The sequence below is a fragment of the Roseovarius sp. BRH_c41 genome, assembly GCF_000961715.1.
Lineage (GTDB): Bacteria > Pseudomonadota > Alphaproteobacteria > Rhodobacterales > Rhodobacteraceae > Roseovarius.
The window spans coordinates 1-51,120 of the sequence record NZ_LADY01000058.1; the positions used below are offsets into that span (position 1 = coordinate 1).

A 51,120-nucleotide genomic window follows, 5' to 3' on the forward strand; every position below is an offset into this window, starting at 1 on the left:
GATCACGGTGCGGGCAGCGCCACAGGGGGCGGCATCGCGGCCCGAGGCCGGGCAGCGGCTGCGCGATGGGGCGCGGATTTTCGCGATCCTGTCGGTGACGGAAGCCGATGGCGCGGGCCGATACCTGAGCCTCTGGGCGCAAGAGGAGGTGGTGCCATGAGTTATGCGTTGGCGGCGGGATTGCAGGCGGCGGTGTATCAGCGGCTGGTGCAGGATGCGGCGCTGAGCGCGTTGGTGGGCGGTGCGATCCATGACGCGGTGCCGCCCGGACGGGTGCCGCCGCTCTATGTCACGCTCGGCCCCGAGGAGGTGCGTGCGCGTGGCGATGGCTCTGCGGGCGGGGCTTGGCATCGGTTCACCGTCACGGTGGTGAGCGAAAGCGCCGGATTTCAACAGGCCAAGGCGGTGGCGGGTGCGGTCAGTGATGCGCTGGTGAATGCTGAATTGTCGCTGACACGCGGTCGTGTGACCAGTCTCAATTTCCTGCGTGCGCGCGCCCGGCGCGAAACGGGCGGTCAGGCGCGGCGGATCGACCTGACCTTTCAGGCGCGCGTCGATGAGGACGCGTAACCTTTAATCTCTGGAGTGACGACAATGGCGGTACAGAACGGCAAGGACCTGCTGGTCAAGATTGACCTCAATGGCAGCGGCAATTTTCAGACGGTTGCGGGGCTGCGGGCCACGCGGGTCAGTTTCAACGCCGAGAGCGTGGACGTGACCAGCCTCGAGTCCGCCGGGGGCTGGCGCGAGTTGCTGGCTGGGGCGGGTGTCAAATCCGCCAGTATCAGCGGTTCGGGCATTTTTCGCGATGCGACAAGCGATGCGCGGGCGCGGCAGATCTTCTTTGACGGGGAAATGCCGGATTTTCAGGTGGTGATCCCGGATTTTGGCACCATCGAGGGGCCGTTCCAAGTGACGGCGATCGAATATGGCGGCACCCATGATGGCGAGGCGACCTATGATCTGGCACTCGCCTCGGCGGGGCAGTTGACCTTTTCGGTGCTGTGATCGTGATGGCCAACCCCTGGGCAGGCGAGGTCGCGCTGGTGATCGGTGGTGAGCGGCAGGTGATGCGGCTGACGCTGGGGGCTTTGGCCGAGTTGGAGGCGGGGTTGAAGAGCGGCTCGCTGGTTGATCTGGTGATGCGGTTCGAGGGCGGCGCGTTTTCCACCCGCGATGTGCTGGCGTTGATCGTGGCGGGGCTGCGCGGCGGGGGCTGGCGCGGAACGGCGGCGGATTTGCTGAGCGCCGAGATCGAGGGCGGGCCGCTGGCAGCGGCGCGCGCCGCGGCGGCGCTCTTGGCGCGGGCCTTTGCCTTGCCTGAGGTGGGCGGGTGAGCGAGCGGTTTGATTGGCCCGCGTTGATGCGCGCGGGGATGCAGGGACTTGGACTCAAACCGGCGGAGTTTTGGGCGCTGACCCCGATGGAATTGCGCCTGATGCTGGGTGAGCGGCAGGGCGTTCAGCCGTTGGCGCGCGACGGGCTTGAGGCGCTGTTGCGCGCCTTTCCCGACACAGAAGGAGAGATGAGAGATGGATGAGCTGGAGCGGGTGGATGAGCTTGAGGCGCAGATTGAAGCGCTGGATGACGCGATGGGGCAGGCGACGGGGATGGCGGCGGCCTTTGGCGCGGAACTGGCGCGGGTAAAGGGCGGCTTTGCCAGCGCGGGACAGGATGTGCAATCGCTGGAGCGGGGGCTGAGCCGGGGATTGCGCGGGGCCATACGCGGCGCGGTGGTTGATGGCGATAGCCTGTCCGACAGTTTGCGGCGGTTGGCCTTGAGCATGGTCAATACCGCCTTCAACGATGCGACACGTCCGGTGACAGATCAACTGGGTGGGCTGATTTCGCAGGGCATCGGCAGCCTGGTGGGCGGGCTTTTCCCCTTTGCCAAAGGCGCGTCGTTTTCGCAGGGCCGGGTGCAGCCCTTTGCCAGTGGTGGCGTCGTGACTGGTCCGGTCACGTTTCCGATGCGGGGCGGCACCGGGTTGATGGGCGAGGCGGGGCCGGAGGCGATCATGCCGCTGAGCCGTGGTCCCGATGGGCGTTTGGGCGTGCGCGCACAGGGCGGTGGGGGCGTCAGCGTGGTGATGAATATCCAGACGCCCGATGCCGAGGGGTTCCGCCGCTCTCAGGGGCAGATCGCGGCGCAGCTGGGTCGCGTGATCGGGCGCGGCGGGCGCAATCGTTGATAAGGAGCGGGACATGGGATTTCACGAGGTCAGATTTCCGGCGAGCCTGAGTTTCGGCTCGCTTGGCGGGCCGGAGCGGTTGACGGATATCGTCACGCTCGCCAATGGGTTTGAAGAGCGCAACACGCCTTGGGCGCAGGCGCGCAGGCGGTATGACGCGGGCGTGGCGCTTCGGTCGCTCGACGATATCGAGGCGCTGATCGCGTTTTTCGAGGCGCGGCGTGGGCAACTATTCGGGTTTCGCTGGAAGGACTGGACCGATTTCAAATCGGGCCGGGCCAAGGCCGCGCCAGATTACCGGGATCAGGAGATCGGGGTGGGGGATGACGCGACGGTCGCCTTTCAACTGCTGAAAACCTATCGGTCTGGCGATGAGGTTGCGCTGCGGCCCATCGTGAAGCCGGTCAAGGGCACGGTGCGCATGGGCCTTGATAATGTCGAGATGCAAGAGGGCGTACATTACGAGGTCGATAGTTTCACTGGCATCGTCACGTTTTCTGAGCCGCCCAATCGCGGCGTGCCGGTCACGGCGGGCTATGAATTTGACGTGCCGGTGCGGTTTGATACGGATCGCATTCAAACCAGCCTTGCCAGTTTTCAAGCAGGCGAGGTGCCGAATGTGCCAGTCGTGGAGATCCGGGTATGAGCGGGCTTTTGGAGCATCTCAAAACCGGTGTCACCACGACCTGCCGGTGTTGGGCGCTGACGCGGCGCGACGGGGTGGTGATGGGGTTTACCGATCACGACCGGCTGTTGACCTTTGAGGGCGTGGCGTTTCGCCCGGATACCGGGCTGAGTGCGCTGGCGGTGCAGCAGACAACGGGGCTGTCGGTGGACAATACCGAAGCCTTGGGTGCGCTGAACGATGCGGCCATTCGCGAGGCGGATATCGAGGCCGGGCGCTATGATGGGGCGGAGTTGCGGGCTTGGCTGGTGAATTGGCAGGACGTGGCAGCGCGCCGCCTGATCTTTCGCGGCACGATGGGCGAGTTGCGTCGCGCCGGCGGGGCGTTTGAGGCCGAGTTGCGCGGGCTGACCGATGCGCTCAACGTACCGTTGGGGCGGGTCTATCAAAAGGCGTGCAGCGCCATTCTGGGGGATCGCGATTGCAGCTTTGATCTGGATACGCCGGGGTATGTTGCGGAGCCTCCCGCCGAGAAGGTGGAGGAAAACCGCGTGTTTCGCTTTGCCGAGATGGGCGGGTTTGCCGAGGACTGGTTTCGGCATGGGGTGATCCGGGTTTTGAGCGGAGCGGCGGCGGGACTGATCGGATTGATCAAGCGCGACCGCAGTGAGGGCGCGGGGCGGGTGATCGAGCTGTGGCATCCCTTGGGGGCTGCGGTCACGCCGGGCGATGCGCTGCGGATCGAGGCAGGGTGCGACAAGCGCATGACGACCTGTCAGTTCAAGTTTGACAACCTGCTGAATTATCAGGGGTTTCCGGATATTCCCGGCGATGACTGGACGATCACGGATCCCACCAAGTCCCCGCGTCTGGATGGCGGGAGCCGCAGATGAGCGAGCAGGGGGCGCGGATTGTTGCGGCCGCGCGCGGCTGGATCGGCACGCCGTATCGGCATCAGGCGGCCTGTCGTGGAGCGGGCTGCGATTGTCTGGGTTTGGTGCGGGGGCTGTGGCGCGAGATCAAGGGTGCTGAGCCGGAACGCCCGCCCGCCTATTCGATGGATTGGTCTGAACCGGCGCGGCAAGAGGCGCTGTGGCAGGCCGCGGCGCGGCACTTTCTGGCTAAGGATTTGGCCCAAGAGGCGGTCGGCGATGTGATCCTCTTTCGCATGCGCGAAGGGTCGGTTGCCAAGCATCTGGGCGTGGTCGCGGAACTGGGCGCGCACGCAAGTTTCATTCACGCCTATTCGGGGCATGGCGTGGTCGAAACCGCGCTCAGCGCGCCCTGGCGGCGGCGCATCGTGGCGCGATTTGCATTTCCCGAGGAGGGCTGAGCCATGGCAACCATTCTGTTATCCGCCGCAGGGGCCGCGATTGGCGGGGCGGTGGGGGGCACAGCGCTTGGCCTCTCGTCGGTGGCGATCGGGCGCTTTGCCGGGGCGGTCATTGGCCGCTCGATTGATCAGCGGTTGCTGGGACAGGGATCGGAGGTGGTCGAGACGGGGCGCGTGAACCGTCTGCGCCTGACGGGCGCGGGCGAGGGCGATGCAATTCCGCAGGTTTACGGGCGTATGCGCGTGGGCGGGCAGGTGATCTGGGCCACCGAGTTTCGCGAGACTGTGACCGTGACGCAGGGTAACGGAGGCGGTAAGGGCACGCCGCGCGCCGCCACGCCTGACACGCGGGCGATCAGCTATTCGGTGAGCCTTGCGCTGGCGCTCTGCGAGGGCGAGATCACCCGCGTGGCGCGCGTCTGGGCGGACGGGACTGAGGTCGCCCCCGCAAGCCTCAACATGCAGGTCTACAAGGGCACGCGCGGTCAATTGCCCGATCCCCGGATCGAGGCGGTGGAGGGGGCAGGCACCGTGCCTGCCTATCGCGGCACCGCCTATGTGGTGATCGAGGATCTGGACATAAGCCAATTCGGCAATCGCGTGCCGCAGTTCAGTTTCGAGGTGTGTCGTCCGTCGCAGGTGGGCAGCCCGGGCGCTGATCTTGATCCGGTGCGGGCGGTGCGGGGTGTGGCGATGCTGCCCGGCACGGGCGAATATGCGCTGGCCACGACGCCGGTCACGATGAATTTTGGCCTGGGCGCAAACGGGATTGCCAATATCAACAGCCCCTCCGGGCGCGCCGATATGACCACGTCCTTGGAGGCGTTGGTTGAGGAACTGCCGGGCTGTCGGGCCACCTCGTTGATCGTGAGCTGGTTCGGGGACGATCTGCGCTGTGGGGTTTGCCAGATCAGGCCACGGGTGGAGCAAAAGCAATTCGAGGCGTCGAACATGCCGTGGCAGGTCGCGAGCCTGAGCCGTGCGCAGGCGGGCGAGGTGCCAAAGGATGCGCAGGGCCGCGAGGTCTATGGTGGCACGCCGACCGATCAGGCGGTGATCGAGGCCATTTTGGCGCTGCAACAAGCGGGGCAAGAGGTGCTCTATTACCCCTTCATCCTGATGGAGCAGATGCCGGGCAACGGCCTGCCCGATCCATGGAGCGAGGCCGAGGATCAGGCGGTTTTGCCGTGGCGTGGGCGTATCACGACCTCCAAGGCGCCGGGGCAGGCAGGCAGCCCCGATGGCATGCCAGAGGCCGAAGCGGAGGTGGTGGCATTTTTCGGCACGGCGCGGGCGGCGGATTTCACCGTGACACCGATTGCGGCGCAGGTGGAGGAAGACCCCGGCACTGGTGCGGTGGATATCCTGAGCTTTGGTGGCGCGGTGAAGCGCAGCCCGGTGACCTATCACGGGCCGGATGAGTGGTCCTATCGCCGCTTTATCCTGCATCAAGCGGCGCTCTGTGCCGCTGTGGGCGGGGTCGAAAGCTTTTGCATCGGGTCGGAAATGCGCAGCCTCACGCAGATCCGGGGGGCGGATCACAGCTTTCCGGCGGTGGCGCAGTTGATTGCCTTGGCGGCGGAGGTGCGGGCCTTGCTGGGGCCGGAGGTCAAGATCAGCTATGCTGCGGATTGGTCGGAATATTTTGGCTATCAGCCGGGCGACGGCGACCGGTTCTTTCACCTCGATCCTCTGTGGGCGGATGCCAATATCGACTTTGTCGGTATCGACAACTACATGCCGCTCAGCGATTGGCGCGAGGGGGATGAGCACCTTGACGCGCGCGACTGGCCGTCGATCTATGGTCTGGACTATCTGCAGGCCAACATCGAGGGGGGTGAGGGCTATGACTGGTTTTACCCCACGTCAGAGGCGCGCGCGGCGCAACGCCGGGTGCCGATCACCGATGACGCGTTCGGTGAGCCGTGGATCTGGCGGTTCAAGGATCTGCGGGGCTGGTGGGAAAACCGGCATTTCGAGCGGGTGGGAGGCCTGCGCGCGCCGGAGCCAACCGCATGGGTGCCGCAATCGAAGCCGATCCGGTTTACCGAATATGGCTGTGCGGCGGTGGACAAGGGCACCAATCAGCCCAACAAGTTCCTTGATCCTAAATCATCGGAGTCAAGCCTGCCGCGCCAGTCCACGGGGCAGCGCGATGAGCTGATCCAGTTGCAATATCTGCGGGCCATGGCGGGCTATTGGAGCGATCCTGTCCACAATCCTCTCTCGGAGGAGTTCGACGGACGGATGCTTGATATGGATCACGCCTATGTCTGGGCTTGGGATGCGCGGCCTTATCCCTATTTTCCCGGCAATCTCGACCTCTGGTCGGATGGTGCGAATTATGCGCGGGGGCATTGGATCAATGGCCGTGTGAGCGGGTGGCGGCTGGCGGATGTGATTGGCGAAGTGGCGGCGCGCGCCGGTGTGCGTGACCTTGAGACAAGCCGCGCCGAGGGGTTCTTGCGGGGCTATCTTGTGGATCAGGTCAGCGAGGCGCGCGCCACGTTGCAGCCTTTGATGCTGGCCTATGGTCTCGATGCGATCGAGCGGGATGGAGTGCTGCAATTTCGGGCTCGTAACGGACGGGTGGACCATAGGATTGATCTTGATCTGGTGGTGCGTGATCCGGAATTGGGCGGCATCATAGAGGAATTGCGTGGCAATGATCTGGAACTGGCGGGCCGGGTGCGGCTGCGGTTTCTGGAGGCGGATGCCGATTATGAGGCAATTTCCGAAGAGGCAATCTTGCCTGATGAGGCCACACATGCGGTGGCGGCCTCGGAGATGCCGCTGGCATTGACGCGGGCCGAGGGACGGCAGGTGGTGGAGCGGTGGCTCTCAGAGGCGCTGGTGTCGATTGATACGCTGCGCCTGACCCTGCCGCCTTCGCAATTGGCCGCCGGGGTGGGCGATGTGATTATGCTGCCCAAGGGCGCGGGCGGTGCGCGGTTTCGCATCGACCGGGTAGAGCAGATGGGCAATGCGCAGCGCGTCGATGCGGTGCGGATCGACCCCGAGAGCTATCGGCCCATTCTGATCGAGGACAATCCGGCGCGGCTGCGCCCGTTTGTGGCACCGGGGCCGGTGACGCCGCTTTTCCTCGATCTGCCGCTCTTGACCGGCGAGGAGGTGCCGCATGCGCCGCATATCGCAATGCTGGGCAATCCATGGCCCGGAACGGCGGCGGTCTATTCCTCCGCTGAGGATGCCAATTACCGGCTCAACGCATTGATTGCCGCGCGCAGCACGGTGGGGGTGACGCAAATACCGCTCTTGCCCGCGCCCATGGGGCGGATCGACCGGGGCGATGGGCTATTCGTGCGGATGCGGTTTGGGACGCTGGAGAGCGTGGGCGATGCGGCGCTGCTGAATGGCGGCAATCTCTGCGCCATTGGCGATGGCACGCCGGGGGGATGGGAAGTTTTGCAGTTCCGCGATGCCGAATTGGTGGCGCCCGAGACCTATATTCTGCGCCACCGGCTGCGGGGGCAGTTGGGCACGGAAAGGGCGGGCGATGGCGTCTGGCCTGCGGGGTCTTTTTTTGTTCGGCTCAACGGTGTGCCGCAGCAGATCGAGTTGACCGAGTCGCAGCGCGGACAGGCGCTGCATTACCGGATCGGGCCGGGCGGACGGCCGGTGGATGATCCGAGTTTTGCACATGCTGTGATTGCCTTTGACGGGGTGGGTCTGCGCCCCTATGCGCCGGTGCATCTGCGGGTTGTCGAGGCGGGGGGGGATTTGGCCGTGACCTGGATCAGGCGGACGCGGATCGGCGGAGATCGTTGGGATACGCCTGATGTGCCGCTTGGCGAGGAGAGCGAGCGCTATCTCTTGCGGGTGACGCGGGGGGCGCAGGTCTTGCGCGAGGTCATTCTTGATCGTCCCGACTGGATCTATCCGGCAGCGGCGCGCGAGGCCGACGGGCCGGACGCGGGCAAGCAGATCGACGTGGCGCAGATGTCGGCAAGTTTCGGGATTGGCACATTCGCAACCCGCGATCTCTGAGGCGCGCGCGGCCCAGTTGAGTATTTAGAGCACGGTGAAGCAGGGGCGGGCAGTGATCCCGCCCCGTTACCATCAGCTAGAAGTTTGCGGCACGCAGCTATTGGTCGCCGCGTCCCATGCGGTGCCTGCAACGCAGGAAATCGCCTGTTTCTGTTTGTCGTAGTCACAGCCCCCGGTGGCCAAGGCGAGGCTGGGTGTGACGACAAGCGCAAGGGCGGCCAATCCGAATTTCAACTTCATCATATGTCTCCCTGTTGGACAGGCGATAAGGCTATCATGATTCCCCGAAAACCCGGGCAAAAATCGTATTCACATGCTTGGTGTGATAGCCCAAGTCGAATTTTTCATCAATTTCCGCCGGGCTGAGGGCGGCTGTGACCTCTGCATCATTCAGCAACTCGGTTTTGAAATCGCAGCCGGTTTCCCAGACCTTGAGCGCGTTGCGTTGCACGAGGCGATAGGCATCCTCGCGGCTCACGCCGGCTTGGGTCAGGGCGAGGAGGACGCGCTGCGACATCACGAGGCCGGGAAACTTGTTCATATTGGCCATCATGTTCTCAGGGTAGACCAAGAGTTTGTCGATCACATTGGTCAGCCGCGCGAGGGCGAAATCAAGGGTGATGGTGGCATCCGGACCGATCATGCGCTCGACAGAGCTGTGCGAGATGTCGCGCTCGTGCCAGAGGGCCACGTTTTCCATGGCGGGCACAACCGTCATGCGCACAAGACGGGCAAGGCCGGTGAGGTTCTCGGTCAGCACCGGGTTTTTCTTGTGCGGCATGGCGGACGAGCCTTTTTGCCCCATCGAGAAAAACTCGGCGGCTTCCAGCACTTCGGTGCGTTGCATGTGGCGGATTTCGATGGCGACATTTTCGATGCTGCTGGCGACGACGCCAAGTGCTGCAAAGAACGCCGCGTGGCGGTCGCGCGGGATCACTTGGGTGCTGATCGGCTCGGGTGTCAGGCCAAGCTGGGCGCAGACATGCTCCTCGACGCGTGGATCGACATTGGCAAATGTGCCGACGGCACCGGAAATCGCACCTGTCGCGATCTCTTCTCGGGCGGTGTGCAGGCGGCGCAGGTTGCGCTGCATCTCGGCATAGAAGCGGGCAAAGGTCAGGCCCATGGTGGTGGGCTCTGCGTGGATGCCATGGCTGCGCCCGATGCGCAGCGTGTCCTTATGCTCATAGGCGCGGCGCTTGAGCGCGGTCAACAGCCCCTCCATATCCGCGATCAGGAGATCGGCAGCGCGGGTGAGTTGGACATTGAAACAGGTGTCGAGCACATCCGAAGATGTCATGCCCTGATGCACGAAGCGGGCCTCGTCAGAGCCTACATGCTCGGCCAAATGGGTGAGAAAGGCGATGACGTCATGCTTGGTCTCGGCCTCGATCTCGTCGATGCGGGCGACGTTGAACTCCACCTCCCTGGCTTTCCAGACCGCCTGCGCATTCGCGCGCGGGATCACACCCAGATCGGCCATGGCGTCGCAGGCATGCGCCTCAATTTCGAACCAGATGCGGAATTTGGTGGCGGGTTCCCAGATGGCGACCATGTCGGGGCGGGAATAGCGGGGAATCATGCGGCGATCCTTGATCTGTCGGAAATGAGGGTTCGTCGCGCTTGTAATGCGTGCAGAGGAGGGCGGCAACCCGCGCCGCTCTGTCGTGACTGGATCAGGCCGCGAGCAACAGGATAGGCAAAAAGGCAAGCGCCAATGCGCCAAAGCCGAAGTCACCGCCGCCGCCGCTGTCATCGTCGGAAATGGCTGCTTGTTCTGGTCCTTCGCTCTGGTCTTCGGTTGCGGGCAAAGTGGGGATCAAGCTGTCATCGGCATCCGGCGACGTGCCATTGGCCTGCACGACATCCGAGGGGTTGAGGGTATTTTCAGGCGTCTCCGCGTCCATGAAATCGGGGATTTCTGTGGCGTCTTGGGTCAGGTTGGCGAATTCTGCCGTAAAGGTCGGATTGTGCATCTCGATCATCAGAATTTCATAGGGCGCGAGATCGGCGATGAGGATACCATCCTCGATCAAGTCGTTCGGGTTCTCTTCGGTCACGACCGGCTCTGCGGTTGACAGGCTGGGGTTCTCGCCGTCGGCCACGCCCAGGCGCGTGATGGAAACATCTCCCAGATCCCGGAGGATATTCATGAAATCCACAACTTCCTGGCTCGATTCATCGCTGGTGGAGGCAATGAAGGTCACCATCCGGTCCGGCGAAAAGAAAACGTGCACATCAGCGGTTTCGCCGGAGACCTCTGTCTCGCGGCCCACGCTCTCGGCCAGCGCAAGCGGGCGGGTGCCGGGCAGTGTCTCTTGCATCATGCGGAACATTTCGCCGGGAACGCGGATATCGCCTTCGCCCTCACCATCGGCCAAGCCGGTGCGACTGTTCATCTGCAGTGGCCAGACATGGGCGGCGTCCACGCCCCCCCAAGAGAACGCTTCGAGGACGTTCAGCATCTCATGCGCTTGTTTCAGCCCGAAATCCGACTCTTCATCCTCGGAGACACTTCGTTTCAGGTTCCATTCCGTCGCGTAGATATCAAGGTCCGGCATTTCTTCGAGCCAAGTGTCCTGAATTTGCGAAAGTTCGAAATAGCGGCTGCCCGGCGTGTCGATCCCTTTGGAGTAAATATGCCCGACCACACCGTCGATTGCCTCGTGCTCGGTGGTCGTGTCGAATTCGCTCATGATGATCGCATTGGCAACTTTGGTCCAAGCGACGTTGCCGGACGAATAGATATACTCTTCGGCGGAAAGGTTCAGGCCGTGGATTTCGTTCAGCGACGCCAATTGCTCTTCGGGTGTGCCAGAAAAAGTCCGTGAGAGACTGTCAGCTCCGTAGTTCATGCCCATCTGAATGAGAACGTCGGTTTCGGAGAATCGTTCCGCTTCGGGATGGCTGGTCATCTCGTCCTTGACGATGACGGCCATATCGGCGGCAAGACGCCCGTACTCAAAGGTATTCATGCCGCCGCTGCCCCAGTATTCGTTGCCGAGCTCGATGGCTTGAATGTCAGGCGAGCCATAACGTCCGTCGAATACGTCCCGCAGAAACCCGCGCAATGCCTGCTCGTCGATTTCGGGCAGGCGATTGCCTTGGGCATCCACCTCGTCGCTCAACAAGCTACGGGTTGGCAGAACGATGGTCACCGAAATCCCTTCATCCTCGGCAAAGCCAAGGGCATCGCTTATCGCCAGAAATGGTTTCTCTTCGCCGGTCAGGTTGTCGATGGCAAAGTCTCTGTCGGGATTGTTGATGTCGAAGTAATATTCCGTGAGGCTGCCACCCGGATAACGCAGATGTTCGACGCCAAGCGTGCGGACCACATCGTCAAATGTGCCCTCTGAGCCGACCCGGTCCTTGATGCCCAGAATGTTCGCACCGAAATGCGCCTGCGAAAAGGCCGTGTCGGATAAGGACCCTGCTGAAAGTGTAAATGGCATCGCAACCCCGGCATCCTAAAGACCGCAATAGGGGGGCGCCGTTCACCTTTGACGGGTGGTTCGAACCTTGGTGGCGTAGACCCCTACTTGCCAAGGAATTTCTAAGGAAAACAGAGATTTATGATACTATTCAGCCGGATAGCCCATGCTTCCGTATAGGGTGTTAACCATGTCTCAAATCTTGGTCTGGAAGTTGCAGTTTCTGACCCGGTTTCATCCTTGGACTGTGAGGCAGTAAGACTCGATCCTGGCAAATATGGATGAAAAACAATGGGCTATTTGAGATGATGCAAATTGGATAATGGTAAATTCGGCAAAGGTTTTCGCAGAGGTCTCAACGCGGCAAAGTAGCACGGGGCTCGATCAGAGGTCGGGCCCATGTTGACGCATCCGGTTTGAGGGCGGTCAGTCTGGGCGACTCGGGTGCAGGACCACTCTGCGGGCGGAGAGTCGAGCAATGGTTTGACGCACATCCCCTAGGCGGGCGCAACGCCGCTGGCGTTTGCATGCGACCATGACTTGTCCCGTGCGTTAAGCGTTAAGCGACAAGAAGCAAAAGCGGAAGCAAGGCCAAAGCGATTGCGCCGAACCCAAACTCAAGACCGCCTCCGTGTTCCTCGGGAGCGGGCTCTGGGTCCGCGTCCAGCGGCTCGTCCTCGGGGGGGGCCGGCAGGGTCGGGGGCAGTTCGGGATCTTCATCCGTTTCAGCGGGAGGGGGCGCGGTGTCCCCCAAAGGTTCATCCGGGTCCGGATCAGCCCCTTGCGTGATCTCTGGAATGACGGGCAGGGTTGCGGCCAGCGCCTCCACAGGGGACGAATAGGTCGGATTGGACATTTCGATCATCAGTATCTCGTGGGGTGCGAGATCGGCGATGAGAATTCCGTCCTCGATCAGGTCTGCCGGGTTTTCTTGGGTCACCGAGGGAGCGGCCGCCGAGTGTGTGGGAGACTCGCCCTCGGCCACCCCGAGGCGGGTTATCGTAACTTCACCCATAGTCGTGACCAGATCTGAAAAATCCACGGTCTCTTGGCTTGCTGTGTCGCTTGTGGAGGCCAGAAATGTCACCAGCCGATCCGGGGCATAGAATACATGGGCATCGGCGGTTTCGTCCTCTATCTCGGTCTCGCGCCCTTGGCTGTCGGTAAGCGTCAAGGGGCGCATGCCGGGCAATGTCTGTTCCATCAGGCGGAACATTTCGCCGGGCACGCGGATATCGCCATCGGTATTTGCGAGGCCGGTGCGGCTGTCCATCTGGAGGGGCCAGACATCGGCGGCGTCAACACTGCCCCAGGCAAATGCCTCCATCAGATTGAGCATTTCATGCGCCTGCCTGAGGCCAAATTCGATCTCGTTCTCTTCGGACACGCTGCGCTTCAGGTTCCATTCGGAAATATAGATGTCGAGTTCCGGGAATTCTTCGCCCCAGGTGTCGGATATCTGCGACAGTTCGAAATAGCGACTGTTTGGGGCGTCGGCCCCTTTGGAATAAATATGTCCTACGACGGCGTCGATGGCGTCTTGCTCTGCGGCTGTGTCGAATTCGTTGACGATAATGGCGTTGGCCACCTTGGCCCAAGCGACATTGCCAGAGGAATAGAGATAGACATCTGGCGCAAGGGTCAGCCCGTAGGTCTCGTTCAAGGCAGCCAGTTGCTCTTGGCCCGAGCCATCAAAGCTGTCGGAGAGGCTGGCGGAGCCATAGTTCAAACCCATCTGGACGAGCACATCTGTTTCGGTGAACAGCTCTGCATTCGGGTGGGCTGTCATCTCTTCGTTGACGATGACGGCCATGTCTGCGGCCAGACGTCCGTATTCGAACGAGTTCATCTCACCGCTGCCCCAGTATTCGCTCCCGAGCTCAATGGCCTGCAAATCCGGCGAACCGAATTTTCCGTCGAACAGATCGCGCAGAAATCCGCGGAGCGTTTCCTCGTCAATGTCCGGCAGACGGTTGCCGTGAGCGTCGACCTCTTCGCCGATAAATATACGCGTGGGAAGAACCAGTGTCATTCCAAGCCCCTGAGTCTCGGCAAAGCCAAAGATCTCGCTGATGGGCATGATCTCGACCTTTTCGCCGGTCGTGTGGCTGGTCGCGATCGCGCTGTCGGGGTTGGTGAGGCTAAAGTGATCTTCGGTCAGACTGCCGCCGGGATAGCGGAGGTGATCCACCGAGAGGTGGTCGACGACATCATCAAAGGTGCCGTCCTCGCCAATGCGATCCCGAAGACCCAGAACATTCGCGCCAAAATGCGCCTCAGAATAGGTCTCGTCGGATAATGATTTCGCCTTGAGCTGAAAACTCATGGTGACTTCCTCCAACTGTCAGATGTCAGCGGACGTGAGGCAAATTCCCGGTTGCCTCGCACAATCTGCGCGGGACACGCGTCAGCCTTTTGACCCGTCAGATTTAGTCAAAACGTGGAAAATGGACTATTATCCGGGGGGATAGCCTATTCAGAGGAATAGGTCGGCCCGGCGCGAACAGACTTTTGTTCCGGTTTGGGTTGTGGATTGACATGGGCCTAAGGGTATTGGAAGCGTTCACGTCAGAAATCCGCACGTGTGGCCCTCAGCCACAGATGTCTTGTCCTGTGGGTGGTTGGGTGAGTTTGCGCCTGGGGCCAGACTTGTCCCCGTCAATGCGGCCTTTACGGTCTGGCTTGCGAATCGTGCTGCGCTGTCGCAGGGGTGACATATGAGAAAATCTGTCATCCTGAACGATTTTGAAGGTGTCTGGCTGATCGAGCGGGATATCCGGCATGCGGATGGCACGACAGCGCAGTTCACGGGGCGCGCGGTCTGGCGGCCTGATGCAGCAGGGGCTCTGGCCTATCACGAGTCCGGGCAGATGCTGCTTGCCAGTGGTCTGCGTTTCGAAGGCGAGCGCCGCTATGTCTGGACCCACGACCTCTCGGTTTGGTTCGCGGATGGCCGGTTTTTTCATAGCGTGCCCGCATCGGGGGGAGACACCCGGCATTGGTGCGACCCGGATCAGTATGAGGGACATTATGATTTTACCGAATGGCCCGCGTTCAGGGTCACGTGGCACGTGCGTGGGCCGCGCAAGGATTACCGGATGGTGACGCGCTATCGCCGGTCGGATGATTTAGCGGATGCAGCCCATGGGGTGCTTGGCTAAAGTCCTGCCATGACAGAGATTCTCCAGACCCGACTGCCCTATGATCCGGAAGGGCCACATGCCTTGCCGGGGATTTCTCCGCTCGACATGGCCGATTGGCTTTTGGTTGATGAGGCCTTCTCGGGCCAAATGGCAGAACGGGCGCGTTTGCTCGCCGCCGCGCGCGCAGAGGTGCTCGCGGTCACTGAAGGGGCTGATCCTGCCGCGTCGGAGCTATTGCAGTTTGTGTTGGACTGGCTGGGTCAATATGCTCAAGGCTACGAGATTTCTGCACAGCATGTGCGCCGCCCGGATGGCGTGGTGGTGCCGATTGATCGCCGCGACCCGATGGGCACGCTGGGGCATCTGGTGCAAGAGGATCTGTGCATCATGGAGCGGCGTGGCGATGAGCATGTGCTCACGGCGGCGGTGCTGTGCTTTCCGGCGAGTTGGCATTTGGCGGATAAGATTGGCCGTCCGTTGACGGCAATTCATGTGCCGGTCAAGGCCTATGATGAGGGGCTCGCGCGTCGGGTTCAACGGCTCTTTGACGGGGTGCAAGCCGGGCGACCGCTCTGGCGGTTTAACGCGCTGCGCTATGCCGATGCGACGTTGCATCAGCCACGGGCGCGTGTGCAGCCCAGTGCCAGTGCCGATTACCCCTATTTGCGCAGTGAGCGGCAATGCGTGTTGCGGCTTCCTGCAACGCGGGCCTGCGTGTTTTCGATTCACACCTACATCCTGTCCCGCCGCACGGTCGAGGTGTGACGGCGCAGGCGCGGCGCGCGGGGGCTGCCCTTGGGTGTTGTCTAGCTGAAGAGCGGCTGCGCCTCGCGTAGGGTGGTATACGTCAGCAGTGCCGCGCCGAGGGGGGGCACATGCAGGAAGAGAGTGAGGCCAAAGGTTATAATCGTCAGCCGCATGGGAACCGAGACACCGGGAAGGGCCAACTGAGCCTCTTCGGCCTCGGGAGGAGTGCGGTCTGGCTTCGGCCTGAGTTCTGTCTCAGGGTCTTCGCGTTTGCGCCTGACCGGAGATTTCCCCACACCATGGGCTGGACGGCGTGTGCGGGCGGCATCGCCCGCGCAGCCCGCCAGCAGCTCGAAGGTCATGTCAAGAAGGGTGCTTCCAACGGGGCGGTTGGCCGCCCCATGCAGAACCGCGTCAAACGGCAGATAGCTGCGCACCCGCTCGACCAGCCGTCGCGTCAGCATCTCATAGGCTTCGGGGTCAAGATGACCGTCGCGCTTGGTGTTGCGCGGACCGACTGCCAGCACCAGATAGCTCGGCCGGTCCTCGGTCGCGGCAGGTAGCCAGCCGAGCGCTATGCGCACGGCGTCCCGGTCGATCAGCGCGATGTCTTCGCCATCCCACGTCAAGCGGCGCAGCTGCGGCGCAAGGCGTTGGGATGCGATGTCAAATTCCTCGACAATGTCCGGAAAGGCCATTTCCGGCGGGTCGAAAAATTCCAATGCGGCAATCTGGCCGAAACTCTGTCTGCTCATTTCATGCCCCGTTCTTGAGAGGGTTCAGATGAAACCGGACATACTTGGCACGTTTACAGTGAGAGAGGGGAGAGCGCGACAGCGCGTCACCCGCCATCAATTTGCGCTGCCATGAGGGCAATCGCCTGTTGGTAGACACTTGCAGCGTTCCATTGTTGGATGACTGCGAAATTGGGTTGGCCTTCCTGATATCCCTGACCGGGTTGCCAGCCCTTTTGGCGCAGGAAATTGGCCGTGGAGGCCAGCGCGTCGGTGAGGTTGTAGAAATCAACCCGGCCATCGCCGTTGGCGTCGACACCGTAGCGTAGCGCATTGCCCGGCAAAAACTGTGTGTGACCGAGTTCGCCGTGTTTCGCCCCTTTGGTCTGAGCCGTGATCGCGCCCTGATCAACGAGCTGTAGCGCGCCAAGGGCATGCGGTCGAAAAAAGTCCGAACGTCGGCAATCATAGGTCAGCGTCACGATCGCCGCGACCACGGCACTATCGCCCATAAAGCCGCCAAAACCGGTTTCCATCCCATGAATGGCAATCAGAACACCGGCTGGCACGCCATATTGCCGTTCCAGCGCGTCGTAAAAGGCGGCGTCATTCACGCGTCGTTTGCGGCCCTGTGCCACAATGGTCGGACCGCCACGCACCTGCAGGAACTTCTCAAGACTGTACTTGAAACTCTTCTGGTTGCGATCGGCCGCGATGGTACTGCTGGCATATTGTGAGCTTGCCAATGCGTCGAGACCGCGTTGCCCCACGCCTTCGGCGGCGGCTTCTCTGGCAAAGGCAGCCTTCCATGCGGAAAACCCGTCAGCGCTGTTGCCGCAAGGCGCCGCCGCTGCACCGGTCGCGGCAAGGCTCAGCCAAAGACCAAGTGCCATAGGCCGCAGTCGGCGGTTATCAGTGTTCAACATTACAAATCTCCCGTAAAACAGCTTTCGGGTAGAGTGTAACGCCCCCCACGCGCACCACAAGAGCGGCGCTGGTGGGAATTTACGCTGATGCGTCATCCCAGCAGATCCTGCACCGCTTGGAGCGCCTGTGCCGTTGCTCCATGCGCCTGCAACGTAAGAAAAAAGCCGCTCAGGGCCGCTGCCTGCGAGGCCAAGCGCAGGTTCTCGCCGCGTAGCAGGTTAACGACAGCGAGGGCCGCCGCCACGGGCAACGCAAAAAGGGCCAGGGTGATCGTCATCATCCAGACTGCCAAACGCAAAGGTGCCGTGCTTTCGCGGACCCCGTCTGCCGTAGGATTGTCGGCTTCGTTATGCTCCAACGTCTCGCGGAATAGGGACCGGAGCGCCCCCGTTACGTGGGCATCCGGATCGTTGTGCTGCTCAGATACAAACCGAGCGTGCAGCGCATGATGGGTGGACTCGATATCTGGGAGTCGGGAGCGGGCGGCTTGCGCCTTTGGATACGGAATGATCTCGGCCTGTGGCACAGCCTCTTCTTCTTCTTGCAAGGTGACCGCTTCGAGAAACTCAGCGTGGCTCAGCAGTGCCAGGGGATGAACCCATTGCACATAGTCCGGGGCGAGTGTGAAATGCAGGGACCGTAGCACATGCGCCATGACCGATAGCGCCAGCTCTGCATTGGGCGGGGCTTCGGGATCAATCTGGGACAGGCTGAGTGCCAGAAAATGCTCAACCCTTTGATCAAGCCTGACAACCTTGTGGTCTGGCTTGATTTCAATTCTGAGGATGTAGTTATCGGAGTGCAGATGTGCCGTGCTGTCAGACAGCACGCGCAGCCCTGTTGTCTGCTCGTCCAACCAGTCCAATGTCATACTGATCCGGTTTCCGATCCGGACAATGTCGAAGGTTCTCGTACCGAGAAATACTAGCCCTGCCGTAACCCTGTGAGTGGAATTGGCCATGGGATTTTCCATTGTCAACGTTGTGATTGATCCCGTTATGACAATCGAAGGAGGAGCTAGTTTGTTTCAAATGAGGATAGATTAGGGCAATTGCTCAAAAATCGTAGCATTGATGCCAATCACGCAACGGTGATCTGGGTGTGAAGAAGGGCACCCCGATTGGGGTGCCCCTGATCTTTTGCAAAGGCCTGATGGCTCAGCAGCTGTAATACATGCCGAATTCGACCGGGTGAGGCGTGTGCTCGTATTTGTGGACCTCGTCAAACTTGAGGGCAATGTATGCCTCGATCTGATCCTTGGTGAACACGTCGCCAGCCAGCAGGAAGTCATGGTCCGCCGCGAGACAATCCAGCGCTTCGCGCAGGCTACCGCAGACGGTCGGGATGTCCTTGAGCTCTTCGGCGGGCAGGTCATAGAGGTTCTTGTCCATGGCCTCGCCCGGGTCGATCTTGGACTTGATACCATCCAGACCGGCCATCAGCAGAGCCGAGAACGCCAGATAGGGGTTTGCGCTAGGGTCGGGGAAACGGGCCTCGACGCGCTTGGCCTTGGGGCTCTCTGTCCACGGAATACGCACGCAGCCCGAGCGGTTGCGGGCCGAATAGGCGCGCAGAACGGGAGCCTCGAAGCCGGGGATCAACCGCTTGTAGCTGTTGGTGCCGGGGTTGGTGAAGGCGTTCAGCGTCTTGGCATGTTTGAGAATGCCACCGATGAAATAAAGCGCCTCTTGGCTGAGGTCGGCATATTTGTCACCGGCAAAGAGCGGCTTGCCGTCTTTCCAGATCGACATATTCACGTGCATGCCCGACCCGTTGTCGCCATAGATCGGCTTTGGCATGAAGGTAGCCGACTTGCCATAGGCATGTGCGACGTTGTGAATGATGTATTTGTACTTTTGGATTTCGTCGGCCTGCTTGGTCAGCGTGCCGAAAATCAGGCCCAATTCGTGCTGGCAGCTTGCAACTTCGTGGTGATGCTTGTCCACCTTCATGCCAATGCGCTTCATGGTCGAGAGCATCTCGGCGCGCAGGTCTTGGGCGTCGTCAACCGGGTTCACCGGGAAATAACCACCCTTGAGGCCGGGACGATGGCCGGTGTTGCCCATCTCGTATTCGGTGTCGCTGTTCCAGGACGCGTCAACGGCGTCGACCTGATAGGAGACCTTGTTGATGGTGTTCGAGAAACGGACATCATCAAAGATGAAAAACTCCGCTTCGGGACCGAAATAGGCCACATCGCCGATGCCGGAGGATTTGAGATAGGCCTCGGCCTTTTCCGCCGTGCCGCGCGGGTCGCGGTCATAGGATTCGCCGGTATCTGGCTCAACCACGGAACAATGAATGCAAAGAGTCTTTTCCGCGTAGAACGGATCGACATAGGCGCTTTCAGTGTCGGGCATCAGCTTCATGTCGGAGGCTTCGATCGACTTCCAGCCGGCAATCGACGAGCCGTCGAACATAAAGCCTTCTTCGAGGAAATCTTCATCGACCAAATCGGCGACCACGGTCACATGCTGCAGCTTGCCACGCACGTCTGTGAAGCGGATGTCGACATAGTCGATATCCTCGTCTTTGATCAGCTTGAGAACTGCGTCGTTGCTCATTCTCTTGTCCTTTTCTTGTTGGAGTAGATATCAGAGCGCGTCTGAACCGGATTCACCGGTACGGATGCGAATGGCTTGTTCGACGGGGCTGACAAATATCTTGCCGTCGCCAATTTTGTCTGTTTTGGCCGCGTCGATGATTGCTGCGATGGCCGCGTCCACCTGATCGTCATCGAGCACGACGTCGATTTTCACCTTAGGCAGGAAATCAACCACGTATTCAGCGCCGCGATAAAGCTCCGTATGGCCCTTCTGGCGGCCAAACCCCTTGACCTCGATGACCGAAAGGCCCTGAATGCCAGCTTCCTGAAGCGCCTCCTTCACCTCGTCGAGTTTGAAGGGCTTGATGATCGCTTCGATCTTTTTCATCGGCTGGGGCCTCCCGCGGTTACGTTTCGGAACGTGCAGACCACTTCTCAGCGGGGGCCTCAATCGGTTACGCTCTGAGATGTGGGCAATCCCGGCGCGAAGGGTAAGTGTTGCCTAAATAATAGGCGATTAGGTGTAAAATTCAGCGAAATTGAATCGCGAAACGGCTGGTAAGGGGCGGAACATGGTGAACCTTCTGACATCCGCGCAAATGCGTGCTCTCGAACAGGCGGCGATTGAGTCGGGCGCTGCCTCCGGGCGTGACCTGATGGAGCGTGCCGGACGAGGATTTGTTGCGGCGGTCTTTGAGACGTGGCCGGATTTGGAGCGCGCACCGCACAGGGCGGTCGTGGTCTGTGGGCCGGGCAACAATGGCGGCGATGGGTTTGTGATCGCCCGCCTGCTGCACGATTGGGGCTGGCAGGTTGCAGTGCATTCATTGGGGACTGCAGACCGCTTGCCGCCTGATGCGCGGATCAACTATGATCGCTGGTGCGAGATTGGGGTGGTTTCGCCATTGGAAGCGGCAGGGGGGATCGAAGCGGATCTGCATGTTGATGCGCTCTTTGGGATCGGACTGATCCGACCGCTCGAAGGGGTGGCGTTGGACTGGGCGCTCTGCCCGCGCAGTGGCAGGGTTGCGGCGGTTGATCTGCCCTCGGGCCTGTGTTCCGACAGTGGGCGGGTTCTAGGCGCGGGGGCTGTCCATGCCGATCTGACCGTCACCTTTCACGGTGCGAAAGCTGGCCATCATCTGGCGGAGGGTCCAGCGCATTGCGGACGGCTGGTTCGTGCCGAGATCGGTTTGCGCGTTTGTTCGGTTGAGGGAGCGGTCAGGCTGATCGAGACGCCTGCGCCGGAGATGCTCAACAAGACGGGCAGCGCACACAAATACTCCAATGGCCACGCGTTGGTTCTGACCGGCGGGGCAGGGCGCACGGGGGCTGCGCGTTTGGCGGCGCGCGCTGCACTGCGCATCGGGGCCGGGGTGGTGACCTTGGGCGCACCACCCGCCGCACTGATGGAGGTCGCCTGTCAGATTACGGCAGTGATGGTGCGGCGGATCGGGACGGGCGATGATCTGGCCGAGATGATTGAAGACCCCCGGATTACGGCAGTCTGCCTTGGGCCGGGGTTGGGCGGGCGTCGCGCGTGTGAGTTGGTTCCGGCGGTCGTGGGAGCGGGGCGCAAACTGGCTGTTCTGCTGGATGCGGATGCGCTGTCGGCCTTTGAGGATGGGCCGGAGGCTCTCTTTGCCATGCTGCATCCGGCGTGTGTTCTGACGCCGCATGCCGGAGAATTTGCGCGACTCTTTCCGGACATCGCTGAAAATCTGGCCGCGCCCCCCCTAAACGGGCCGGTCTATTCCAAGGTGGATGCAACGCGTGCGGCGGCCAAGCGGGCAGGCTGTGTGGTGCTTTACAAAGGCTCCGATACGGTGATTGCCGATCCGCAGGGCCGATGTGCGGTCAGTTCCACCCATTACGACAACGCAGCCCCCTGGTTGGCGACGGCCGGATCAGGCGACGTGCTGGCGGGTTTCATCACGGGTCTCATGGCGCGCGGTTTCGACCCGATGCAGGCCGCAGAAATGGGCACATGGCTTCATGCGGCCTGCGCCCGAAGCTATGGCCCCGGGCTGATCGCCGAAGATTTACCCGAGGAGTTACCCAAGGTCTTGCGTGCGCTGGTCGATTAGGCGGCGCGGGCGTCGAGACGCATTTCGGGGCTGCTGGCCAATTCCAATCCATCGACATAGAGGATGTGGGGCACGGCAAAGTCGAGCACGAAGAGGGTCATATCCTGCGCCGGTTCCAAGGTTACAAATTCGCCATCCACCAGACGTTCAGCGGGCACTAGAACCTGTGCATCACCAAAGAGCGCCTTTGCACGCCAGTCACGCACGAGCATTGGTTGGTCCGCCGGCAAGGTCACATCCTGTTCCGGCCGTGTATGCCCAAGGGACCCGGCCATGATCCGTACCGCAGGGGTGCGCCGCGTATGCCGGGCGATGCCAGTGAGAACCGCCGTACCGCTGTCACGGGTAATGACACGGTCGCCCACCCGAAGATCGGCCACCCGACGTTCGCCGTCGAGGGTAAGAATGATGCTGTCGGCCCAAAGGCCGCAGACGTCCACAGGGGGCAAGACGGTCAACCCGCCGTCTGTCCGCCCGACCGTTTTCGGTTTCATGGCGTGTCTCGCTTGTTATCTGCCTCAAGATTACAAACACAATATGGCAAGATTGGGTTAATGTCCTACGTTTTTTTCGCCATGATCCGGCGATCAGCGCCTGAATTTTCCGCTCGCATCTATCCCAACGCTTTGCTAGAGACCGCGCCAGCGACCGGCAACGGGACGCGGATGATGCGGGTGTGGCGGAATTGGTAGACGCACCAGATTTAGGTTCTGGCGACTTAGTCGTGGGGGTTCGAGTCCCTTCACCCGCACCAGACACACGGCAGGTCGGACCATGCCGGATTTCACTTGCAGGTTTGTGGGTGCCTCAATAGAACACGCGTGATTTTGACCGCCGCGGACGCCTCCGCGGCCCGATGCATATGAGAGGACGAACATGCAGGTCACCGAGACCCTGAATGAAGGGCTTAAGCGCGGCTACAAGATGACCTTGTCGGCCAAGGATCTGGACGAGAAGGTGAATGCCAAGCTCAAGGAAGCTCAGCCCGATATCGAGTTGAAAGGCTTTCGCAAGGGCAAGGTGCCGCTGCCGCTGCTCAAGAAGCAGTTTGGTCAGCGCGTGCTGGGCGAAGCCATGCAAGAGAGCGTCGATGACGCGATGAAGGCCCATTTCGAGGCCAAGGGCGAGCGTCCCGCGTTCGAGCCTGACGTCAAGATGGCCAATCAGGAATGGAAAGAGGGCGACGATGTCGAGATCGAGCTGAGCTACGAGGCTCTGCCCGCGATTCCCGAGGTTGATCTCAAGTCGCTCAAGCTGGAGCGTCTGGTCGCCAAGGCTGATGATGCCGCAGTCGATGAGGCGCTCAAGAACCTCGCCGAGAATGCGCAGGATTTCAAGGATCGCAAGAAGGGCACCAAAGCCAAGGACGGCGATCAGGTCGTGATCGACTTTGTGGGCAAGGTCGATGGCGAGCCGTTCGACGGCGGAAGTGCCGAGGATTACCCGCTGGTCTTGGGCTCGGGCAGCTTTATTCCCGGCTTTGAAGAACAGCTCGTTGGCGTCAAGGTCGAGGAAGAAAAGGCTGTCACGGTCACGTTCCCCGAAGCCTATCAGGCTGCGCATCTGGCGGGCAAGGAAGCAGTGTTCGATTGCACGATCAAGTCTGTGCGAGAGCCTGTCGCAGCTGAAATCAATGACGAATTGGCGCAGAAGTACGGCGCGGAAGATCTGGCCGCGCTCAAGACGCAAATCGGTGAGCGGCTGGAAATGGAGTATTCCGGGGCAGCCCGCGCGATCCTCAAGCGTCATGTGCTGGATCAGCTGGATGAGAAGGTCAGCTTCGAGCTTCCGCCGAGCATGGTCGAAACCGAGGCCAAGCAGATCGCGCATCAGCTCTGGCACGAGGAGAATCCTGATGTTCACGGCCACGATCACCCCGAGATCGACGTGACCGACGAGCACAACAAGCTGGCCGAGCGCCGCGTGCGTCTGGGTTTGTTGTTGGCGGATCTTGGGCAAAAGGCCGAAGTGCAGGTTTCAGATGCCGAGATGACCCAAGCGGTGATGAACCAAGCGCGTCAGTATCCGGGCCATGAGCGGGAATTCTTTGAATTCGTGCAGAAGAACCCGCAGATGCGGCAGCAGCTGCGCGCGCCGATCTTTGAGGACAAAGTCATCGACTATGTGGTTGAACTTGCCGATGTGACCGACAAGGAACTGTCCAAAGAAGAATTGGAAAAGGCCATCGAGACCATGAACGACGAGTGATCGTTGATACCATGTCCTGAATAATGAAGGGCCGCCCCGGGGAGAAGTGGGGCGGCCCTTTTCGTTCGAGCGCAAGTGATGCGGCGATAGTGCCAATCGCCGGTCAGGATAGCGTGCCCCTGGGGGTCAGGCTCGCATGTCCATGCGCGAACGAATCTTATCCTCAAGGGCTGCCTTGAGGCGCAGAGCGGCGAGCCGCTCCTTGTCGGTGGTGGCTGCTGAAATCTGCTCGTCGCAATAGTCTTCGAGCGGTGATTTCGGTTTCACATGCGCAGCGATTGCCGGCAGGGCAAGCGCTGCGTCATCGGTGATAAAAACATCCCCTTCAACTCCGCCAAACTCGCGGATGCGGTTGATGCGTTCATCGGTGCAATCCAGCAGGGCGGCGAGGGCGGGCACCTTACCCATATCGGCAATCTTGCCAACATAGTCATAAGGTGCATTGCCCGAACGTTTCAGGACACGGTCCATGACGGGGTCGATCACCGTCACGATGTCACTGACACCGGCACGCTTGGCTGCCTCGAGCGAGGCAATCATCAGTTCGCAGGTGGCGTAGGACACCGAGTTGCGGTCACGCCCGCGCCCCAAACGGCGGGTGTCGACGCAAAACCGGGTGGATTCCCACAGGGTCGCACTTCGCAGCGGTGGCTCGCCATTGAGAATATCGGAAAACACATCCGAGAGCATATGTGGCCCGGTTGTCTGAAGGGCGCGCACGCAAGAAACTACGTTCCCCTCGTCGTCAAGGCCAACGGCATAGGCCGGATTGAGATCGTCGAAGAGGTCGCGTTCACGTCCGTCTTTGACGTCGACCTGCCAGCCCAGACGGTCCCCAAATACCCGTGCGCGCAGTTTGAACATCTCATCCAGCACATGACCGAATCGGTCTTTGTTTATAGCGTCAATTACCAAGATCATCTTTGTTTCTCCCCAAAAGATGCGTGTTCCGTGTGAGTGGTGGCTTTCGCAATTCCAAGGTTAGTAAAATCCACGCGCTATACCATTGGGGAAATCCCGTACTGCCGTGCACGTTCACACACCAAAGCGTGATTATCGTCTTGGAAAAGTTAAAAATTTCTGGAGTTCGATCATAACCTGCACGAAGTCAGCGCGGATAAATCAACCCAAGGTTGATAGCGCGGCCAATGGCCTGCGGAGTCGTCAGCGCATTCAGTTTTTGTCGGGCAGAGCGCAGGTGCACTTCGACCGTGCGGTGAGAGATCGACAGGATGTCGCCGATGTCCTGTTGGGATTTCCCTGCAGCCGTCCATTGCAGGATCTCGATCTCGCGGGTCGACAGGGACGGAGAGTTGAGCATGCGGGTCAGGGGATCGGCTTGGATCACCATGTCATGCATATGCACTGCGGCCGATTGTAGATCCCCGATGATCTCGGAAATAAGGAGATGCCATTCGCGGTCGGAACAATCGCGGTTGATGCTCAGGCCGCCGACATCGCCGTAGGGACCATGTATTGGAATCGTCAGGCCTCGGTCGCTAATTCCAAAGTCGCGCGCGTCCCGAAAGATCGTCTGGAACTCTGCCCCGCGTTCCAGTCGGTGCCAATCCACGGGCGCTATGCTGTGCCGCGCCTTGAGCAAGGTCGGATCAATCTCATAATACTTGTTCTGAAGGTAATGGGCCGTCCAATCCTCGCCATAGGTCATATGGCCGTGAGACGCACCACTGATCGGATTCATACCTGCGTAGGCGACATGATCGAGTTCAAATCGGTCACGCAAATCGTCGAGAAACTGTCGGAAAGGATTCGTCTGAGCCATCTAGCGCGCCTCTTCGATCATCTTCGAAGGGCGTGTCGCAAGTGCAATGGATAGAAATGCCGTGTCCCCTGAGCGAACCGTAGATTGGCGACGAGTCAGACAAGCGACATTTGCCCGAGCCAACCGGATGTTCGTCGTCGAAATGAAATGTGTGTTTTCCATGTCAAGGCAGGCCCAAGTGCTATCGTGGCAGTAATGCCGACTATCCCGCACATTGCAGAGACGACCCGGCGGGGCGTTTACGGCGTTTGAACCACACGGACTACAGAAAAAATAACACTAGACGCGAGACTATCATTGAGTGGCGCGTTTTGTCGACAGTCTTGTCAATAGCGTATGCCGCACAGCAGGCTGTGCGGCATTGCTTTGGAAACAAACGCTGATATCAGGCGTTATTGTCGTCGTCGTTGCGACGATTCGAATAATCGTCTTCGTCGCCAGCGGCGCCACCGATGTCATCGAACAACTCGGCAATCTCGAAGTCGGCAGCCTGATCGGCCTCGGCGGCGGCATCCTGGATGCTCTTGCCGGAGGCTTGCAGGGCCGCTTCCTCGACCGAGCGGGCGACGTTCAACTGGATCGTCGCCACGACTTCGGGGTGCAGCGTGACAAGCACGTCATGCAGACCGAGGTCTTTGATCGGACGGGTCAGGGCAACCTGCTTGCGTTCGACGGTAAAGCCGTTCTCGGTTGCGGCCTCAGCCGCATCGCGGGTGCTGACCGAGCCGTAGAGCGCACCGCTGTCAGAGGCCTGGCGGATGACGATGAACTGCTGACCATTCAGCTTGTCCGCCATTGCTTCGGCTTCTTTGCGGGTCTCGAGGTTTTGCGCCTCAAGCTGGGCCTTGCGGCTTGCGAAATCGGAAATGTTCTTTTCCGACGCCGACAGCGCCTTGCCCTGCGGCAGCAGGTAGTTGCGGGCAAAGCCGGGCTTGACGTCGACCACGTCGCCCATCTGGCCAAGCTTGGCTACGCGTTCAAGAAGGATCACTTGCATCTGAGGTCTCCTTATTTCACGGCATAGGGCAGAAGGGCGAGGAAACGGGCACGCTTGATGGCGCGCGCGAGTTCACGCTGCTTCTTGGCCGAAACGGCGGTGATGCGCGACGGGACGATCTTGCCGCGTTCGGAAATGTAGCGTTGCAGCAGGCGCGTGTCCTTGTAGTCGATCTTGGGCGCGCTATCGCCCGAGAACGGACAAACCTTGCGACGGCGGAAAAACGGTTTGGTAGCCATGATTTATATTCCTTTGCTCAGGTGACGGATCAGCGACGCTCGCGGCGTTCGCCGCGGTCAGCCCGATCCCCACGATCACCCCGGTCGCCGCGGTCACCACGATCTCCGCGGTCGCCCCGGTCACCACGATCTCCGCGGTCGCCACGATCACTGCGCTCATCGCGCTTTTGCATCTGGACGGACGGACCCTCTTCATGGGCATCCACCTTGATGGTGAGGACACGCATAACATCGTCATGCAGACGCATCAGGCGTTCCATCTCCTGGACCGCACTCGAGGGTGCATCGGTCTTGAGAAAGGCATAATGGCCTTTGCGGTTCTTGTTGATCTTGTAGGCCATCGTCTTGACGCCCCAATACTCGTGCTCGACGAGTGTGCCGCCATTGTCGGTCAGCACGGCCCCAAAATGTTCGATAAGGCCTTCAGCCTGCGCGCTGGACAGGTCCTGACGCGCGATCATCACATGCTCATAAAGCGGCATGTTCACTCCATTTCTATCAAGGCGCATTTCATAGGACGGGCTTTGGATCTTTCGCGTCCCATCCACGAGAGACTGCGCGGTTCATAACGATTGCGAAAGATTGGGTGCGTATACATCGCCCCAGAGAGCGGCGCAAGCCGCATTGATCCGGCCCGCAGATTGCCTTTGGTCTGCCGCAATCTGGGCGTTTTTGGCAGGCAAGTTTCAGGCAGGTTTGAGGTGTTCGAGGAAATAGGGAGTATGACGATGGTTGCCTTGCCGGATTTTGAGCGTGAGTTCACCCATGCGCCGCTCGACTACCACGAGACGGCGTCTGCCCAACAGGCAGAGGCGTCGGCCTTTGATCTTGGCCGGGCAACACAGGTGCTCTGCGGCAGCGCCTTGGTCTGCTCTTCCCTGGGACTCTGGCTTGTCTCGATGGGCGCACAGGACGCGGCGATGATGATGATCAAGCTGCTGTTTTCAGTGACCCTCCTCTTTGCAGGTCTGATGTGCCTCAGCCGGCGGCATCCCGAACAAACAGAGCCAGATATTCAGGTTGATGTCATGAACCGGCGGCTGCATGTGATCGCCCCGCTTGCGGGCGGACGTGCGGCGCGGGTCGCGGTGCATGATCTGGACACTCTGAGCGAACTCTCGATGCGTGATCGGGTTTTGACGGCCCGCGATGCCACGGGTCGACAGATTGTCGCAATGAAAATCGAGGATCGGGCAACCGCACGTGCGCTGCGCCGTGCCTTGGGATTTGCCGCCTGACCAAAGGTGTCGCCGGCAGGTGTTCGCCAATCCACAGACGCTGTTTGAAACTACGGGATTGTGATTTGAACCCAGAGCGCCAAATGTGAACAGGTAAGTCACATTTCACCCTCTGGAGGTTTCCAATGAAGAATATCCTGCTCGCTGCGGCACTTGCCGTCACTGCAACAGGTGCCGTTGCCGCGCCCGAGAAATACGAGCTGGACCCCAGCCACAGCCAAGTTTTGTTCTCCTATAACCACCTTGGTTTTTCCACCACCCACGGCATGTTCTCTGGGTTTGAAGGCGAGATCATGTTTGACGCCGAAGATCCCGCCGCCTCTTCGGTCAGCGTGTCGATGCCTGTGATGTCCATGCTCACGGGTTGGGAAAAGCGCGAAGAGCATTTCATGTCCGAGGATTTCTTTGGCGCGAGCGAGGGGGACATGGTCACCTTTACCTCGACCGGCATCGAGGTCACGGGCGACACCACCGCCAAGATCACCGGTGATCTGACCATGAACGGTGTCACGAAGTCCGTGGTGCTGGATACAAACCTCAATCAAAAGGCCGAGTTGCACCCGATGAACAACAAGCCGTGGCTGGGGTTCGACGCCACCACAACCCTGTTGCGCTCGGATTTCGGGGTGGACAAGTTCACGCCCTTCGTCAGCGACGAGGTTGAGGTTCGGATTTCGGTTGAGGCGGGCAAGGCCGAATAAGCCGCAAGCAGAAACGAATGAGGGCCGTCCGCCAGTGGCAGGCGGCCCTTGTTGTCTCTTGGATCAGGTGCCGTAGGCGCGATTGTGGCCCATCACATCCTCGGCGGCCAACACCAGCGCATCGGTGATCAGGTCAAGATCGGACCGGGTCAGGCGCGCGGGCAGGCGGGTGTCGCAGGCACGCATCAGCATCGCCCGCGTTTTCGGCAGGACAGGTGCCTCACCCGGCAGGAATTGCCAGTTCCAAAAGGCGCGCGCATTGTCGGTGCTCAGGCCAAACACCTGCACCTTGACGCCGCGCCCTGCCGCCGCTTGGGCAAAGGCGCGGGTCTCGTTTTCGGTCATCCCCACCAGATTGAACTGGATCGAATCCGGGGCACGCTCTTCGGGGGGCAGCTTGGCCGGAACGCTCATCCACGGCGAGGCATCGAGCCGCGCCGCGACATAATCATGGTTTGCACGTCCGTCGCGCACCCGCCGCGCCACTTCGGGCAGTTGCGGGCGGATGATCGCCGCCGACAGGTTGTTGAGCCGCAGATTGTATAGCGGCAGTTGGTTCTGCGCGCGGGCAAACGCCGCCTCAAGGGCAGCATCGGGGGCTGTCAGATGTTTGGCCCAGTTGTGTTCATAGGCACCGGACATGATCACCGCGCGGGCAATCAGATCGGCGTCGTCGCTGACCATGATACCGCCTTCACCGGCATTGACCAGCTTGTAAGACTGAAAGCTGAAACAGCCGATTTGCCCAATGGTGCCGATATTTCGCCCGGCCCAAGTGGTGCCAAGAGAATGCGCGGCATCCTCGATCACCGGAATGCCGCGCGACATGCAGAGCGCCATGATGGCATCCATATCCGATGTATGGCCGCGCATATGGCTGATGATGACCGCTTGCACCGTGTCCAGCCGCTTCTCGAAATCCGCCAGATCAATCCGGTAATTCTCGCCCACCTCACAGAGGACGGGCACACAATCGGCATGCAGGACCGACGAGGGCACGGCGGCAAAGGTAAAGCCGGGGATCAGCACCCTTGCATCGCGCGGCAGGCCAAGCGCCTTGAGCGACAGAAAAAGCGCAGCAGAGCAAGAGGAAACGGCAAGCGCGTATTTCGAGCCGAGTAAGTCCGCGAACTCACGCTCGAGCAGCGTCACGGGGGCGTTGTCCGGCGCGGTATAACGAAACAGATCGCCTGATTGCAGCATCCGGTCGATTTCGGCACGGGCGGCCTCGGGGATGGGTTCCGCATCATAGACATTGGGTGCAAGTGCCATGTTTTCGGATTTCCTGAAGTTATGTTTCGGCTTTTCAGAACACATAGGCCTGAATTGTGACAATTTGTCAAAGAAAACCGGGTTGTTTTAAGGAAGTGGGTGACATCCCGCGCATCGTCTGAAGGTCAGAGGCCCAGCCGGTCCCGCAGCGAGAACCAAGTCATCGCCAATACCAGAAGCGGATTACGCAGAGCGGTGCCGCCGGGAAAGGCTGGGGCTGGCACGCGCGCCATGCACTCAAAACCAGCAGCCTGACCGCGCACCGCCTCTGCCATCAATCGTCCGGCGTGGGTGGCCGTACCCACCCCATGCCCGGAATAGCCCGAGGCTGACAGGATATTAGGCGCAAGCCGCACCAGATAAGGCATGCGCCGCATTGTGATCGCCAGCGTGCCACCCCAGGCATAATCAAGCCTAACATCGCGCAAATGCGGGAATATCCCGAGCATCGGCTTGCGCACCGTGGCGCGGATATCCTTGGGAAAGCGGTAGCCATAACTCTCGCCGCCGCCAAAGAGCAGGCGCTTGTCATGGCTGAGGCGAAAATAGTTCACCACGAACTTCGTATCTGCGACCGCGACATCCTGCGTCAAAACGCGGGCTGCGTTATCCCCCAAGGGCTCCGTGGCCACGATGAAATTATTGATCGGCATGACGCGCGCGGCGACCTTGCGTTCGAGGCCGCCGAGATAGCCGTTGCAGGCGAGGATGAGGTGATCCGCCTCAACTGCGCCGGCATCCGTGGCCACACGAACCGTTGCTCCGCGTGTGATATTGTGTACTGCCGATCCTTCGTGGATACGCACGCCCGCCGCCGCCGCCGCGCGCGCAAGGCCAAGCGCATAGGACAGGGGATGCAGATGCGCCGCCCCTCTGTCCAGCGAGCCGCCATGATAGACCGGCGAGGGGCAGAGCGCGGTCAACGCCTCTGCATCCAGCTTTTCGATCTGATCGTACCCGTAGCGCGTGGCCAAATGATCGGCATAGTCATGCTCTGCCGTCATTTCGCGGGCCGAGAAACAGGCATGCGCCACACCGGGTTTCAGGTGGCAGTCGATGCCATGTCGCGCGACCAGCGATTTGACCAGGTCCTTGGCCTCTTCGGCCAAGTGCCAAAGATGCACGGCATCATCCGCGCCCACCAGACGTTCGAGCGCGGTTTGCTCCATCCGCTGGCCGCTGCCCAATTGCCCGCCATTGCGCCCCGAGGCACCAAAGCCCAAACGCTGCGCCTCGAGCAGCACCACATCCAACCCTGCCTCTGCCAGGTGGAGCGCCGCCGAAAGCCCGGTATAGCCTGCGCCCACCACACAGACCTCGGCCCGCGTGCGCCCGCGCAGCGGTGCGAATTCCGGCAGCGGCGCGGTGGTGGCCGCGTACCAGCTTGGTGGATAGGTGCCGCGCCGGTCATTGGAATAGAGCAGGTTCATAGTTTTTCTTGGTGCAAATACTCGTCGGCACGCCCGTGACGCGTGGCTCAGACGTTGAGGAGGAGATGCTCACGCTCCCATGGGCTGATGACCTGGAGGAATTCCTCGTACTCGGTGCGTTTCACGATGGCATAGACGCGGGCGAATTCCGGTCCGAGGATCTCGTGCAGGGCCTTGGCCTCTTCAAACATATCAAGCGCGTCGCCCATGACGTTTGGAATGTCCGGCTCGCCTGAATAGGCGTCACCCTTGAACTGCTTGTCGGGCCACTCCTCGTTGAGGATACCTAAGAGACCACAGGCGAGGCTCGCCGCAATGCCGAGGTAGGGATTGCAATCCATGCCCGCCATGCGGTTCTCGACCCGCCGCGCCTCGGGGCCAGAGAGCGGCACGCGAATGCCGGTGGTGCGGTTGTCGCGGCCCCAAGCGAGGTTTATCGGGGCGGCGTGATCCTTGACATAGCGGCGGTAGGAATTGACATAGGGTGCCAGCACCGCGATTGCCGAAGGCAGATGTTTCTGCAAGCCGCCGATGAAGTGAAAGAAAGCATCGGTCTCGCCGCCCTGTGGTCCGGAAAAGATGTTGCGGCCAGTCTCCATGTCGAGGATCGAGTGGTGAATATGCATGGCGCTGCCCGGCTCGTCGGCAATGGGCTTGGCCATGAAGGTGGCAAAGCAGTCATGGCGCAGCGCTGCCTCGCGAATGAGCCGCTTGAAGTAAAACACCTCATCGGCCAGCTTGATCGGATCGCCATGGCGCAGGTTGATTTCAAGCTGCCCGGCCCCGCCTTCCTGAGTGATCCCGTCGATCTCGAAACCCTGTGCTTCGGCGAAGTCGTAGATATCGTCGATCACCGGACCGAATTCATCCACGGCTGTCATCGAATAGGCCTGACGTGCGGCCGCCGGTCGACCAGAGCGGCCCATCATCGGCTTGATCTCATGCGCCGGGTCGAGATTGCGCGCGACGAGGAAGAATTCCATTTCCGGGGCAACGACAGGCTTCATGCCATGGGCGTGATACATGTCCACCACCCGACGCAAAACGTTGCGCGGGGAAAAGGGGATTGGTGCGCCTTCGCGATCAAAGGCATCGTGGATCACTTGCAGCGTCCAATCGGCGGTCCAAGGTGCCGCGGTTGCGGTGGACATGTCGGGGCGCAGGATCATGTCGCGTTCGATGAACCCACCTTCGCCTGCAGCCTCGCCCCAGTCGCCGGTGATGGTCTGGAAAAAGATCGAATCCGGCAGGTGAAAATACTTTTGCCGAGCGAATTTCGTAGCCGGAACCGCCTTGCCGCGTGCGATGCCGGGCAGGTCGGAAATGATGCACTCGACCTCGTCAAGGCGGCGGTTCTCAAGATAGGCCTGCGCAGAGGCAGGCAGGGAATTGGTCAGGTCACTCAGATCGGCCATGGCTGGCACCTCGTTTGAAAAACTCCGCCATGCGGGCGGCGATTGTGGCATTGGCGGTGGGCTGGTCGAGTTTTGCCACCGCCTCTTTCAGCAGATTGTCAGGCACCACGCCGGGGGCGCGGTGATGGATGAGACGGTCCACCATGGTCGCGGTGAACTCTGGATGGGGTTGGATTGTATAGATCTTGTCGCCGTAAAGCAGAGCGGCATTCTCACAAAAATCGCTTGTGCCGACGACATCGGCCCCCTCCGGCAGTTGGGTCACCTGATCCTGATGCCACGCGTTGAGCGGCAGGCGCTGACCTTCGATGTCGTAGTCGGTGACCCCTACTTGCCAGCCACCTTTGAATTTCTCCACCTTGCCCCCCATGGCCTGCGCGATGATCTGATGGCCAAAGCAGACGCCGACAAGCGGTCGCCCGGCGGCGGCAATGTCACGGATCAACTGTTCCAGCGGCGGTATCCACGGGTGGTCCTCATAGGCCCCGTGTTTCGAGCCGGTGATGAGCCATCCGTCGGCAGCGTCCGGTCCGGTAGGAAATTCTTCATCCACCACGTCGTAATGTTCGAACTCAAAGCCGTGCCCGTCCAGCAACTGCGCGAACATCACCTCGTAATCTCCCAGCTCGTTCAGAACGATGTCGGGGGCGTGGCCGGTTTTCAGGATGCCGATTTTCATGGCGCTCTCTTGATTTGATCAAATTGGGGCGGGGTTGCTGCTTCAGGCTACACCGTTTCGAGATAGGTCTTCCAGTGGTCTTCTTTGGGGATCGGTGCCATATACGCCAGCTCCTGACGTTTGGTCATTACCAGATTGCGGATCAGGTCCGCATGAAAAATCGTGGCAATCATTGGATCGCTTTCGAAAATGTCGATGGCCGCGCCCCAGTCCGGGGCAAGCTGCGGCATCTGGACCTCGTAGGCATTGCCGTTGATGGGCGGCGGCGGGGTCATGCTCTCTTCGATTCCGGTGATGGCGGCGCCGAGGATGGCGGCAAAGCTGAGGTACGGGTTGATATCGCCGCCCGCGACGCGGTGTTCGATCCGGCGCGCCGAGGGGGGGCCGCCGGGGATGCGCACCGCTGTGGTGCGGTTCTCATAGCCCCAGCCCGCGCCGGTCGGGGCATGAGCGCCGGGCACCAGCCTTGCATAACTGTTGGCATGGGGGGCGAAAATCAGTGTTGAGGGCGGCATTGCTGCAAGACAGCCAGCCACAGCGGCACGCAGAATATCCGTGCCCGCCGCGGTTCCATCGTTGAAAACATTGGTGCCTTTCTCGTCCATCACCGAAAAATGCATATGCATGCCGTTGCCGGTGTCATCCTCAAAGGGCTTGGCCATGAATGTGGCAACATAGCCGTGCTGCCGCGCCAATCCCTTGATCAATGTTTTGAAAAGCCATGTGTCATCGGCGGCGCGCAGAGCGTTCTGATGGTGCAGGGTCAATTCGAACTGACCGACGCCAGCCTCGCTGACAGCGGTTTCGACGGGCAGACCCATTTCCAAGCCAGCAACGTAAAGCGCGCTCAGAAAACCGTCGAAGGCATCCATCTGACCGAGCGATAGAATGCCCGGAGCCTTCATCCGGCGGCCATTGCGCGGATCACGTACCGTCTTGAGTTCGTTGCCTTTTCCGTCAACCAATGTGAATTCCAGCTCGGTCGCGGCGTCGACATGCCAGCCACAGGCGGCGTAGCGGTCGAGCACGCTCACCAAGGCGTGACGCGGGTCGCCGGCGAAGGGGGTGCCATCCTCATGGTGCATGACCATGGGCACAAGCCCCTGTGGCACCTCGAGCCATGGCAGGGGAACAGGGCCACGGTCGGTGGGATAGAGCACGCCATCGACATCCCCGGAGTCGAACACCAGCGGCGAGTTTTCGATATCTGCGCCGAAAATATCCAGGTTCAGCGAAGACAGCGGCATGCGCACGCTCCCACTGCGGAGTTTGTCGGCATGGGCGGCAGGAAGCCGCTTGCCGCGCATCCGGCCATTCAGGTCGCAGGCAGCCACGCGGAAGGTCTGGAACTGTGTAAGGTCCATTTGAAGAAAGTCCTGATCGTGATTTGTAACAGCCTAGCCCGGCCTTGGGGGGCTTGCCAAGATAATTTGATCAAAAAATTCGCTGAATGATGAATGGTAAGCTCTGTAAGGTTTGTCAGGTGATTTTGTAAGCTCTTGGGAGCTATTCTGAGAAGTCCTCGGGTCAGGCCCGAGGATGACGGGGGATCAGGGGAGGCTCTGGTGCCAGCGGCTTTCGAGCTTTTCGATGGCGGCGATGCGCTCGGCGGTCTTGGGGTGGCTGAGCAGCCACGCGGGCATCTTGCCGCCTGCGCCGGTGGTCAGCGCCTCGAGTTTTTCGAAGAGCGATTTTTGCGGGCCGGTGCCGATACCCGCCTTGGTCAGCAGGGCGGCGGCATAGGCGTCGGCCTCGTATTCGTCGCCGCGGGAGAGACGGGCGGCGAGAAGGGTGGTGATGCCATTGGCGATCCAGACGCCGAGACCGGGTATGAAGCGCGAAAGGATCATCGCAAGCGCCGTGCGCAGGGCGTTCTGCCCGGAAAAGTCGATCATCCGGCGGCGGGAATGACCCAAGGCGACATGACCCAACTCATGCGCGATGACCGAGGCCATTTCCTGGGCGGTGACCTCATCGGTTTGAAACTTGCGATAAAAGCCGCGCGTGATGAAAATGCGCCCATCGGGCGCGGCAAGGCCATTGACCGGGTCGATCTCGTAGATGTGAACGCGAACGCGGGGCAGGTCGAGGGCGCGGGCGAGGCGGTCGGTCATGGCCTTGAGCCTTGGATCAGCCAATTCGGTCGATTGCGCGTCAAGCTCGCGCGTCGTGCGCCAGACCGAGAAGCGGTACATGGCGAGCGCATAGAGCAGGGCAAGCAGGATCGGGGTGAATTTCAACATGAGAGGAATATGGGGCGGGGTGGGGCGGCTGGCAAGCGACGTATGAGGGATTGGGTGTTCGCAGACTTCACCATCAAGCGATGAGCCGCGCGGATCGTTGGGCCGGGGACTAGCGATGCAAGGTCTGTGGCTGCCACTTTATGCCAGCAAAGACCGTGTGACCTAAACGAGAGGCGCTCGCTCTCAGAATCGCTAGGCCGCGGGACGGCCCAGCGATCCGCGCGGCGGCGCGTACCGCGCCTTGTTCCGCGCGTGGTCTTTGGTGCAGGGGACAGGCGAAAGCCGCCCCTTTCCCGGTGGACGCCGCTTGCCCCCTCGCATAAGTCTGGGCCAATTGCCCAAGACCGGAGCGCGCGCCATGATCCCACAGGTCTATCTCATCCTCTTCCTTGCCATTCTCGCCGAAACAGCCGGCACCACGGCATTGCAGGCCAGCCAGCAGTTCACCCGGTTCTGGCCCTCGGTTCTGGTGGTCATAGCCTATGGTATCAGCTTTTTCCTGTTGGCGCAGACACTCAAGGTGATGCCGGTGGGCGTGGTCTATGCGATCTGGTCAGGGCTGGGTATCGTGTTCATCGCCTGTATCGGTTATGTGATCTTTGGGCAGAAACTGGACTTGCCCGCGATCATCGGGACGGGGATGATCCTTGCGGGGATCGTAGTCATTCAGCTATTCTCGCGAACAGCACCGCATTGAACGTGCAGACAGGGCGGCAAAGGGGCTGGTCAGAACCGCCCCTTGCGGGTAAGGCACCGCCGCAAGACAAGACGAGGCCGCCCATGACTGAGACCATCACCGAGCGTTGCGAGGCCAAGGGGCTGCGCATGACCGATCAGCGCCGCACCATTGCGTCGGTTCTGGAAGGGTCGGACGATCATCCGGATGTCGAAGAACTCTATGCGCGCGCCTCGGGGCGCGATCCGCGGATCTCGATTGCGACGGTCTATCGCACGGTCAAGCTGTTTGAAGAGGCGGGGATTCTCGACAAGCTGGAGTTTGGCGATGGGCGCGCCCGCTATGAAGATGCCGAGCGTGACCATCACGATCATCTGATCGACATGAATTCGGGCGCGGTGATCGAATTTGTCGATCCCGAGATCGAGGTGTTGCAAGAGAAGATCGCGGAAAAGCTGGGGTATCGCTTGATCGGGCATCGGCTCGAACTTTATGGCGTGCCGATCAAATCCAGTGAGTGATGCGGGGGCCAAGGCGCGGGTGATGCGGCTGGCCATCGGCAGCGTCATCGTGGGTCTCGGTGTTCTGGCGCTCAAGGCTTTGGCTTGGGGGCTGACGGGATCGCTTGCGCTGATGTCGGATGCGCTGGAAAGCCTTGTGAATGTGGCAGCCGCGCTGGCGGTGATCGTGGCGCTTCGGGTGGCGCGGCGGCCAGCGGATGACAATCACCCCTATGGCCATGACAAGGCGGAGTTCTTTTCGGCGGTGCTGGAGGGCGTGCTGATCGTGATTGCAGCCCTCTTTATCCTGCGCGAGGCCTATGCGGGGTTTCTGGCACCGCAGGCCATTGCACAGCCCGTGCTCGGGATGGCGATCAACACCGGGGCGAGCCTGATCAATGCGGTCTGGGCGGTGATCCTGATCCGCAATGGACGTCGCTATCGCTCGCCTGCCTTGGTTGCAGATGGCAAGCATCTGATGACCGATGTGGTGTCGTCGGTGGGCGTGCTCTTTGGCGTGGCGCTGGCGCTGGCGACCGGGTGGCTCTGGCTTGATCCGGCGATGGCGGTGCTGGTGGCGTTCAACATCCTGTGGTCGGGATCGGTGGTGATCAAGGCGTCGCTCAGCGGGTTGATGGACGAGGCCGTGTCCGAAGAGGAACTGGCCACGATCCGCCGGGTGATCGCCGAGGCGGCAAGCGATGACGCCGCGTTGGAGGCCCATGATCTGCGCACGCGCCATGCCGGGCCGGTGACGTTCATAGATTTTCATCTGGTGGTGCCGGGCGCGATCTCGGTTGAGGTTGCACATGCGCTCTGCGACCGGATCGAGGCGGCGCTGATGGCGGCGCTGCCGGGCGCGCGGGTGACGATCCATGTTGAGCCCGAACACAAGGCCAAGCATAGCGGTCATGTTGTGCTGTCATAGCTCTGCCGCTTTTTTAGGCGGATGATCCGGGCTATCACGGGCGCTCACGGATAAGAAAGTCTGAGATGGAAAACCTGCGCGGCAGTATTCTGATGGTCCTCTCGATGGGCGGCTTCGCGCTGGAGGATATGTTCATCAAGCGTTTGGCCGATACCTTGCCGGTGGGGCAGATCATTCTGCTGATCGGGATCGGGGGCGCGTTGATTTTTGGCTCGATCACGCGGGCGCAGGGCGGGCGACTCTGGTCGCGTGATCTGGTGTCGCGGCCTGTGATCCTGCGCAATTTTGGGGAATTGCTGGGCACGCTGGGGTTTGTCATGGCGATTGCGCTGACGCCTCTTTCCTCGGCCTCGGCCATTTTGCAGGCGACGCCGCTCGCGGTCACTTTGGGGGCCGCGCTCTTCTTGGGTGAAGCGGTGGGCTGGCGGCGTTGGGCGGCGATCCTCGTGGGGTTTTGCGGCGTGCTGATGGTGATCCGGCCGGGGATGGCGGGGTTTGAGCCGGCGTCGCTCTTTGCGGTGCTGGCGGTCTTTGGATTGGCGGCACGGGATCTGGCGACGCGCCGGGTGCCGCGCACGATTTCATCCATGCAGCTATCGACCTATGCCTTTGCCACGTTGGTGCCGACTGGCGTGATCCTCTTGGCGTTTCACGGCACGCCCGCGTGGCCCACGGCGGTGAACTGGCGCGATCTGGTGCTGGCGCTCTTGTGTGGCGTGTCGGCCTATTACGCCATTGTCGCGGCGATGCGGTTGGGCGATGTGGCGGTGATCACACCGTTTCGCTACTCCAGGCTGGTGTTTGCGCTGATCATCGGGGTCACGCTGTTTGACGAGCGGCCCGATGTCTGGACGCTGGCGGGGGCGGGGATCATCATCGCCTCGGGCATCTATACCTTTTGGCGCGAGCGGCGGTTGGCGCGGCGGATGGCCTTGGTCTGAGTTTCAGCTCGCGGCGGCGGTCAGGTCGTCAATCACCTTGACCCACATCTCGGCGGGCTGACAGCCGGGCACGGCATGTTGACCCCCGACGATGAACGTGGGCACGCCTGAAATCCCCATCTGGCGGAACTGTGCGTCGCGGGCGCGGATGTCCTCGCGGTCGGCTTCTGTTCCCAAGAGGCGCTGGATCATCGCCCCATCAAGGCTGAGGCTGTCGGCGAGATCGGCCAGAACCTCTGCATCACCAATATCGCGACCCTCGTTGAAATAGGCCTGGAAAAGCGCCATGGCCATGCGGTCCTGACAGCCCTCGATCCCGGCCCAATGCAGCAGGCGATGTGCGTCAAGCGTGTTGGGCGTCCGTTGGATGGCGGCAAAATCAATGGTGAGACCGGCGGCCTCGGCGCGCTCCAGCACCGGGGCATAGGCGCGGATGGCGCCCTCTTTGCCACCAAATTTTGTCTCCAGATAGGCGCGGCGGTCCATGCCTTCGGCGGGCATGTCGGGGTTGAGCTGGAACGGGTGCCATTCGATCTCGAATGGGTGATCGGGGCGCAGGGTCAAGGCCTGATCCAGCAGCGTCTTGCCGATATAGCACCAAGGGCAGATCGGGTCGGAGATGATATCAAGCTTGACCATGAAGGCCCTCATAAATCGGCCGCAGAGCGCGGCGCAGGATTTTGCCATTGGCCCCGGTGGGAAGGGCCTCGACGTGGTAAAAGCCGCGCGGGCATTTGTAACCCGCAAGCCGTTCAGCGGCAAAGGCATCGAGTGCGACAGGATCAAGCTGCGCGGGACCAGTATAGAAGGCCATGATCACGCGTGCATCCTCTTTCACCTCAATATCGGTGACAGCCACCGTGGTGATGCCGGGATGGGCGCTTAGCGCCGCCTCGACCTCCATCGGAGAGACGCGGTAGCCGCCTGCGTTCATCATGTCGTCGGCGCGGCCCAGATAGGTGATCTGGCCCTCGGCATCCATCATCCCCTGATCGCCGGTCAGGAACCAGTCGCCGGTGAATTTCTCTGCCGTGGCTTCGGGCGCGCCAAGATAGCCCAGCATGAGACCGGGATCGGAGCGGTGGACGGCGATGGTGCCCTCGGTGCCATGGGGCGCGGGGCTGCCGTTGCCGATGATCGCGACGCGGCGGCCGGTCTGGGGACGGCCCAGCGTGCCGGGGGCGGCGGGGTGAGCGGGGCTGCCGGAGATGAAGGTCGAGCATTCGGACATGCCGTAGGCCTCATAGATCGGCGTCCCGGTGGCATCCTGCCAGTGCTGGCGGATGGTGTCCGAGAGTTTTTCGCCCGCTGCCAGCCCGTGCCGCAGATGTGGCAGGGCAAGGGGCTGACCGGGCCGGACCAGCTTGCGATAGACGCCCGGTGCTGCGGCAAAGATGGTCGCGTCATGGCGTTCGAGCAGCGCGGGCAAGTGCTCGGGCGCTATACCCGGCGCAGGGATGAGCGCGGTCGCCCCCACAGTCCAAGGGTCCATCAGGCCGGTGCCAAGGGTGAAGGTCCAGTTGAAGGCGCCCGCATGGCAGAGCCTGTCGTCGCCGCGCAGCCCATACCAGCCGTCAAACATCATCCGCCGTGCCCAGATGGCGCGGTGGGCATGGACCACAGCGCGCGGAATGCCTGAGGTGCCGGAGGTATAGATGATATAGGCGGGGCGGTCAGGATCGCCCATCTCCCAGTCAGCGGGCGGCAGATCGCGCATCGCCTCAAGAGCGGGTTCGTCGAGAGAGGGAATGTCTGTCTCGGGGCAGGCCACGCCCGCCGCGCGCAGGATCAGTGCGGGTTGCGTGGTCTTGACGATGCCCGCCACCTCGGGCGCTGTCAGTTGGCTAGAGGTGGGAATGGGCACAAGGCCCACGGCGATAGCGCCCAGATAGGCAATCGGAAATTCGACCGTATTGCCCAGCCGCATCAGCACCCGGTCGCCGGGTTTGAGGCCGGTGCGCAAGAGGCCGGTGCCGGTGCCGCGCACGGCGGCCAACAGGCGTCCATAGCTCCAGCGTTCGGCGGTGCCGAGACCGAGAACCGCCAGTGCGATCTTGTCCGGATGCGCCTCGGCCCGGCCCAGAACATGGGCCGCGAGGTTGAAGGGGCTGGGGCAGGGGGCGCTTGGCCCCTGATCGAATATGGCGCTCATGTCTCTCGCTTAGGGGGCCTGCGCGGCGGTTGCAAGTGGCTCTGCGCTTGGCCTATAGCTTTGTGCAATGACTGATCAAGCCTTGTCCCCCCTGCTGCGCGTCACGCGCGAAACCGGCGCTGAAACTGGCCCCGAGCCGCTCGATCTGGGCGTGCGGGTGCGTGGACTGCGCAAGGCGCGGGGCTGGACGTTGGAACAGGCGGCAAAGCAGGCGGGGCTGGCGCGCTCGACCCTGTCAAAGATCGAGAATGGTCAGATGTCCCCGACCTATGACGCCCTGAAGAAACTGGCGCAGGGGTTGGAAATCTCTGTTCCACAGCTCTTTACGCCGCCGTCGCGCGACCGGATCAACGGGCGCATGGCCGTGACGCGGGTGGGTGAAGGGACGCCCAAGGCCACGGCAACCTACGAACATGATCTCTTGGCCGATACGCTGAGCCAAAAACGCATGATGCCCTACCGAGCGCGCATCCGTGCCCGCGCGATGGAGGAATTCGGCGGTTGGGTGCGCCATGACGGCGAAGAATTTCTCTATGTGCTGACCGGGGTGGTGCGGCTCTATACCGAGTTTTACGAGCCGATCGAGATGCGTCGCGGCGACAGCGCCTATTACGATGCCACCATGGGGCATAACGTGATCTCGGTCAGTCCCGAGGATGCAACGATCCTGTGGGTGACATCGCTCGGGTGACCCCAACTGCTCTTAAGGAAAAGTGGCCCGGCCACGCAATCGCGGGACCGGGCCTTCTGCGCCGCGAGTGTGAGTTTGGCCGTTACTCGGCCGGGGCGGCAGGGGTTTGCTCCGCAGCAGAGCCGTCGATCACGCTTGCTGGGGCTGTTTCGGCATCGGGGTTCGTGCTGTCGCTCGTTGGGGAGGGGGACAGCATGCTGAAGGCGATCAAGCCGCCCATCAGGACCACGATGACCAGAAGGCCAACCAGCCCGCCGCGCGTCGAGGCGCCAGCATCATAGCCGGGAGGGCCGTATCGGTTGAGATCTCGGTTGGCTTGGCGTTGAATGTCGTCATTGGGGGTGTACATGGCGGTCTCCTTTCGCTCTGCCTGTAATTTTACCTCAAAGTGATCCACCTGCCTGAGTGCTAAACGGATAGCCGCGTTTTCGGGCGTCTTTCTGCCAGTATCGCGTGAGTCGCAGGGCGGGTTCCCGCCGTCAGTCGATGGCATCCGTCGCGAACGGGGAGTTTCGGCAAGGCTTTGCCGAGGTCAGCGCAGTTTGGGGATGCCGCCGGCATGGGTGCTTCGGTCCACGACGCCGGCGCGCAAGGACCGTCCGATGCGATGCGCCAGCGCCGACCATGCGGCGGCCTGATCGGGGGAGAGTTCGCGCAAGAGCACCGCATCAAAGAGCGCCAGCCAGGTCGAGAACATACCCGGCTGCACATTGCGGGCGTTGACATGTGCCGCCATCGGGCTGCCGTCATAGACGCGTTCATGCAGGATGGAATTGGCCCAGAAATCCGCGACATTGGCCTCGTGTGCGGGCCAGTCGGTGACATGCACCGCAAAGATCGGCCCAAGGCCGGGATGCGCGCGCACCGCCGCGTAGAATTCGGTGACGACCCGCTCGATCTCGGGGCGGGTGATGTTGAAACGCGGGGGCAAGGCGGTGCTCATGTGTCTTATGTGGCGCGGGATGTGGTGAGAGGCAATCCCTCATGGTGGGCGAGAAATCTTGAAAAGATTTCCGGGCGCTCTCTTTTCAGACACGCGCACGCCGCACCCTCTGGACGCCTGCCGGGTGCGCGCCTATAAGGCGGGCCATGATGAGACGCAGAGCGATCATTATTCGAATTACATGCCCGGCGCTCTGAGACAATCGAGCTGCCGGGACAAGGCGTATGGGCTACCGCGCCGCTGCACCCCCCAACTCCCAGACCAGTGACAAGGACGCAAACCATGTGCGCCGACACGACCCAGACGCCGGATTACAAAGACACGTTGAACCTGCCCGAGACCGATTTTCCGATGCGCGCGGGATTGCCTGCGCGAGAGCCTGAGTGGCTGGCGCGTTGGGCGCGGATCGGAGTGTATGAGAAGCTGCGGGAGAATGCGGCGGGGCGTGCAGCCTTTACGCTGCATGATGGCCCGCCTTACGCCAACGGGCATCTGCACATCGGGCATGCGCTGAACAAGATCCTCAAGGATATGGTGGTGCGCAGCCAGCAGATGATGGGGCGCGATGCGCGCTATATCCCCGGCTGGGATTGTCACGGCCTGCCGATCGAATGGAAGATCGAAGAGCAATACCGCGCCAAGGGCATGGATAAGGACAAGGTGGATGTGGTCGATTTCCGTCAGGAATGCCGCAAGTTCGCCGAAGGCTGGATCGAAATTCAGCGCGAGGAATTCAAGCGGCTCGGCATCACCGGCTGTTGGGATCGCCCGTATCTGACGATGGATTTCCGCGCCGAACGGATCATCGCGGAGGAATTCCAGAAGTTCCTGATGACCGGCGTGCTCTATCAGGGATCAAAGCCCGTGATGTGGTCGCCGATCGAGAAGACCGCGCTGGCCGAGGCGGAGGTGGAGTATCACGACAAGGAAAGCTTTACGGTTTGGGTGAAGTTTAAGGTGATTGAGGCAACGAAGGGCCCAGTCGTTGCAAGCTTGATGGCAACGCAGGCAGAGAAGGACGCATACTGGGCTCGTGTAAGAGAGTTAGTAGACGCACACGTTGTCATCTGGACCACGACCCCTTGGACCATGCCCTCGAACAAGGCCGTGGTTTATGGCGAAAGCTTTGCCTATGGCCTCTATGAGGTCACATCGACACCCAAGGAAAGCTGGGCCAAGGTTGGCGAGAAATTCATCCTCGCCGACACCCGCGCCGAGGATGTGATGACCCGGGCGCGGCTGGAGCCGTCGATGTATACCCGCGTGCGCGATGTGAGCGCGGAAGAACTTTCGGGGCTTTCGCTGCAACACCCCCTCGCCGGGGCCGAAGGGTCCAACGGCGAATGGGACGATCTGCGCGATTTCCGGGCTGCCGATTTCGTCACCGACGAGGAAGGCACCGGGTTTGTCCATTGTGCGCCGTCGCACGGGATGGAGGAGTTTGAGCTGTACCGTGATCTGGGCGATCATCCCGACGGCGGGACTTGGCTTGAAAAAGTGATCACCTATAACGTGCTGGAAGACGGCTCTTTCCGGCCCGATCTGCCGTTCTTTGGTGGCAAGTTCATCCTTGATCGCAAGGGCAAAGAGGGCAATGCCAACAAGGCGGTGATTGATAAACTGGCCCAGGCGGGCGGGTTGCTCGCGCGGGGCAAGATTAAGCACTCCTATCCGCATAGCTGGCGCTCCAAGGCCCCCGTCATCTATCGCAACACCCCGCAATGGTTCGCCGCGATTGACCGCGCCGTGGGTGACGGGCAGGACGATTATGGCACCACCATTCGCGAACGCGCCTTGCGTTCCATCGACGAGTTGGTGACATGGACGCCCAAAACGGGGCGCAACCGGCTTTATTCGATGATCGAAGCGCGGCCCGATTGGGTGCTGAGCCGTCAACGCGCCTGGGGTGTGCCGCTGACCTGTTTTGTCAAAAATGGCGCGCAACCGACGGATTCTGATTACCTTTTGCGGAACGCCGAGGTCAACGCGCGTATCCTTGCGGCCTTTGAGGAAGAGGGCGCGGATGCGTGGTATAAAGAGGGCGCGAAAGAGCGGTTCCTGAGCGGTATCGTCAACCCGGACGACTGGCGCAAGGTCGATGACATTCTCGATGTGTGGTTCGATTCTGGCTCGACCCATGCCTTTGTGCTGCGCGACCGCACGGATGGGTCCGAGGATGGTCTGGCCGATCTCTATCTAGAGGGCACCGATCAGCATCGCGGCTGGTTCCATTCGTCGATGTTGCAGTCCTGTGGCACGCGCGGGCGCGCGCCCTATCGGGGGGTGCTGACGCATGGCTTTACCCTGGATGAGAAGGGCAACAAGATGTCCAAATCCTTGGGCAATACGGTCGCGCCCGAGGAAGTGGTCAAGCAATACGGCGCGGATATTCTGCGGCTCTGGGTGGCGCAGGCGGATTATACTGCTGACCTGCGGATCGGGCCGGAAATCCTCAAGGGCGTGGCCGATGGCTATCGCCGCCTGCGCAACACGCTGCGCTTCCTGCTGGGGGCCTTGGCACCGTTCACCGAGGCGGATCGCGTGGCCCCGGCGGATATGCCCGAGTTGGAACGTTGGGTGCTGCACCGTCTGGCCGAGCTGGATCACAAGGTGAAGAAAGGCTATGAAACCTATGATTTCCAAGGGGTTTTCCAGCAGATTTTCAACTTTTGCACGCTCGATCTGAGCGCGTTCTATTTCGACATCCGCAAGGACGCGCTCTATTGCGATGGCGACACCGCGCGGCGTCGTGCGGCGCGCACCGTGCTCGATCTGCTGTTTCACCGGCTGACCACATGGCTGGCCCCGGTGTTGGTCTTCACCATGGAGGAGGTATGGCTGTCGCGCTTCCCCGGCGAGGACAGTTCGATTCACCTCACGGATACTCCAGACACGCCCGCTGACTGGCTCAATGAACCGCTGGCGGCGAAATGGGCCATGGTGCGGCAGGCGCGGCGCGTCGTGACGGCGGCGTTGGAGGTGCAGCGCACCGACAAGGTGATCGGCGCAAGTCTGGAGGCGGCACCGGTCGTACACATCCGCGATGCAGAGATGCTCAAGGCGCTGAAATCAGTGGATTTTGCGGATATCTGTATCACCTCTGACCTGATGCTGACGGGCGATCCGCGCCCCGATGAGGCGTTCCGTTTGCCTGAGGTTGATACCGTTGGCGTGGTCTTTGAGCGGGCAGAGGGCGAGAAATGCCAGCGCTGCTGGAAGATCCTGCCTGATGTGGGGCGTCACAAGCATCCCGGCACCTGCGCGCGCTGTGACGCGGCACTGGGCTAAGGGGTCAAGGCGCGTCAGCGGAACCGGTCAACCAGTTTTTGAAGGGGTGAGCGCGTCTCGTCCGGCGCCTCTTCTGCGGGTTTGGGCGGCCTTTCGGTCTGCATGCTCTCTGGGCGAGCGGGTTTGGGCGCGGGGGGCGTGATCGCCTGTGCCACGGCGTTCTGAAAGCGGTCGGGCTTGCCCAAGGCCAGCCACGGCGCGCCTTTGGCGACGCCGCGCAGCAGATCGTCGAGCCAGTCGGTCTCGGATTTCGCGAAATCCTGCAAGACATAGTGCGCCACGCGGTCCTTGTGTCCGGGGTGGCCGATGCCAAGGCGCACGCGGCCGTAAGTCTCGCCGATGTGCTGATGGAGAGAGCGCAACCCGTTGTGGCCCGCATGGCCGCCACCCGTCTTGCAGCGCAGCTTGCCGGGGGCGAGGTCCAATTCGTCGTGAAAGACCGTGACATCGGCGGGGGTCAGTTTGTAGAAGCGCAGCGCCTCGCCCACCGATTGCCCGCTGAGGTTCATGAAGGTCATGGGTTTGAGCAAGATGACCTTGTCGTCGCCCAAATCCCCCTCAGAGACCATGCCCTGAAACTTGGACCGCCATGGGCCAAAGCCATGCTCATCGGCGATCCTGTCCAATGCCATGAAGCCGATGTTATGTCGATTATTCTCATATTTTGCGCCCGGATTGCCGAGACCCACAAAGAGCTGCATTGCCGATGCCCCTATCTTGGTTGAGGATGGTCTAGGGCCTTGGGGCCGCGGAATCAACGGGGGCAGGGTGCCGGATGGCCGAATATGAGGTGGAGGGGCTAAATCTGTCGGTGCCCGACAGCATCCTGAACGACCGGATCGCCGCCAAGCTGGCCTCGGGTGGCTATGAGGCCGATGAGGCGCGGGCGGCGGCCATGCGACTGCGACCGGGGCAACGGGTGCTGGAACTGGGGGCGGGGATTGGATACATCGCCTCGATTTGCGCCCGTATCACCGGGCCGCAGAATGTGACGAGCGTCGAGGCCAATCCCGGCATGTTGCCGGTGATCCGGGCTAATCTGGAGCGCAACGGATTTGGGGCAGTGACCCTCCTGCATGGTGCGGTGGGTGGCATGGCGCGCGAGTCCGAGCCCTTGGCCTTTGACGCGGCCCAGAGTTTCTGGGCGGCGCGGATCGCGGACGAGACCACCGCGCTCGACCGCATGGTCGAGGTGCCATATCTGGGGCTGAATGATCTGATGACGCAGGCGCGTCCGCATGTGGTGATCATGGATATCGAGGGGGCGGAGCAGCATCTTTTCGATCACCCCTGGCCTGACCATGTGCGCAGCGTGATGATGGAACTGCATCCGACGCGCTATCCTGACACAGTCATCCAACGGATCGTTGATTGCATGTCGGTCTCGGGCCTAACCTATGATCCCGGCCCGTCGCGCGGGCGCATCCTGTGCTTTCGCCGGGTGCGGGACCGGTGATAGAAAAAACGCGACCCCCGATTGGGGGCCGCGCTCTTTGGGTTGGGCGTGAGAGATGAGGATTATTCCTCGTCGCCCTCGTCCTCTTCTTCTTCCTCGCCCTGCGAGCGCAGCGCCGAGGGGGCCGAGATGTTGCAGATCACGAAATCGCGGTCCTTGATCACCGGCTCACTGCCTTCTGGCAGATCAATCATCGAAATCGTAACCACGTCGCCGATTTTGGAGATCTTGGACAGGTCCACGGTCAGGTGATCGGGGATGTCGCCCGCAGTCACGGTCAGCTCGACCTCGTTGCGCACGACGGTCAGAACGCCGCCTTTGCGCAGGGCCGGGCAATTCTCGTGGTTGATGAAGTCAACGTGAATGAACAGGTTGATCCGGGTGGTGCGACGCAGACGCATAAGGTCGACATGAGTCGGAAGATCCTTGACCACATCGCGCTGAACGTCACGGCAGATCACGCGCACATCGTCTTGGCCCTCGACCTGAAGATTGAACAGGGTCGATTTGAAACGGCCCTTCTTCAGGCGCTTGAGCAGCGCGTTGAACGGAATGTTGATCGGCAGCGGCTCTTTGTCGCCACCGAATACGATACCCGGAACCATGCCCTCACGACGAGCTGCGCGAGCGGCGCCCTTGCCTGTCCCCGCACGTTCCTGGGCCTGAAGATCAGGAATTTCTCCAGCCATTTGATTTCTCCATTGGTTAGGGCGGGGCTCCTCCAAGGCTGTAGACCCCGCATGAAGCTGCGCCAATAGCCGGGTTTTGCCGGTTTGAAAAGCGGAATCTTGTTGCCCGGCTGGGGCGCGTGGCCTATCCGTCGGTCCCGTGACGCAAGAGGAGCCCGACCGAAATGCCACGCCGCGTTTTCCTGCATGTTGGCATGCCCAAATGCGCGACCTCCACCATACAGGCCGCCTTGGTGCAACAGCAAGACCGTCTGCGGCATCTTGGCATCGCCTATGACATGCCCGAGGTCCAGTCGGCGCAGGGGCAGGGCAATGCGGCAGATCTTGCCATTGCGGCCTATCGGGAAAGATCACAGGCCGTCGCGGAGGCGCTCGATTTCTTCACGCGTGGTGACGGGGATGTGGTGCTGAGCGCCGAAAGCCTGTCGGGTCTCTATAAATCCGCGGTGGCCATCAGGCTGGTCGAGGCGCTGCGCGCGCGGGGATTTGAGGTCACTGTGCTTGCGGTCTTGCGCCGGCAGGATCACTGGCTCGAATCCGATTTCAAACAGCATGTCAAAGGCGGTCAGAAATGGAGCGGCAGCATCGCGGAGTTGCTGGAAAAGCGCACGCAGCAAGACGTGCTGAACTATGCGCTCTTCACGCTCTATTGGGGGAAATATGTCGGCCGGGACAGGGTGTTCAGCACCGTGATTCTGCCGGGCAGTGATCGGCGGTATCCGGTCAATTTCGTGCTGGAGCAGATCGGTGCTGCCAGCCTGTGCTACGGCGATGACGCGGCGGTGCCGATGTCGAATGTCAGCCCGCCCACGGGTCTGATCGAACCTGCGCGCCTGCTCAAGCGCGAGATGCAGGCGACTGGGTGTTCTCTGGCGCAGATGGATGTGGCGCTGGATCGGTTCTTTGCCGAAGCGCCGGGAGTGGTCGAGGTGCCAAAGCGGCGGTTTTTGATGCCTTTCACGGACCGTCAGCAACTCGTTGAGCGGTGGAAGGGCAGCAATCGCGATCTGGAGGGGCGGGCGGGGCATCATCTGGTGTTCGATGTCGAGGTGGCCCACGATCCGGCGTCCGAGATACCGCTCGAGGACGAGGCGCGCGCCATTCTGGCCGCGTGGAAGGCCGCGAAGGGGCCAGCACCCACACCAGAGGTGCAGGCGCGGCGCGGCTTGTTGCAGCGGCTCTTGGGGCGGTGAGGCGCCTCAGGCCATCCAGCGGCCGGTGAAATCCTCGGGTACCATCAGAATGTCGCGGTCCAGATCCTTGACATCGCGTCGCCCGCAGAGGCCCATGCTGCTATCGAGTTCCTTGTGGATCACCTCGAGCGCGCGGGTGACACCCGCCTCGCCCATCGCTCCCAGACCGTAGACAAAGGCGCGCCCGATATAGGTGCCCTTGGCCCCGAGCGAGAGCGCCTTGAGCACGTCCTGACCCGAGCGGATGCCGCTGTCGAGATGTACCTCGATCTTGTCGCCCACCGCGTCCATGATGGCGGGCAGGGCCCGGATGGCCGAGAGCGCGCCGTCAAGCTGTCGCCCGCCGTGGTTGGAGACGATGATCGCATCGGCCCCGACGTTCAGCGCTTCACGGGCATCGCGCGGGTCCATGATGCCCTTGATGATCAGCGGGCCGTCCCACATCTTGCGGAACTGGCGGATGCGGTCCCAGTCAAGCGCCTGATCGAACGCTTCTGAGGTCCAGGTGCTGAGCGAGGAGGGATCGGTGACGCCCTTGGCATGACCCACGATATTGCCAAAAAAGCGCCGTTTGGTGCCCAGCATGCCAAGCCCCCACTGCACCTTGGTCATCATGTTGGCGACGCTCTTGGGGGTCAGCTTGGGCGGGGCAGAAAGGCCGTTCTTCAGGTCCTTGTGGCGTTGCCCCAGCAGTTGCAGATCAACCGTGATCATCGCCGCCGAACATTTGGCATCCCGCGCCCGGTCAAACAGCCGCTGCATGAAATCGTCGTCTTTGAGGGTATAGACCTGCATCCAGAACGGCTTGGTGGTGTTCTCGGCCACATCCTCGATCGAGCAGATTGACATGGTGGAGAGGGTGAAGGGCACGCCGAATTTCTCGGCGGCGCGCGCCGCCTTGATCTCACCATCCGCGTGTTGCATGCCCGTGAGACCGACCGGGGCGAGGCCCACGGGCATCGCCACATCCTGCCCGATCATCTGGCTCGCGGTGCTGCGCCCGGTCATGTCGATGGCAACACGCTGGCGCAAGTAGATTTTGTCAAAATCGGTGGTGTTTTCGCGAAAGGTCTGTTCGGTCCAGCTGCCGGATTCGGCGTAGTCGTAGAACATCTTGGGGACGCGGCGGCGGTAGATCTGTTTGAGATCGGCGATATTGGTGATCACGGGCATGGCGTCCTCCGAAATTGGTTAGTTTCCTTTACCAACGGAAGCGGGGCCGCGCAATCACCCCTGTTGCCGCAGGACGGGGGCCGGTGCCGGAATACGGCGCACCGACCAGCCCCAGAACCGAACCAGCATGAACACGCCCGCCAGCGCGAGCCCGGCTGCGAGGCCGAGCCAGATACCCGGCCCGCCAAATCCAAGCGTGAATCCGAGAAGGTAGCTGACCGGCACGCCCACCACCCAATAGCTGAGGGCCGCAATGACCATCGGCACGCGGGTATCCTGCACCCCGCGCAAGAGGCCCAGCGCCTGCACTTGGGCGGCATCGACCAGTTGAAAGAGGGCGGCGGCAGCAAGGAGTTGCCGCCCGATGGCGATCACCTGTGCCCGGTCGGGATCGTCGGGCGCGAGAAAGAGGCCCACCAGCGGGTCCGGCAGGAGCAGGAGCAGCGCCATGGTCGCCAGCGCCACAGCGGCGGAGAGGCCGAGGACCACGCGCGCACCGTCGCGCAGCCCCGC

At 61.4% G+C, this 51,120-nt stretch carries 53 protein-coding genes and 1 tRNA gene; 25 read left to right on the plus strand and 29 right to left on the minus strand.

Features of this window, described 5'->3' with window-relative positions; all coding sequences use genetic code 11:
- The 10 genes from VR71_RS17510 to VR71_RS17555 form a co-directional block, all read left to right on the plus strand.
- The coding region (locus VR71_RS17510; protein ID WP_045685957.1) for a head-tail adaptor protein at positions 1-160 on the plus strand (160 nt) is incomplete at its 5' end.
- The gene (locus tag VR71_RS17515; RefSeq protein ID WP_045685958.1) at positions 157-570 is read left to right on the plus strand and encodes a DUF3168 domain-containing protein; all 414 of its coding nucleotides are present in this window, start codon (positions 157-159) and stop codon (positions 568-570) included. The genes VR71_RS17510 and VR71_RS17515, both read left to right, overlap by 4 nt.
- A gap of 24 nt (positions 571-594) precedes the next feature.
- Positions 595-1,008 (plus strand): phage major tail protein, TP901-1 family, encoded by a 414-nt coding sequence (locus VR71_RS17520; RefSeq protein ID WP_045685959.1) that lies wholly within the window; start codon positions 595-597, stop codon positions 1,006-1,008.
- Between the two features lie 5 nt (positions 1,009-1,013).
- Complete coding sequence (locus VR71_RS17525) at positions 1,014-1,337, plus strand: gene transfer agent family protein (protein WP_009818420.1); 324 nt, start codon at positions 1,014-1,016, stop codon at positions 1,335-1,337.
- Positions 1,334-1,540 carry a rcc01693 family protein gene (locus VR71_RS17530; RefSeq protein WP_045685960.1) on the plus strand — a complete coding sequence of 69 codons (207 nt, stop codon included), beginning with the start codon at positions 1,334-1,336 and terminating at the stop codon, positions 1,538-1,540. The genes VR71_RS17525 and VR71_RS17530 overlap by 4 nt, the downstream gene beginning before the upstream one ends.
- Positions 1,533-2,192 carry a phage tail tape measure protein gene (locus tag VR71_RS17535; RefSeq protein ID WP_045685961.1) on the plus strand — a complete coding sequence of 220 codons (660 nt, stop codon included), beginning with the start codon at positions 1,533-1,535 and terminating at the stop codon, positions 2,190-2,192. Before VR71_RS17530 ends, VR71_RS17535 begins: the two co-directional genes overlap by 8 nt.
- A gap of 13 nt (positions 2,193-2,205) precedes the next feature.
- The gene (locus VR71_RS17540) at positions 2,206-2,838 is read left to right on the plus strand and encodes a DUF2460 domain-containing protein (RefSeq protein WP_045685962.1); all 633 of its coding nucleotides are present in this window, start codon (positions 2,206-2,208) and stop codon (positions 2,836-2,838) included.
- The gene (locus VR71_RS17545; protein WP_045685963.1) at positions 2,835-3,710 is read left to right on the plus strand and encodes a DUF2163 domain-containing protein; all 876 of its coding nucleotides are present in this window, start codon (positions 2,835-2,837) and stop codon (positions 3,708-3,710) included. The genes VR71_RS17540 and VR71_RS17545 overlap by 4 nt, the downstream gene beginning before the upstream one ends.
- Positions 3,707-4,150: an NlpC/P60 family protein gene (locus VR71_RS17550; RefSeq protein WP_045685964.1), complete on the plus strand. Its 444-nt coding sequence runs from the start codon at positions 3,707-3,709 to the stop codon at positions 4,148-4,150. Before VR71_RS17545 ends, VR71_RS17550 begins: the two co-directional genes overlap by 4 nt.
- Positions 4,151-4,153: 3 nt before the next feature.
- Positions 4,154-8,158: a glycoside hydrolase/phage tail family protein gene (locus tag VR71_RS17555; protein WP_045685965.1), complete on the plus strand. Its 4,005-nt coding sequence runs from the start codon at positions 4,154-4,156 to the stop codon at positions 8,156-8,158.
- Between the two features lie 72 nt (positions 8,159-8,230).
- On the opposite strand, the gene VR71_RS25210 is transcribed toward VR71_RS17555, so the two are convergent.
- From VR71_RS25210 to VR71_RS25215, 4 genes are all read right to left on the minus strand, one after another.
- Positions 8,231-8,398 (minus strand): adenylosuccinate lyase, encoded by a 168-nt coding sequence (locus tag VR71_RS25210; protein ID WP_157046604.1) that lies wholly within the window; start codon positions 8,396-8,398, stop codon positions 8,231-8,233.
- Between the two features lie 34 nt (positions 8,399-8,432).
- A complete protein-coding gene (purB, locus tag VR71_RS17560) occupies positions 8,433-9,740 on the minus strand; it encodes an adenylosuccinate lyase (protein ID WP_009818428.1) in 1,308 nt (435 codons plus the stop codon).
- 94 nt (positions 9,741-9,834) lie between these two features.
- A complete protein-coding gene (locus tag VR71_RS17565; protein ID WP_045685966.1) occupies positions 9,835-11,610 on the minus strand; it encodes a hypothetical protein in 1,776 nt (591 codons plus the stop codon).
- A gap of 538 nt (positions 11,611-12,148) precedes the next feature.
- A complete protein-coding gene (locus VR71_RS25215) occupies positions 12,149-13,915 on the minus strand; it encodes a type I secretion protein (protein WP_296430546.1) in 1,767 nt (588 codons plus the stop codon).
- A gap of 391 nt (positions 13,916-14,306) precedes the next feature.
- On the opposite strand from VR71_RS25215, the gene VR71_RS17575 reads away from it, so the two are divergent.
- Complete coding sequence (locus tag VR71_RS17575; protein ID WP_009818431.1) at positions 14,307-14,750, plus strand: DUF6314 family protein; 444 nt, start codon at positions 14,307-14,309, stop codon at positions 14,748-14,750.
- A gap of 9 nt (positions 14,751-14,759) precedes the next feature.
- Positions 14,760-15,497 carry a DUF3445 domain-containing protein gene (locus VR71_RS17580; protein WP_045685967.1) on the plus strand — a complete coding sequence of 246 codons (738 nt, stop codon included), beginning with the start codon at positions 14,760-14,762 and terminating at the stop codon, positions 15,495-15,497.
- A 41-nt stretch (positions 15,498-15,538) separates the two neighbouring features.
- On the opposite strand, the gene VR71_RS17585 is transcribed toward VR71_RS17580, so the two are convergent.
- The 5 genes from VR71_RS17585 to VR71_RS17605 all read right to left on the minus strand — a co-directional run bounded on the left by VR71_RS17585 (position 15,539) and on the right by VR71_RS17605 (position 20,073).
- Entirely contained in the window at positions 15,539-16,234 is a 696-nt protein-coding gene (locus VR71_RS17585; RefSeq protein ID WP_045685968.1) for a hypothetical protein, read from the minus strand.
- Between the two features lie 86 nt (positions 16,235-16,320).
- Positions 16,321-17,106, minus strand: coding sequence for a lytic transglycosylase domain-containing protein (locus tag VR71_RS17590; protein ID WP_009818434.1), 786 nt, complete (start codon positions 17,104-17,106; stop codon positions 16,321-16,323).
- A gap of 125 nt (positions 17,107-17,231) precedes the next feature.
- Positions 17,232-18,101: a hypothetical protein gene (locus VR71_RS17595; RefSeq protein WP_296430548.1), complete on the minus strand. Its 870-nt coding sequence runs from the start codon at positions 18,099-18,101 to the stop codon at positions 17,232-17,234.
- Between the two features lie 196 nt (positions 18,102-18,297).
- Positions 18,298-19,704 carry a type I glutamate--ammonia ligase gene (gene glnA / locus VR71_RS17600; RefSeq protein ID WP_045685970.1) on the minus strand — a complete coding sequence of 469 codons (1,407 nt, stop codon included), beginning with the start codon at positions 19,702-19,704 and terminating at the stop codon, positions 18,298-18,300.
- 30 nt (positions 19,705-19,734) lie between these two features.
- Positions 19,735-20,073, minus strand: a complete 339-nt coding sequence (locus tag VR71_RS17605) for a P-II family nitrogen regulator (protein WP_008282302.1) — start codon at positions 20,071-20,073, stop codon at positions 19,735-19,737.
- A gap of 184 nt (positions 20,074-20,257) precedes the next feature.
- Between VR71_RS17605 and VR71_RS17610 the strand changes: the two genes are divergently transcribed.
- Positions 20,258-21,772: a bifunctional ADP-dependent NAD(P)H-hydrate dehydratase/NAD(P)H-hydrate epimerase gene (locus VR71_RS17610; RefSeq protein ID WP_045685971.1), complete on the plus strand. Its 1,515-nt coding sequence runs from the start codon at positions 20,258-20,260 to the stop codon at positions 21,770-21,772.
- Here the strand turns inward: VR71_RS17610 and VR71_RS17615 are convergent.
- Positions 21,769-22,266 (minus strand): Hint domain-containing protein, encoded by a 498-nt coding sequence (locus VR71_RS17615; protein WP_045685972.1) that lies wholly within the window; start codon positions 22,264-22,266, stop codon positions 21,769-21,771. The genes VR71_RS17610 and VR71_RS17615 overlap by 4 nt on opposite strands.
- A 176-nt stretch (positions 22,267-22,442) precedes the next feature.
- Between VR71_RS17615 and VR71_RS17620 the strand changes: the two genes are divergently transcribed.
- Together VR71_RS17620 and tig are read left to right on the plus strand one after the other, a co-directional pair.
- Positions 22,443-22,526 (plus strand) — tRNA-Leu (locus tag VR71_RS17620).
- 122 nt (positions 22,527-22,648) lie between these two features.
- Positions 22,649-23,980 carry a trigger factor gene (tig, locus tag VR71_RS17625; protein WP_045685973.1) on the plus strand — a complete coding sequence of 444 codons (1,332 nt, stop codon included), beginning with the start codon at positions 22,649-22,651 and terminating at the stop codon, positions 23,978-23,980.
- Positions 23,981-24,106: 126 nt separating this feature from the next.
- Here the strand turns inward: tig and VR71_RS17630 are convergent, their stop codons facing one another.
- From VR71_RS17630 to rpsF, 5 genes are all read right to left on the minus strand, one after another.
- Positions 24,107-24,901, minus strand: coding sequence for an acyl-homoserine-lactone synthase (locus tag VR71_RS17630; protein WP_045685974.1), 795 nt, complete (start codon positions 24,899-24,901; stop codon positions 24,107-24,109).
- Between the two features lie 187 nt (positions 24,902-25,088).
- Entirely contained in the window at positions 25,089-25,763 is a 675-nt protein-coding gene (locus tag VR71_RS17635) for an autoinducer binding domain-containing protein (protein WP_009818469.1), read from the minus strand.
- A gap of 385 nt (positions 25,764-26,148) precedes the next feature.
- Positions 26,149-26,760 carry a 50S ribosomal protein L9 gene (gene rplI, locus VR71_RS17640; protein ID WP_009818470.1) on the minus strand — a complete coding sequence of 204 codons (612 nt, stop codon included), beginning with the start codon at positions 26,758-26,760 and terminating at the stop codon, positions 26,149-26,151.
- 11 nt (positions 26,761-26,771) lie between these two features.
- Positions 26,772-26,999, minus strand: a complete 228-nt coding sequence (gene rpsR, locus VR71_RS17645) for a 30S ribosomal protein S18 (protein ID WP_008282293.1) — start codon at positions 26,997-26,999, stop codon at positions 26,772-26,774.
- 29 nt (positions 27,000-27,028) lie between these two features.
- Positions 27,029-27,481, minus strand: coding sequence for a 30S ribosomal protein S6 (gene rpsF / locus VR71_RS17650; protein ID WP_009818471.1), 453 nt, complete (start codon positions 27,479-27,481; stop codon positions 27,029-27,031).
- 240 nt (positions 27,482-27,721) lie between these two features.
- On the opposite strand from rpsF, the gene VR71_RS17655 reads away from it, so the two are divergent.
- Positions 27,722-28,237 carry a hypothetical protein gene (locus VR71_RS17655; protein ID WP_045685975.1) on the plus strand — a complete coding sequence of 172 codons (516 nt, stop codon included), beginning with the start codon at positions 27,722-27,724 and terminating at the stop codon, positions 28,235-28,237.
- Positions 28,238-28,362: 125 nt separating this feature from the next.
- A complete protein-coding gene (locus tag VR71_RS17660; protein ID WP_009818473.1) occupies positions 28,363-28,938 on the plus strand; it encodes a YceI family protein in 576 nt (191 codons plus the stop codon).
- A gap of 63 nt (positions 28,939-29,001) precedes the next feature.
- On the opposite strand, the gene VR71_RS17665 is transcribed toward VR71_RS17660, so the two are convergent.
- From VR71_RS17665 to VR71_RS17690, 6 genes are all read right to left on the minus strand, one after another.
- Complete coding sequence (locus VR71_RS17665; RefSeq protein ID WP_045685976.1) at positions 29,002-30,210, minus strand: aminotransferase class I/II-fold pyridoxal phosphate-dependent enzyme; 1,209 nt, start codon at positions 30,208-30,210, stop codon at positions 29,002-29,004.
- Positions 30,211-30,335: 125 nt separating this feature from the next.
- Complete coding sequence (locus tag VR71_RS17670) at positions 30,336-31,640, minus strand: FAD-binding oxidoreductase (protein WP_045685977.1); 1,305 nt, start codon at positions 31,638-31,640, stop codon at positions 30,336-30,338.
- Positions 31,641-31,687: 47 nt separating this feature from the next.
- On the minus strand, positions 31,688-33,046 hold the full coding sequence (locus VR71_RS17675) for a glutamine synthetase family protein (protein ID WP_040651510.1): 1,359 nt from the start codon (positions 33,044-33,046) through the stop codon (positions 31,688-31,690).
- A complete protein-coding gene (locus VR71_RS17680) occupies positions 33,039-33,734 on the minus strand; it encodes a type 1 glutamine amidotransferase (RefSeq protein WP_045685978.1) in 696 nt (231 codons plus the stop codon). Before VR71_RS17680 ends, VR71_RS17675 begins: the two co-directional genes overlap by 8 nt.
- Before the next feature lie 47 nt (positions 33,735-33,781).
- The gene (locus tag VR71_RS17685; RefSeq protein ID WP_045685979.1) at positions 33,782-35,098 is read right to left on the minus strand and encodes a glutamine synthetase family protein; all 1,317 of its coding nucleotides are present in this window, start codon (positions 35,096-35,098) and stop codon (positions 33,782-33,784) included.
- A gap of 186 nt (positions 35,099-35,284) precedes the next feature.
- Positions 35,285-35,977: a M48 family metallopeptidase gene (locus VR71_RS17690; RefSeq protein WP_045685980.1), complete on the minus strand. Its 693-nt coding sequence runs from the start codon at positions 35,975-35,977 to the stop codon at positions 35,285-35,287.
- A gap of 361 nt (positions 35,978-36,338) precedes the next feature.
- Here VR71_RS17690 and VR71_RS17695 point away from each other — a divergent pair, with 361 nt between their 5' ends.
- From VR71_RS17695 to VR71_RS17710, 4 genes are all read left to right on the plus strand, one after another.
- Positions 36,339-36,674 carry an SMR family transporter gene (locus tag VR71_RS17695; protein ID WP_045685990.1) on the plus strand — a complete coding sequence of 112 codons (336 nt, stop codon included), beginning with the start codon at positions 36,339-36,341 and terminating at the stop codon, positions 36,672-36,674.
- 83 nt (positions 36,675-36,757) lie between these two features.
- The gene (locus VR71_RS17700) at positions 36,758-37,174 is read left to right on the plus strand and encodes a Fur family transcriptional regulator (protein ID WP_009818481.1); all 417 of its coding nucleotides are present in this window, start codon (positions 36,758-36,760) and stop codon (positions 37,172-37,174) included.
- Between the two features lie 22 nt (positions 37,175-37,196).
- Positions 37,197-38,081 carry a cation diffusion facilitator family transporter gene (locus tag VR71_RS17705; protein ID WP_045685991.1) on the plus strand — a complete coding sequence of 295 codons (885 nt, stop codon included), beginning with the start codon at positions 37,197-37,199 and terminating at the stop codon, positions 38,079-38,081.
- A 65-nt stretch (positions 38,082-38,146) separates the two neighbouring features.
- Positions 38,147-39,022, plus strand: a complete 876-nt coding sequence (locus VR71_RS17710) for a DMT family transporter (protein ID WP_009818483.1) — start codon at positions 38,147-38,149, stop codon at positions 39,020-39,022.
- 3 nt (positions 39,023-39,025) lie between these two features.
- Here VR71_RS17710 and VR71_RS17715 read toward each other — a convergent pair whose 3' ends face one another.
- Positions 39,026-39,661: a DsbA family oxidoreductase gene (locus VR71_RS17715; protein WP_045685981.1), complete on the minus strand. Its 636-nt coding sequence runs from the start codon at positions 39,659-39,661 to the stop codon at positions 39,026-39,028.
- Entirely contained in the window at positions 39,648-41,174 is a 1,527-nt protein-coding gene (locus VR71_RS17720; protein WP_045685982.1) for a class I adenylate-forming enzyme family protein, read from the minus strand. Before VR71_RS17720 ends, VR71_RS17715 begins: the two co-directional genes overlap by 14 nt.
- Before the next feature lie 67 nt (positions 41,175-41,241).
- On the opposite strand from VR71_RS17720, the gene VR71_RS17725 reads away from it, so the two are divergent.
- Positions 41,242-41,865 (plus strand): XRE family transcriptional regulator, encoded by a 624-nt coding sequence (locus VR71_RS17725; RefSeq protein WP_009818486.1) that lies wholly within the window; start codon positions 41,242-41,244, stop codon positions 41,863-41,865.
- An 82-nt stretch (positions 41,866-41,947) separates the two neighbouring features.
- Here VR71_RS17725 and VR71_RS17730 read toward each other — a convergent pair whose 3' ends face one another.
- Entirely contained in the window at positions 41,948-42,214 is a 267-nt protein-coding gene (locus VR71_RS17730) for a hypothetical protein (protein WP_045685983.1), read from the minus strand.
- 183 nt (positions 42,215-42,397) lie between these two features.
- On the minus strand, positions 42,398-42,808 hold the full coding sequence (locus tag VR71_RS17735; RefSeq protein WP_045685984.1) for a group III truncated hemoglobin: 411 nt from the start codon (positions 42,806-42,808) through the stop codon (positions 42,398-42,400).
- Between the two features lie 282 nt (positions 42,809-43,090).
- On the opposite strand from VR71_RS17735, the gene ileS reads away from it, so the two are divergent.
- Entirely contained in the window at positions 43,091-46,096 is a 3,006-nt protein-coding gene (gene ileS, locus VR71_RS17740) for an isoleucine--tRNA ligase (RefSeq protein ID WP_045685985.1), read from the plus strand.
- A gap of 14 nt (positions 46,097-46,110) precedes the next feature.
- Here ileS and pth read toward each other — a convergent pair whose 3' ends face one another.
- Complete coding sequence (pth, locus tag VR71_RS17745; RefSeq protein ID WP_009818490.1) at positions 46,111-46,797, minus strand: aminoacyl-tRNA hydrolase; 687 nt, start codon at positions 46,795-46,797, stop codon at positions 46,111-46,113.
- A gap of 74 nt (positions 46,798-46,871) precedes the next feature.
- On the opposite strand from pth, the gene VR71_RS17750 reads away from it, so the two are divergent.
- A complete protein-coding gene (locus VR71_RS17750; RefSeq protein ID WP_009818491.1) occupies positions 46,872-47,552 on the plus strand; it encodes an FkbM family methyltransferase in 681 nt (226 codons plus the stop codon).
- Between the two features lie 62 nt (positions 47,553-47,614).
- Here VR71_RS17750 and VR71_RS17755 read toward each other — a convergent pair whose 3' ends face one another.
- Positions 47,615-48,241, minus strand: coding sequence for a 50S ribosomal protein L25/general stress protein Ctc (locus VR71_RS17755; protein ID WP_009818492.1), 627 nt, complete (start codon positions 48,239-48,241; stop codon positions 47,615-47,617).
- A gap of 164 nt (positions 48,242-48,405) precedes the next feature.
- Between VR71_RS17755 and VR71_RS17760 the strand changes: the two genes are divergently transcribed.
- The gene (locus VR71_RS17760) at positions 48,406-49,434 is read left to right on the plus strand and encodes a hypothetical protein (RefSeq protein ID WP_045685986.1); all 1,029 of its coding nucleotides are present in this window, start codon (positions 48,406-48,408) and stop codon (positions 49,432-49,434) included.
- A gap of 6 nt (positions 49,435-49,440) precedes the next feature.
- Here the strand turns inward: VR71_RS17760 and VR71_RS17765 are convergent, their stop codons facing one another.
- Positions 49,441-50,607, minus strand: a complete 1,167-nt coding sequence (locus VR71_RS17765; RefSeq protein WP_045685987.1) for an alpha-hydroxy acid oxidase — start codon at positions 50,605-50,607, stop codon at positions 49,441-49,443.
- Between the two features lie 54 nt (positions 50,608-50,661).
- A partial coding sequence (locus VR71_RS17770) for an MATE family efflux transporter (RefSeq protein WP_045685988.1) occupies positions 50,662-51,120 on the minus strand: 459 nt, incomplete at its 5' end.

Bases quoted from the DNA above. Each gene is read 5' to 3' on its own strand.
- glnA (WP_045685970.1), bottom strand. From the start codon at position 19,704: ATGAGCAACGACGCAGTTCTCAAGCTGATCAAAGACGAGGATATCGAC.
- VR71_RS17635 (WP_009818469.1), bottom strand. From the start codon at position 25,763: ATGGCTCAGACGAATCCTTTCCGACAGTTTCTCGACGATTTGCGTGAC.
- VR71_RS17750 (WP_009818491.1), top strand. From the start codon at position 46,872: ATGGCCGAATATGAGGTGGAGGGGCTAAATCTGTCGGTGCCCGACAGC.
- VR71_RS17670 (WP_045685977.1), bottom strand. From the start codon at position 31,640: ATGAACCTGCTCTATTCCAATGACCGGCGCGGCACCTATCCACCAAGC.
- VR71_RS17585 (WP_045685968.1), bottom strand. From the start codon at position 16,234: ATGAGCAGACAGAGTTTCGGCCAGATTGCCGCATTGGAATTTTTCGAC.
- VR71_RS17615 (WP_045685972.1), bottom strand. From the start codon at position 22,266: ATGAAACCGAAAACGGTCGGGCGGACAGACGGCGGGTTGACCGTCTTG.
- pth (WP_009818490.1), bottom strand. From the start codon at position 46,797: ATGCAGCTCTTTGTGGGTCTCGGCAATCCGGGCGCAAAATATGAGAAT.
- VR71_RS17605 (WP_008282302.1), bottom strand. From the start codon at position 20,073: ATGAAAAAGATCGAAGCGATCATCAAGCCCTTCAAACTCGACGAGGTG.
- tig (WP_045685973.1), top strand. From the start codon at position 22,649: ATGCAGGTCACCGAGACCCTGAATGAAGGGCTTAAGCGCGGCTACAAG.
- VR71_RS17690 (WP_045685980.1), bottom strand. From the start codon at position 35,977: ATGTTGAAATTCACCCCGATCCTGCTTGCCCTGCTCTATGCGCTCGCC.
- VR71_RS17665 (WP_045685976.1), bottom strand. From the start codon at position 30,210: ATGGCACTTGCACCCAATGTCTATGATGCGGAACCCATCCCCGAGGCC.
- ileS (WP_045685985.1), top strand. From the start codon at position 43,091: ATGTGCGCCGACACGACCCAGACGCCGGATTACAAAGACACGTTGAAC.
- VR71_RS17730 (WP_045685983.1), bottom strand. From the start codon at position 42,214: ATGTACACCCCCAATGACGACATTCAACGCCAAGCCAACCGAGATCTC.
- VR71_RS17700 (WP_009818481.1), top strand. From the start codon at position 36,758: ATGACTGAGACCATCACCGAGCGTTGCGAGGCCAAGGGGCTGCGCATG.
- VR71_RS17590 (WP_009818434.1), bottom strand. From the start codon at position 17,106: ATGGCACTTGGTCTTTGGCTGAGCCTTGCCGCGACCGGTGCAGCGGCG.
- VR71_RS17760 (WP_045685986.1), top strand. From the start codon at position 48,406: ATGCCACGCCGCGTTTTCCTGCATGTTGGCATGCCCAAATGCGCGACC.
- VR71_RS17610 (WP_045685971.1), top strand. From the start codon at position 20,258: ATGGTGAACCTTCTGACATCCGCGCAAATGCGTGCTCTCGAACAGGCG.
- VR71_RS17720 (WP_045685982.1), bottom strand. From the start codon at position 41,174: ATGAGCGCCATATTCGATCAGGGGCCAAGCGCCCCCTGCCCCAGCCCC.
- VR71_RS17595 (WP_296430548.1), bottom strand. From the start codon at position 18,101: ATGGCCAATTCCACTCACAGGGTTACGGCAGGGCTAGTATTTCTCGGT.
- VR71_RS25215 (WP_296430546.1), bottom strand. From the start codon at position 13,915: ATGAGTTTTCAGCTCAAGGCGAAATCATTATCCGACGAGACCTATTCT.
- VR71_RS17545 (WP_045685963.1), top strand. From the start codon at position 2,835: ATGAGCGGGCTTTTGGAGCATCTCAAAACCGGTGTCACCACGACCTGC.
- VR71_RS25210 (WP_157046604.1), bottom strand. From the start codon at position 8,398: ATGAAGTTGAAATTCGGATTGGCCGCCCTTGCGCTTGTCGTCACACCC.
- VR71_RS17525 (WP_009818420.1), top strand. From the start codon at position 1,014: ATGGCCAACCCCTGGGCAGGCGAGGTCGCGCTGGTGATCGGTGGTGAG.
- purB (WP_009818428.1), bottom strand. From the start codon at position 9,740: ATGATTCCCCGCTATTCCCGCCCCGACATGGTCGCCATCTGGGAACCC.
- VR71_RS17765 (WP_045685987.1), bottom strand. From the start codon at position 50,607: ATGCCCGTGATCACCAATATCGCCGATCTCAAACAGATCTACCGCCGC.
- VR71_RS17575 (WP_009818431.1), top strand. From the start codon at position 14,307: ATGAGAAAATCTGTCATCCTGAACGATTTTGAAGGTGTCTGGCTGATC.
- rpsF (WP_009818471.1), bottom strand. From the start codon at position 27,481: ATGCCGCTTTATGAGCATGTGATGATCGCGCGTCAGGACCTGTCCAGC.
- VR71_RS17580 (WP_045685967.1), top strand. From the start codon at position 14,760: ATGACAGAGATTCTCCAGACCCGACTGCCCTATGATCCGGAAGGGCCA.
- VR71_RS17705 (WP_045685991.1), top strand. From the start codon at position 37,197: ATGCGGCTGGCCATCGGCAGCGTCATCGTGGGTCTCGGTGTTCTGGCG.
- VR71_RS17630 (WP_045685974.1), bottom strand. From the start codon at position 24,901: ATGATCTTGGTAATTGACGCTATAAACAAAGACCGATTCGGTCATGTG.
- VR71_RS17520 (WP_045685959.1), top strand. From the start codon at position 595: ATGGCGGTACAGAACGGCAAGGACCTGCTGGTCAAGATTGACCTCAAT.
- VR71_RS17685 (WP_045685979.1), bottom strand. From the start codon at position 35,098: ATGGACCTTACACAGTTCCAGACCTTCCGCGTGGCTGCCTGCGACCTG.
- rpsR (WP_008282293.1), bottom strand. From the start codon at position 26,999: ATGGCTACCAAACCGTTTTTCCGCCGTCGCAAGGTTTGTCCGTTCTCG.
- VR71_RS17555 (WP_045685965.1), top strand. From the start codon at position 4,154: ATGGCAACCATTCTGTTATCCGCCGCAGGGGCCGCGATTGGCGGGGCG.
- VR71_RS17725 (WP_009818486.1), top strand. From the start codon at position 41,242: ATGACTGATCAAGCCTTGTCCCCCCTGCTGCGCGTCACGCGCGAAACC.
- VR71_RS17515 (WP_045685958.1), top strand. From the start codon at position 157: ATGAGTTATGCGTTGGCGGCGGGATTGCAGGCGGCGGTGTATCAGCGG.
- VR71_RS17660 (WP_009818473.1), top strand. From the start codon at position 28,363: ATGAAGAATATCCTGCTCGCTGCGGCACTTGCCGTCACTGCAACAGGT.
- VR71_RS17715 (WP_045685981.1), bottom strand. From the start codon at position 39,661: ATGGTCAAGCTTGATATCATCTCCGACCCGATCTGCCCTTGGTGCTAT.
- VR71_RS17540 (WP_045685962.1), top strand. From the start codon at position 2,206: ATGGGATTTCACGAGGTCAGATTTCCGGCGAGCCTGAGTTTCGGCTCG.
- VR71_RS17550 (WP_045685964.1), top strand. From the start codon at position 3,707: ATGAGCGAGCAGGGGGCGCGGATTGTTGCGGCCGCGCGCGGCTGGATC.
- VR71_RS17680 (WP_045685978.1), bottom strand. From the start codon at position 33,734: ATGAAAATCGGCATCCTGAAAACCGGCCACGCCCCCGACATCGTTCTG.
- rplI (WP_009818470.1), bottom strand. From the start codon at position 26,760: ATGCAAGTGATCCTTCTTGAACGCGTAGCCAAGCTTGGCCAGATGGGC.
- VR71_RS17535 (WP_045685961.1), top strand. From the start codon at position 1,533: ATGGATGAGCTGGAGCGGGTGGATGAGCTTGAGGCGCAGATTGAAGCG.
- VR71_RS17735 (WP_045685984.1), bottom strand. From the start codon at position 42,808: ATGAGCACCGCCTTGCCCCCGCGTTTCAACATCACCCGCCCCGAGATC.
- VR71_RS17655 (WP_045685975.1), top strand. From the start codon at position 27,722: ATGACGATGGTTGCCTTGCCGGATTTTGAGCGTGAGTTCACCCATGCG.
- VR71_RS17565 (WP_045685966.1), bottom strand. From the start codon at position 11,610: ATGCCATTTACACTTTCAGCAGGGTCCTTATCCGACACGGCCTTTTCG.
- VR71_RS17755 (WP_009818492.1), bottom strand. From the start codon at position 48,241: ATGGCTGGAGAAATTCCTGATCTTCAGGCCCAGGAACGTGCGGGGACA.
- VR71_RS17710 (WP_009818483.1), top strand. From the start codon at position 38,147: ATGGAAAACCTGCGCGGCAGTATTCTGATGGTCCTCTCGATGGGCGGC.